Source organism: Micromonospora rifamycinica, assembly GCF_900090265.1.
Classification (GTDB): Bacteria; Actinomycetota; Actinomycetes; order Mycobacteriales; family Micromonosporaceae; genus Micromonospora; species Micromonospora rifamycinica.
On sequence record NZ_LT607752.1, the window covers coordinates 3,914,055 to 3,971,514 of the forward strand.

A 57,460-nucleotide genomic window follows, 5' to 3' on the forward strand; every position below is an offset into this window, starting at 1 on the left:
CCGACAGGTCGGACCGGTGGCCGACGGCGAGGGCGACCACACCGCCGAGGGCGGACACCACCGCCACGGCCGCGACGCCGGTGGCGACGGCCGCCCGCCGTTGCGAGCGCCGCGAGCGGTGCAGCGCCCCCTCGTACAGGTCGGCGCTGCCGCCGTGCTCGCTCAGCTCGGCCATCGCCTGACGGAGCGGTCCGAGGCTGTCGGTCATCAGGCCTCCTCCATCACGGTCGCCAGCAGCTCGGGTGCCAGCTGCCGCAGGCGGGCCAGCGCCTTGCTGGTCTGACTCTTGACCGTGCCGACCGAGCACTGCAACAGCTGCGCGGCCTCGGCCTCGCTGCGGTCCTCGAAGAAGCGGATCACCAGCACCGCGCGCTGCCGCTGGGTGAGCTGGGCGAGCGCCTGGTGCAGGGCGAGCTTGAGATCGGTCCGGTGGGCGTGGTCGCTGCCGGGCTGCGCCACGTCGGCCAGCTCCCCGGGCAGGGACTCGGCCACCCTGCGACGCCGCCACCAGCTCACCTGCTGGTGGTACATCGCGGTCCGGGTGTACGCCTCGAAGTGCCCCGGGTCGGCCAGCCGTCGCCGGCCCCGGTGGGTCTTGGCCAGCGCGTCCTGCACCAGGTCCTCGGCGAGGTGACGGTCGCCGGTCAGCAGGAAGGCCGTCCGGAGCAACGCCGGCGAGCGGGTCCGGACGAACTCCCGGAACTGATCGTCGATCGAGTCCGCCATGCCCCGCTCGTGTCCCTTCGCGCCGCACCGACCGTCAGGGCGCGGCGGCGTGGACACGGCCGGCTGACTGTGGTGCACACCGTAGCCGGCGTGCACCACAGCCCGCGGCCGAGGGCACTGTGCTCAGTCGGAGATGCAGAACGGCGCCGGCTCGGTGAGGCCCAGGTCCTTGCAGTCGTATCCGCTGCCCTCGCCGTAGTACTTCCAGCCGGTGCCGGCCGTGTGGTGGAACAGGTAGATGCCGTCTCCGGTCTTCGTGCCCTGCGGGTCGGCCCCCGCCCAGTCCTGCACGCAGTCGACCCTGCCGAAGGTCAGGCCCTTCGGCAGCTCGACCAGCTTCTCCAGGGTCGCCCCCGAGGGGCAGGCGGCACTCTTGACGTCACCCGCCGCCTTGGTGGTCGCCGTGGACGTGGCACTCGGGGTGCGGTCCGCCGGGGCGGTCGGGGCAGCCGTCGTCGGGCCGGCGCTGGACGCCACCGGGGAAGCCGAGGCCGGAGCAGCCGTGGTCGGAGCGGAACTGGGCTCCTCCGTGGCCCCACAGGCGGCGAGTGCACACAGGGCGGTGACAGCGGGCAGCAGTAGAAGACGACGTGCGGGCATCTCGGTCCCCTATGGATCGTGGCGATCGTTGCTTACACCCGGGTACATGCGATCCATCGCCCGCGGGTTGCCGCCCGGCAGAACTTTTTCCGAGTTTCCGAGGTGGGTCGTCGGCGGCCGGGACCGTTCGGTGCGTCCGGTCGCACCGTGTCGACGGCGGTGCCGGCGGTCGGTGGGTGATGCCCGGCTCTCGGTGGCATGACCCACGCCGGGTCGGTGGCGGCGGTGGGGCCGACGGTGCCGACCGACACTCCGGTTCGTGGCCCAGGTGCGAACGGACATCCGGTTGTCGCCCGCACACCGACCGTCACAGAATTCTTGCGACCCGGGGCACCACCGAAATAGCGAGTTTTCCACACCCCGCTTTCTGACGGGAACTGTAACCACCCTTCCCCGCACACTCAGCGGCATCGAGCACCCGCGCGTGGGTGCGGGTCCTCGTAGGGAGTGACCGGGCCATGACGACCAAGATATGGAGCAGGACGAATCAGCCGGCCGGGCGTAATCCCCTCACCTGGTTCTTCCTCTGGTGTTCCGGTGTCGACCGGAACCTGATCGACACCCGGGTGGAACGGTTCCGCTACGTCGGCGTCGGCGTCTTCATCGTGCTGATCGCCAGTGTCGCCGGGGTCATGTTCACCCTCTTCGGCACCGTCATCAATGGTGGCTTCACCCCCCTGCTGCTGCCGTTCGCGGTCGGCTGGGCGCTGCTGGTCTTCTGGGCGGACCGCTCGATCGTGGCCGAGCCCCGGTACGGCGACCTCGACCCGGGCCGTCCGGGCACCTGGCGGAAGAGGCTGGGTCCACACCTTTTCCAGTACCTCTTCCGGGTGGCCATCGCGGTCGGCAGCGCGCTGCTGGTGACCGAGGCGGCGCTGCTGCTGATGTTCCAGCCGGAGATCCGGCGGGAGATGGACGCGGCCCGGATCGAGCAGGTGGCCGCGGTGCAGGCCCTCGACCGGCACGGTGAGACCCGGCAGATCGCCGAACTCCGGTCCAAGATCGAGGCGAACGACAAGCAGGTCGCCGCCGCGGAGAAGCAGGTCGCCACCGCTGCCGACAAGATGTCCGGGGAGATCGGGGGCGGCACCGGCACCCGCCGTCCGGGGTACGGCCCGATCGCGGCGGCGCGGAAGCGGGAGCTCGAACAGTTACGGAAGAGCGCGAACGCCACCCGCACCAGGGTGGACCAGGAGAACAAGGCGCTCAGGGACAAGATCGGCACCTTGGAGAACGGCCGGCAGAGCCGGATCAGCGCCAGTGTCGAGGCGATCGATCAGGACCGTGGCTGGATCACCCAGGAAAAGGCGCTGCAACGCTTCCTGAAAGCGAACAGGGACAGCTGGATGGTGCAGTGGATTCCCTGGGTGCTGCGGGTGACCTTCCTCGCGATCGACCTGTTGCCGGTGTCCCTGAAACTGTTCGCCCGCCCCACCCTCTACGACCGGCGGTTGCGGGCGCAGGCGTCGGTGGTGGCGTACCGGACCGCCCAGAAACGACAGGTCGAGCGGGACGCGGTCGACCAGGCCATGGATCTCGAACGGATCCGGGCCAACACCCGCTACGACCTGACCCGCGAGGAGGAGAGCTTCCGCAAGTCGAGCCGGCTGGGCTACCTCAGAGACGACCGCTGGTGAATCCATTCCGGGGAGGTCCGATGTCAGAGAGCACACAGGCGCTGATCGAGCGCTATCAGCGCTGGGCGGAACGGGTCCGTGCGGACGCGCAGGCCGCGACCGTGCCGGGCGAGCTGATCGAGACACAGAGGGAGCTGATCGGGTACGCCTTCGAGCTGGAGAACGCCGCTCGGGCACCGATCACGGTCGGCGTGGTGGGCGAGTTCAGCACCGGCAAGTCGCTGCTGCTCGGTGCCCTGCTGGGCAATCCGGAACTCCTTCCGGCGGCGTCGAACGCGACCACCGGCAACGTGACCGCCCTGCGGCTGAGCGCCGGTCCGCCGGGCTCGGCGGTGGCGGTGACCGGCGCGTCGGTCAGCCTGCTCTCCGGTACCCAGATCGAGGCCAGCGCCGGCTTCATCCTCGCGAAGATCGCCTCCGTGGTCGCGGAGACCCGGCTGCCGGTCGACGTCGCACCGCTGCGTGACTACAACCCGGTACGCGACGGCTGGCACGTCTTCGAGCAGTGGTGCCGCCGCTTCATCTGGCCGGACGTGGAGAACCCGGAGCTGCACGAGGCGGCGGTGCTCGGTATCCGTGACTCGGCCTGGGAGTTGCTGCGGATCCGCAACGCCCTGGACCGGGCCGGTGCCCTGGTCGATCCGGTCAACCCGGGCGTCTCCCGGCCGGTGAGCCTCGGCGAGTACGCCGCCGCGTTGGCCATCGACGATCTCCGGACCCTGCCGACCCGGTTCCCGGTCCGCCCGCCGACGGTGCCGCTGGCGGCCGGCAGCGAGCTGACCTCCGGCGTACTGCGGGAGCTGTTTCCCCTGGTCGGCCGGGTGAACCTACAGATCTCCGTGCCGGCCGGGCAGTGGCCGGTGCACGAGCTGGCCGGGCTGTGGGAGGTGGAGTTCCTCGATTTTCCCGGGCTGAACGCGCGGGGCGCCGCCCGGGACGACTTCCTCTCCGCCAGCATGCTGCGCCCGGTGCACACCATCCTGATCGTGGTGCGGGCGGAACGGCCGGACACCGAGGTGCCGACCAGGTTCCTCGCCCTACTCGCCGGGCACGGACGCGGCCGGGACGAGTTGGCTGACGCGGCGATCGTGGTCAACAACATGTTCGACCTGCTGCCACCACCGGCCGCGCCGGCCCGGCCGACCACCGTGGCACAGTTGGCGGCGGGGCACGTCGGGCTGCGGGCGGTGCTGGACACCGGGCGGGACCTGACCGGAGGCCATCCGGATCGGGTGGCGATGACCAGCCTGCTCTACGCGATCGACGTACACCGGATGCCGTTGCGGCCCGGCGGGGCGTTGGCCGCGACGCTCAGCACGCACCGCCCGGTGGTCGGAAGCCGGATGTCGGGCTGGCGGGCGGCGGCCGACGCGGTCACCCCCCGGGAGCCGGCGGAGCCGCTGAGCGACGCGCTGGTCGCGGTCGGCGAGGACGGCGGGGTACGCGCCCTCCGGGCGATGATCAGCAAGCACGTGTCGGAGCACGGGGTACGACTCAAGCTGGAGGCGCTGCGCCGGCACACCGACGCGCTGCACCACCTCACCACCCGGTTGGCCTGGCACGACCACGACGGGGCCCGGGCCACCGCCGACGGGGTGGTGGCCGACCTGCTCCAGCTCAGCAAGGATCTCGGCGAGGCGGAACGGACGATCAAAAACCGGGTGGGCTGGTTGCGGCCCGGTACCGGCGATCCGACCTGGCAGCGGCACCTGGACGAGGCGCTGGAGGAGCTGCGGGTCGAGGTGGCCGCCATCGTCTACCGCTGGTCCGGTTGGGACGAGACGTTCGCGGCGGCGCGCACCGGTCGGGTCGTCCCGCCGGTGCGGTCGGCCCGCCCACGGCCACCCGCCGCACCCGGCGGCGGGCGGGTGCACACCGAGCGGCGCCCGCACACCGACCACGACCGTCCGCAGCCCGGCCCGTCCGGCAGCCCGTTACTACTCGGCACCGAGGAGCTGCACACGCCGTTCGGTGACTTCGTCCGGGACGCCTCCCGGGTCGCCGGGCGGCTCTTCGGCCGGCTCGCCGACCGCTGGGTACGGGAGGTTTCCGAACGGCTGGAGGTGATCTGGGCGCAGAGCCCGGATCCGCTGGCCGAGCCGGGTCGGTCGGCGGCACTGGCCGCGCTCGACCCGGACGGTGGCGCCAACCGCCGGAGCTGGCTGGACAGCCTGGCCCACCTGCGCTGGGTGACCGAGCTGACCGGGCGGCAGCGGGAGGTGCTGGCCGACCCGCCCGAGCTGGAGTGGCCAGCGGCGCGGCAGCTGTTTCCCCTGTTGCCGGCGCAGCGGATGCCGTGGGCACCGGCGGCGGCCACCGACCCGTCCGGCCGGCCCACATCACCTCCCGACGCCTTCGGCAACGACCAGGGCGGTGACGTGATCCGGCTGATGCGGATGCGTCAGGAGCTCACCGACGGGGTGCTCCAGCTCGCCCGGCAACGCCTGTCACACGAGTTGACGCAGCTCGCCGACGCGATCGAGACGGAGATCTTCGAGGTGCACCAGGAGATCCCCCGGACCGCCACCATCGACCGGCTCGACACCGACCGCGCCGAGGGTACGACGCCCGGCGGTAGCCGCCGCAGCAGCGGTTCCACCTGGCACCAACTGCTACAGGACTGGCCGGACGAGCTGCGGCCGTCGAACCGGAGGGACGAGAGATGAGCGTCGAGCTGCTGTTCGAGCCGGCGGCCGAGGGCCGTACCGAGCAGACCGAGGGCGGCTACCGGATCTATCCGCAGGACGAGCAGTACCACCTGCCCCGGGTACTGATCCGGGCCGTCGACGGGCCGGTCGAGGTGTGGGACGTCGTCCTGGCCGAGGTCGGTCCGGCCTCCGGGGCGCTGGGCCAGTACCTGCGCCGTACCTACCCGGCCAGCGCCTGGCAACCGGTGCGGGTGGTCGAGGCCCAGGAGGTCACCGCTGCGGTGCCGGTGGCGGAGGACCTGTGGATCGTCGGCTCCCGCCGGTCGCTGGAGACGGTCCGGTTGACCTGGCGGGTCACCGCCGGCGGTGACCAGGTGACCGACCGGGAGTTTCCGCTGGTGCTGGAGTTCGCCACGGCCGGGGACCGGCCGGCGGGGGACGCCCCCGGCGTCGCCCGGCAGCGGGAGGGGCTGGTGGCGCGGACGCCGCTGCGGCGGACGACGACCGGGGCGAAGACGGCCAAGATGTTCGCCATCGACTTCGGCACCTCCAGCTCGACGATCACCATGGTGCGCGACGAGGAGCAGCAGCGGACCACGCATCTGCCGGAGGATCAGGACCGTCGGCTGTGCCGGGAACTGGCCGGCCTGTTGGAGCTGCCCGGCCCGGACGATCCGGCCGCGCGGGACGAGTGGCGTGGCCTGGTCGCCGACTGTGTCAGTCAGGTGGGGCAGCAGGTGGGGCAGCTGCCCCCGTTCGACCACGACCCGGTCGACTCGGTGCGGCAACTGGTCGGGCACCTGCGCGCCGACATCCAGGGCACGGAGCAGGCCAGGGCACAGCTGCGGGACCTGACGTTGATCGGCCTACGGCCCGGCCTCAGCACCAACGCCGAGCTCCGTCGCTGGCTCGCCGGGGAGCTGCACCGCCGGGTGGACGAAGCGCTGTTCACCCCGGCGCTCACCGGCCTGGCCCAGGTGCCGTTGCAGGACCTCGGCGACAGGTACGCGGTCAGCAGCACCGCGTACGTGCTGCGACCGGGCGCGGTGACCCTGCACCAGCCGGCGTCGGACGACACCACGCTGGTCAGCGTGCTGCCGGGGCTGAAGCGGACCCTTGGGCAGCCCCGGCCGCTCGCCGCCGACCTGCTGGGGCTGGACTGGGATCCCGCGCCCCGGGAGCCGGCGACCAGCGAGTTCCTGCTGCTGCACGTCTACCACTGGCTGATCGACCGGGCGCTACGGTTCGCCGCGGGACGGCACCAGGATCAGCTCCCCGACGCCGCCCACGTGCTGGTGACCTATCCGACCACCACTCCGCCGACCCAGCGGGAGCGGCTGGCCAGGCTGCTCCAACGCGACCTGGAGGTGCCGAAGCCCGACCTCACCTACGACGAGGGCGTCGCCGCCGCCATGTACTTCGTCCTGCGTGAGCTGCGCGGCAGCGTGCAGGAGGGGTTGGAGCGGTTCCGCAGCCGCAGCCGGCCGATCGACGGCCACCACCACCCGACCTGGCGCCGGGTGGTGCTGGTGCTCGACATCGGCGGCGGCACCACCGACATCGCGCTGCTCGCCCTGGACCTGGAGGACCAGACCCCGGAGGCGGTGACCGATCCGCGGGCCGGCCGGTCGTACGTGCTCACCCCGCAGGTGCTCGGCTCGACCGGGCACCCCCAGCTCGGCGGGGACCTGCTCACCCTGCGGGTCTACTACTGGCTCAAGGCGTTGCTGGTGGACGCGCTGGTCGAGACGCTGCCAGCCGACCAGCGCCGGAACCGAGAGGGCAGCTGGCCGGGCGCCAGCCGGGCACCGGACGGCAGCTACCGCCCGCTGGCCCCGTACGTGCTGGCCAACCAGACCCTCGATCCGGTGCCGGAGGCGGTCGCGGTGGCGTTGCGCGCGTTGCTCCCCACCGATCTGGAGTCCGGCGGCAGGGCCCCGGCGTTCGAGCGGCTGTGGCACGAGGCCGAGACGGCGAAGATCGCGTTGGGCGCGCTGGCGGCCGACGCGGAGTCGGTGACCGTCCACGACACCCGGCTCGACCTGGTGCTCCAGAACACCGGTGGGGCCGGGTCGGCGCTGCCCGCGTCCCGGCTCACCGCACCCACGCTGCGGCTGTCCGGGCGGGACTTCGCCCGGCTGGCCCGGCCGGTGTTGACCAAGGCGGCGGACCTCGCCGCCGAGCTGGTGGTGGTCGGCCTGCGGGAGCGGCCGGACGACTCTCTCGACCAGGTCTTCCTCTCCGGTCGCAGCGCGCAGATGCCCCTGGTCGGCCGGTTGGTCGCCGACGCCCTGGCGCAGGCCCTCAACCAGCGGACGGATGCCGGCGGATGGGACCGTTCGTCGTTGGTGGTGGAGCGGACCAACGCCAAGCAGGCCGCCTCCATCGGTGCCTGCTGGGCACAGGAGCAGCGGAACCTGCGGGCCACGGGGACCAGGGACGACGCCCTGGTCGGCGCGCTCAACGAGGGCGGCAGTGTGGTCCTGGTCAATGTGGACAACATGTTCCTCTCGCTGCCCTGCCACTTCTTCCTCCGGCAGCCCGACGGGGCGCGGGGGCAGCGGTTGCTCACCGCCGGCACGCCCTGTCGGTACAGCGACCGGCAGGGCAAGCTGGCCGCCCGCAGCCGCTGGTACCTGGTGCCGCGCAACCTGCGGGTGCACCGTGACCTGGGCGCCGGCGAGTCGATCGAGTGGGGCGACTTCCGCTACCACCTGATCACCCACGCGCTGCGCCAGACCGGGATCACCCTGCCCGGCGAGCCCCCGGCCGACCTCTACTTCCAGCTCCAGGTCGACCAGGACCTCACCCCGACCCTGTTCCTCTGCCGGGGCGGCTCGCCCGACTTCCTCATGCACGAGAGCGGCGTCGACATCAGCCGGCTGCTGCCGGCGACCGGGGGCGGCCGGGCGGTGGTGATCCACGCGGAGGGGACGCCGGTGGGTCGTACCTCGGCGCGGGTGGCGGGCCGGTCGGTGGCGTTACGCCTGGACGGCCCGGAACCCTGGTTTCCGCACCGGATCCAGACCCTGCACCCGGATGCCGACCCGATCGCCGGCCTGGTCGGCGAGGTGCCGCTGCCCGAGCCGGAGGTCCGGTCGTCCGGCGTCCGGGGTTGGCGGTTCGAGATCAGCGATGGCACCGGCGGTACGGTCCACCGCACCGAGCTGCGCGTTCCGGACGGCCCCTACGACCGGGCGATCCGCTACTTCGCCTCGCTGGACCAGAGCGGCTGCCTGCGCGTGCACCGGGGCTATCCGCGTTATCTGACCACCACCCGCTTCGTCGACATGCTCAGCCACCCGGGCACCGTGTTCCACACCTCGATGACCCGGGGTGAACCGGTGTGGAAGGACAGCTGGGATCCCTTCAACGGGAGGCACTGATGAGCGCCGAGCGGCCGAGGGTGGTCTCCGCCGACCAGGCGCTGACGGCCCTGTCGACGGTGCTGGCCACCCCGGGGGAACGGGCCGAGCGGGTCCGGGCGGTCGTGGCGCGGTTCGGCGCGGAGCTGCACCAGGTGTTGTGGCCCCGGCCGACCGATCCGGCGCACCCGGACGCCGTGGTCGCCCAGTTGATCGAGTCGGTGCTCGACTGGCTGGCCCACCAGCCGACGCAGGCCCTGGCCGGGGATGCCGGAGTGACCGGCCGGACGCAGCCGTCGGAACCGGTCACCAGGTCACCGGCAGGTGACGACGGCAACGGCGACGACTCCCGGGAACCGGGGAGCACCGGGGATCCGGAGGGTGGCGGGGAAGCCGCCGACGGTGGAGCCCCCGGCCGGGTCCACGACGCCGGCCCACCCGCCGGTCAGGACGAGGCGACGGTGGCCGGCGCGGTCCCGGACGGCCCGGCGTACGAGATCGGGCGGTTGTTCGACGAGTTCCGCGCCGATCCGGCAGTGGCGCCCTGGCGGGACGTCCCCGTGCCGACCGACCCGGCTGGCCGGTGGCAGTGGATGTGGCTGACCTGCCTGGCCCTCGCACCGAAGGAGGCGGCCCGGTTGCGCCGCCGGTTGCGGGCGGCGACGGACCCCGACAACCACCCGGCTCCGTCGGCGGACGGCCTGGTCCCGGCCGCACCCCGGTTCGACAGCCCGGCGCTGCCGCTACCCTGTACGGAGCCGAGCCCCGAGGTCGCCGAGATAGCCGGCGGCGACCGTCAGCTCGGTTGCCTGGTCACCGACGCGCTCACCCTCGCCGACAGCGTGGCCGGGCTGGCGCACAGCCTGAACGTCACGGGCCGCCGGCCCATGCCGAGGCTGGACGAGCCGGGGCAGCGTACGCACTACCGCGCAGCCCTGCTCCGGCAGCTCAGCCAGTACGTCAACCAGGCATCGACCGACCCGGCAGGCAGGCTGCGCTGGCTGGTCAACGTGGACGAGGCGGTCCGCTCGATCTTCCCCTGCCCACCACCGGAGCCGGACAGTTGGTGGCGGACCGAGTTCGCCCGGCGCTGCACGGACCTGGTCCGGGAGCGGTTCGACGCGTACGCCGGAAGGGCGGTGCTCCACGTGCCGGATCACGGCTACCCCGCACTGTGGAACGGCGCCGTCGCCACCGAGACGGACATCGAGGTCGTCCCGGGCGGTGTCGATTCCGCCAAGCAGGTGCGCTGGGTGCTACGGGTGGCCCACCACATCGACGAATTCGACGGGCGGGGCAGGGTGATCTACTCGCGCTGACCGCCCGTACGGATGATGTAACCCCACGTCGTCGGTCAGTAGCCTTCGGGACGCCCGCTGACCGACGGCTGCTGGGGAGTCGCCGTGATCCAAGACCGCACCGGCCGGGCCGGCACCTGGCCCACCGGTAGTTTCCTGGCCCGGCTGACCGCCGACGACCAGGCGGTGCTGCTGGCCGCCGGAGCGCCTCGGTCCTGGACCCCGGGTGACCTGCTGTTCCGGCAGGGTGACGCGGGTACGTCGGTGGTGCTGATGCTGCGCGGCTACGTCAAGGTACTCGGCCGCAAACCGGACGGACGGCCGATGCTGCTCGCCGTCCGGGTCGCCGGTGACCTGCTCGGGGAACTGGCCATTCTCGACGGTGAGCCGCGGTCCGCCTCGGTGGTGGCGGCGGCCCGTGCCGCCGGCCGGGTCATGCCGGCGGCCACTTTCCGTAGCCTGTTGCAGGAGCGGCCGAGCATCGCCGACGCGGTGCACCGGTCGGTCACCGCCAAGCTGCGGATGGCCAACCGGCACCGGGTCGACGTCGGCGGTGACCTGGTGCTGGTCCGGATCGCCCGGCTCATCGCCCATCTCGGTGAGGTGTACGGCCGCCCGGTGCCCGAGGGAACCCTGATCGACCTGCCGCTGAGCCACACCGACCTGGCCGAGTTGGTGGCGGCCGCCGAACCGAGCGTGCAGCGTGCCCTGGCCGACCTGCGCCGCCTCGGCGCGGTGACGGTCGGCTACCGCAAGGTGGTGATCCGCGACAGGCAGGCGCTGTCCACGGTCGCCGCGACCGCCGCCTGACCGGCGGCGCGCCCACCGGACCGCACCGACCGGCGGGCGGGTCAGCCGGTGGGCGGGCGGGCCGTGCGGCCGATGGGTCGGCCGATGGGTGGGTCAGCCGGCCAGCACGCCCAGGGCGAGCAGGGTGAGCGCGGTGGTCACCATGACCGACACCCAGCTGAGTGACTTGCTCACGTGCCGGTTCTTGGTCATGGCGATGTCGGCCAGCATCCGGGCCAGCGCCCAGGATTCGGCGCAGAGCGCCGCCGCGCCGGCCGGGCCGGTGGTGTCGGCGGTGCCGGCGGCGATCGCCGGAAAGGCGAACCGGTTGGTCGGAGCCGGTGGGGTGAGGCGGGGTCGCAGTCCCTGCATGAGGTGGTAACCGGAGACGAGGAAGGCCAGCGTGAAGGCGAGCACCGCCGGTGCCGCGAGCAGGCTCAGCGACCGTGGCTCGACCAGCAGCCCGACCACCTGGTCGAGCTGACTGGCCAGCACCGCGGTCACGCCGGGATGCACCACCAGCAACATGCTCACCTTGCTGTCCGCCTGCTGGGTGGCCAACTGGAACGATGAGTTGATCATCCCGACCACCATCAGTTCCTCGCTCGGGCTCAGCGGTGCGTCGGTCGGGTGCCCGCCCGGGGCCGCCGGCTGGTTGTCCATGTGGCATTCCTCCTCAGTGGCCTCCAGGGCACCACGGATTCCGGCCCGGCCCGGCATCACCTGACGGGATCGCACCAGATCACTGGTCCTGGTCGTCGTCGTGCTGCTGGTGGTGATCGTCGTCGTGGTCGTGGTCGTGGTCGTACCAGTGGGACGACACGTCGTGCTCGGAGCCGGTCCCGCCGACGTCGCTCCCGTCGTGCTCCGGGTGCTCGTCGAACAGCTCGTCGGGCAACTCGGCATGGCCGAGGCCAGGGCCGTGGTGGTTGTGGTGACCGTGCTGATGGTGCCCCGAGTGGGTGCCGCCTGCGGGCGGGTCGTCGACCGAGCCCGCGTTGACGGTCAGATGGCCCTGGTAATAGACCTGCCCGGCGGTGAAGAGGCCCTGCACGGTGATCGCGGTGGCCATTCCGTCCCACCTGACCTTCGGCGCACGCGGATCCGGTGCCGGTGCCGACCGGGGAAGGTGGATCCACGCCCGCTCGACCTGATCATGCCGGAGCTCCACCGGAAACGGGGAGAAATGCTCCCGGCTCAGGCCCGGATAGTTCTGGCTGATCAGATCCGCGTAGAGATAGTTCGGCACCACCAGCGCCAGGTCACTCTCCCGGTGTTCGTCCAGCGCCGCCTTCAACCTCGGCGCATTGATGAGGTCCCCGACCAGGATCGGCGCCGGACCGTGAAATCCGTTGCCGGCGTACGCGGTGGCCCCCTCGACGATCGCCATCCGCAACCGCATCCGCCCGAACTCGCCCGCATCGCCGTTGTTCTCGTAGAGCGCGTGCCGAAAACCGAGCACCAGTGCCGGCACCACCGCCGCCTCGTTCACACCGGGCTGGAACACCATCAACCGGCCGTCGCCGCTCTCCTGCGGAATGACCCGGTGCACCTGCGCACGCTTGCAGGCGTACTGGGCGATGCTCAGCAGCCGCCGCTGTCCCTGGTACTGCGCGGGGGCGGTACGGGTGCTGTACTTCTCGATGTCCACCGCCACCAACAAACGGCGAATCGCCGGGGCCTGATCGGTCATCGTGGTTCGTCCCTCCGTCGGTACGACCGTTGGCGGGTCCGAAACCTTCGGTCACATTGCCCGCCGACGCGATTCGGAACCCCGCCCGCATTGTCGATTCGGCAGGGTCGCGGTGATGCCGTCTAATGACGGAAACCGGCCGGAGAAACGGCCCTAGTCTCGCCGACGACGATGTTTCCACCCGCCTTGGCAGGTCGTCCGACCTGTGGACGAACGCGCACCACGGCCCCGTCCGACCGGCGAGCCCGCCCCGACCGACAAGTGGGTGACGCGATGCCCAGCGTGCCGATCGGCACGACCGACGCCGGCACGGCCAGCCCGGGCGTTCCCCGCCGCCCCTCCCCGGTCTCGGCCGAGCTGGTCCGCTACGCCGGACTCGCCGCCGGGGCCGGCGCCGAGTTGGCCCCGTTGGCCCGGCTCCTCGACCAGGCCGACCGACGGCTGGCGCAGCCGATGCGGCTGGCCGTGGTCGGGCAGATCAAGCGGGGCAAGTCGACACTGGTCAACGCGCTGCTCGGCGAGGAGGTCGCGGCCACCGGCCAGCTCGAGCTGACCTTCACGGTCAACGAGCTGTGCCACCACGACCACCCGGTGGTCCGGGTCTTCTACCGCGACGGGGCGCCGGCCCGGGAGATGTCCCCGGAGCGGCTGCGTGAGCTGACCGTCAACGACCCGAGGCACCTGACCCACCTGCGCCGCATCCGCCGGGTGGAACTCGGCCTGCCCAACCCGCTGCTGCGCGCGTTCCGGCTGGTCGACACCCCGGGACTGGGCAGCGTGCACGTCACCGACTCGGCCAACACGCTCGACTTCCTCGGCCTGTCCAATCAGGACCTGGAGGGCTCCGCCGCCGAGCTGACCGGCACCCTGGACGCGCTCGACCGGACGGCCCGGGACGTACACCAGGACAGCAGCGCCGAGCTGCACCGGGCCGACGCGGTGCTCTACCTGTTCCGGCGCGGCCTGCACGAGACCGACAAGGCGGCCGTCGAGCAGTTCCTCGGCGGGGTCGACGGCCCGGTCACCCCGCTGAAGTCGTTCGGGGTGCTCAGCCGCTGTGACGACCTCTGGCCGCCGACCCCGGGCCTGCCCGGCAATCCCGACCGGCTCACCTTCGACCCGATGGCCGCCGGCCGTACCCTCGCCGAGGGCTACCTGCGCCGGGACGACATCCGGCGGCTCTTCTACACCGTGCTGCCGATCTCCGGTCTGGTCGGCATGGCCGCCCGGGCACTGACCGACGAGCACTTCACCTGGCTGGACGAGTTGGCCCGGGTGGACCTGCGCCGGCTCGCCCGGCGGGTGAGCGACGTCGGCACCTTCGGCCGGGCCGAGACGATCGAGGGCAGCGGGGTGCCGGCCGGGCACCGGCGGGAACTGCTCCGGGTGCTCGGCGGCTGGGGCATCGTCCAGGTCTGCCGCTACCTGCACGAGGACCGGCTGAGCCCGGCCCTGGTCCGGGACCGGCTGCGGGTGGACAGCGGCGTCACCACCCTCACCGAACTGATCACCAGCCACTTCGGCAACCGGGCCACGCTGCTGAAACTGTCCCACGGCCTGAACGACGTGAACCGCGAGATCGCCCGGATCCGGTTGGCCGGGCAGCGTACCGGCGAGGCGGTGCCGGCCGTGGTGGACGACATCGCCGCCGGGGTGGAGCGGCTGCGCGCCGAGACGCCGATGTTCGCCGAGTTCGACGCCCTCTCCGCGTACTACAACGGCGAGACGGCGCTCGACCCGGACGAGGCGGCCCAGCTGCTCCGGATCACCGGCGAGCACGGTCTCTCCTGCGCGGCCCGGCTCGGGCTGCCGGAGCAGAGCAGCGTGCAGGCCATCGTGGACCGGGCCGGGTCGCGGGTACGCGAGTGGGCCCGACGCGAGCAGGACCCGAGCCTGGACTGGCCGACCGGTCAGGCGGCCCGGGTGGTGCTGCGCGCGTACGAACGGGTCGAGCACCGGGCCCGGCAGGCCCGCCGACTGCTCGACGGCACCGACGACCTGATCGAACCGAACCCAGGTGAGCACGTGTGAGCCACGCCAGGAGGGCATCGTGAACGACCTCGAACACCTGCGCGACGACAGCATCGCCCTGATCGACCAGGTCACCGCCGCACTCGGTGACGAACTCCCGGCCGCCTCGGCGACCATGCTGGCGGGCTGCCGGGACCGGCTCCGCCACGCCCGCTACCACCTGGTCGTCTGCGGCGAGTTCCGGCAGGGCAAGTCGAGCCTGCTCAACGCCCTGGTGGAACGGCCTGGCCTCTTCCCGGTCGACATCGACGTCACCACCTCGGTGGTCACCGTGCTCCAGTGGGCCGAACGGGACACCGCCACGGTGCACTTCGCCGAGGATCCCGACGACCCGGAGGCGAGCCGCCCGCCGCTGCCGGTCGACCTCGCCGACCTGCCGGCCTACGTCACCGAGCAGGGCAACCCGGGCAACGAGAAGCGGGTCAGCCTGCTCGTCCTGGGTGCCCCGCTGGAGCAGCTCACACCGGGGCTGGTGCTGGTCGACACCCCCGGTATCGGCAGCGTCAATCCCGCCCACACCGCCGCCACCCGCGCCTTCCTGCCCCGCGCCGACGCGCTGATCTTCGTGTCCAGCGTGCTGGAGCCGGTCACCACCGCCGAACTCGACTTCCTCGCCGGTGCGCTGGCCCAGTGCCCGACCGTGCTCGTCACCATCACCCAGGCGGACAAGGTGGTCGAGCCGGAGCCGGTGGTCGAGGCGGCCCGTAACCGGATCGCCGAGGTCGCCGGACGGCCACCCGGGGAGCTGACCGTGCTCCCGGTCTCCGCGCTGCGCAAGTTCGACGCGCTGGAGGACGGGGATCCGGAGTTGCTGGACGGGTCCGGGTTCCCGGCGCTGGAACGGCACCTGTGGGGCGCGCTCGCCGGCACCGTCGGCGGACTGCGGATCGACGGCGAGCTGGAGACGGTGACCGCGCTGCTGGACGGCGCGGCGGCACCGGTGGCCATCGAGCTGGCCGGGCTGGTCGAGGACAGTTTCGGCGAGTTGGACGCCGAGCTGAAGGCGTCCCGGACGGCGGCGGAGAAGCTGCGCGGCGCGGGACAGCGCTGGCGGCGTACCGCCCGGGACGACCTCGACCGGGCGGCCCGGCCGGTCCGCGACCAGCTCAGCAGCGACTTCGACCGGATCGTCGACGAGTTCCGGCGCAGCCTGGACTCCGACGACGCCCTGACCGACCCGGCCGCGGTGGTTCGGCAGGTCTCCGACCAGATCGTGGACGCCGGCAGCCGGGCCGCCACCGACCTCCGGCGGGCCGTCGACGAGGTGGCCGAGCGGCACGCCACCCAGCTCGAGATCGAGTTGACCCTGCCCACTGTCGATCCGGACGGGCCGGCGCTGTCGGGTGCACCGGACGGGACGGCTCCGCCGGCGGGCGACTTCACACCCCCGCACCGGGCCAAGCAGACCTCCTTCGCCGCGTTCCGGACGAGCTGGGCCGGCGGCATGGCGTACGGCGGGGCCGGCACCCTCATCGGGGCGGCCGCCGGCAGCTTCGTCCCGGTCGTCGGCACCATCGTCGGCGGCATCCTGGGCGGGGTGATCGGTCAGCTCACCGGCTGGTTCGCCGGTCGGCGCGAGGCCCGGCTCCAGGCCGAACGCCAGCGCCGGCAGGACCAGGTCGGCGCGCTGCGCAGCCACGTGCTGCCGATGCTCGACTCGGCCCGACGGCGGGCCGAGCGGCAGCTCACCTATCAGGTCAAGGACTACGCCGACGCGCTGCTACTGGCGCTGGACAACCAGCTCGACGCCCAGGCCGAGGCGTACGCGATGACCGAACGCCGGCTGGTCGAGGCCCGTAGCCGGGGCGTACACGAGCGCAAGCTGCGGATAGCCCAGCTCGAGGAGCGGCTCGGCGTCTACGCCGGCCTCCAGGAGCGGGTCGACGCGACCCGGAGCCGGGCCCGCCGGCTGACCCACCGGTCGCCGGACGGCCCGGCGAACTGATCGGTGGTGACCGGTGGGACTGGTGTACGGCATCGACTTCGGCACCGCCACCTCGGCGGTGGCGGTCTGCGTCGACGGCGAACCGCCCCGGCTGCTCGACGACCCGACCGACCCGGCCGGCGGGGTCCTGGTGCCGACCTCGGTGTGCCTGGAACGGGACGGGTCGCTTTCGGTCGGCACTGCGGCGGAACGGAGCAAGCACCTCCGCCCGTACCGGTCCCGGTTCAAGGCCGGTTTCGGCGACCCGACGCCGTACCGGCTCGGCGACCGGGAGCTGCGGGCACCGGAACTCGCCGCCGAGGTGCTCCGGGCGCTGCGGCGGCGGGCCGAGCGGGCCGTGCCCGGTAAGCCTGACCTGGTGGTGCTCGCCGTGCCCGCCGCCTGGGCCGGCTACCAGCAGGGCCTGCTGCGCCACGCGGCCACCCTGGCCGGCTTCGACCCGCTGACGGTACGGCTGGTGGCCGAACCGCTGGCCGCGGCGGCGCAGGTGCTGGCCGAGGTCGGCCCGGCGCCGCTGACCGCCCTGTTCTGCGACTTCGGCGGCGGCACCTTCGACTGTGCCGTGGTCAACCGGTCCCGGCAGGGGGACTGGCAGGTGTTCGGCCCACCCGGGGGCCGGGCCGACCTCGGTGGCGGCCTGCTCGACCGGCTGATCCAGGACATCGTCCGGCAGAGCTTTCCCGGACCCGCCGCCGCACTGCTCGACGGCCCGGCGGTCGACCCGGACACCTTCCGGCGCCGGTTGCAGCTCAACGACACCTGCGAGCGGATCCGGGCGGCGCTCTCCACCGCCGCCACCCACCGGGAGTCGCTCACCGAGTTGGATCCGCCGGTGGCGCACGTGTTCACCCGGGAGCGCCTGGAGGACCTGGCCCGGCCGTACCTGCTACGGGCGGTGGCCGAGTGCGAACGGCTGCTCACCGAGCCCACTGTCGGTCTCGACCTCGGCTGGTCCGGGGTGGACCGGATCGTGCCGATCGGTGCGGTCGCCCGGATGCCGCTGGTCGGGCGGCTGCTCGCCCGGGGCTCCGGCCGGCCGGTGCTCGCCGTCGACGAGCCCGGGCTGGCGGTGGTACGCGGCGCGGCCCGGCTGGCCCGGCGGTGGGCGGCACCGACCCGCCACCGGGTCGCCGGCCCGCGCCCCGGTCCCGCCGTGCCTCCGGGCGACGCCCCGCCACCGCGCCCGGAGGTGGAGCTGGCCGCCGGGGCGATCCGGGTCGGTCGTCAGGTCTGTGCGCTCGCTCTCGCCCCGGTCGGTCCGGGGCTGGTCATCGGCGCACCCGGCGAGGTGCACCTGTGGTGGCTGCCGGCGGAGGAGCCCCGGTGGACCCGCCGGATCGGTGACTGGCAGGACGAGGTGTGCGGGGTGGCGTTCAGCCCGGACGGTCGCCGGGTGGCGGCGGCGAGCCGGGACGGCACGGTGGTGATCTGGACCGCCGACAGCGGTCGGGAGCTGGTCCGGGTGCGGCACCCGGGGCGGATCAACGCGGTCGCCTTCGACCCCGACGGGACGCGCTTCGCCACCGCCGGCAGCGACCAGAACGCCGTCATCTGGCACGCGGACTCGGGAGACCCACTCGGCAGCCTGCCGCACCCGCGCCGCGTGCAGGCGGTGGCGTTCAGCCCGGACGGTGCGCTGCTGGCCACCGGCTGCGGTGACGGCAGCACCCGGATCTGGCAGCTCTCCGGTGGACGGGAGCAGGCCGTGTGGTTCGGTGCCGACGCGGTCAACGCGCTGGCCTTCGACCACGACGGCAGCCGGGTGGCGGTCGCCGGCTACAACCGCACCGCGAGCGTGTGGCGGGTGGGTGACGGCGAACGGCTGACCACGGTACGACACGACGGCGCGGTGCAGGCGGTCGTCTTCGGCTGGGACGGCTCGGTGCTCGCCACCGCCGGTGACGACGGGTCGGCCCGGCTGTGGCGGCTGCCCGACGGCGCGGAGCTGGGTCGGGTCCGGCACGACGGCCGGGTACGCGGGCTGGCCGTGCACCGGGACCGTGCCCTGGTCACCGGCGGCCACGACCTGTTCGTCCGGATCACCCCGCAGCGGCTCGCCGACCCGAGCCGACGTTGACCGCTGACGCGGGCACGTGTTTGACCTCGCCCCAGGGGAATGGCCCAGGCTGGGCGGGTGGACGATGTGGAGCTGATCCTGCCCGGCGAGTTCGGCGCCGCGACCCGCCTGTCGTCGAAGGCGCTGCGGCTCTATGCCGAGCAGGGTCTGCTGGTGCCCGCAGCTACCGACCCGGCCACCGGCTACCGCCGCTACCGCCGTGATCAGATTCCCCGTGGTCGGCTGATCGCCCGGCTGCGCGTCCTGGGCCTGCCGCTGGCACGCGTCGCCACCTTGCTGGAGTTCAGCCCGCAGGCCCGCCAGGCCGAACTTCGCGCCTGGCTGGCAGCCCAGGAGGCCCAGCTTCGACGCCGACGCGAGCTGATCGAGGCCCTTGAGGGTGCCGCTGCACCGGTCACCGCCGCTCCGAGGCTGCGGTCGAGGCCACCACGCAAGCTGTTGGCTCAGGAACGGCGTGTGCACATCGGCGAACTGGACACCTTCGTCACCGACGCACAGCACCGCATCCGTGCCCGGCTGCGGGCGACCGACTTGCCCTGCGACGGGCCGACCCTGGTGCACTTCCACGGGTTCGTGACCCACGACAGCAACGGACCTGTCGAAGTCGCGGTGCCGTTCACCGGCTCCGTCGAACCCGTCGACGACCTGCGGGTCCGGCTGTCGCCGGCGGGCACCGACGTCTACCTGCCGGTCGCCGAAGCCGACGCCGGATTCCCCGACATCCTGCGCGCCTACGAGACGTTGGAGGCATGGATCGATGCGAACCGCCTGACCAGCCCTGCCAGCCCGGTCGAGATCCGACCCGGCACCGACGGTGCGCTCCTCGACGTCACCTACCCCGTCTCGACCAGCGGAGAAAGCTGAAGCATGCACCCCTACATCGGTTCCGGGCACTACTGCTACGCCAACTCGCTGGCGATGGCCCTCGGCCCGACGGCCCCCTCCCCGTCGATCATCGAAGTGCTGACCGGCTCGCCGTTCGGCATGCATCTGCTCGGCGGGCGGCTGCCGCTGTTCGATCCGTACGGCTGGGACGACCGGGGCATCGACGACGCGATCGCGCTGCTCGGCTGGACCTGCCGACGACAAGGTGCCGACGACAGCGAGCAGGCCCTGGCGATGCTCAACGCAGCGGTCACGACCGGCCCCGTCCTGGCCGGACCGCTGGAGATGGGCCTGCTGCGGCACGTGCCCGGAATGGCCGGACCAATCGGGTCGGACCACTTCGTCGCTGTCCTGGAAGCCGACGACACGCTGGTCCGGTTCCACGATCCGTACGGCTGCCCCTACGCGACCCTGCCGACCCGGGACTTCCTGGCCGCATGGCGTGCCGACACGATCACCTTCTACCACGCCGAGCCGTACACCATGCGTAGCCACTTCCAGCAGGTCCGCGAGACCACCACCGAGGCAGCGCTGCGCGCGGCCCTACCCGGCGCGGTCGCCTGGCTGCGCGGACGCGACGACCTCGCCGTGCCGCCCGGCACCATCGGCGGCGCCGCCGCGGTGCACCGCCTAGCTGACCTGGTTACCGACGGACTCGACCCCGAGACGCACGATCACCTGACACATTTCGCGATCAGGGTCGGCGCCCGGCGACTCACCGACGCCGCCACCGCACTGGCCAGCCTCGGCCGCGACGAGGCCGCCGTCATCGCTACCCGGCAGGCCCGGCTGGTCGGCAGCCTCCAACACGACATCGTCAACGGACACACGGCATCCGCCGCCCGAACGTTGCAGCACCTCGCCCCGACCTACGACCAACTGGCTGCCGTGCTCAGCTGACACCGCCGTGCCCGGAGCCGCCCAGCTCGAGGACGCCACCGAGCAGGTTACCACCGAGCACTACGTCGTCAGACCCGCCCATGCCCGGACAGCTCCGCCATCCTCGAACAGCTCGGGGCAGGTCCGGGGATCACCGGCCCTGCGCCTCAGGATCGCGGGAAGCGCAGGACCACGTCGACCCTGCACCCCGCCGACAGGTGCGCTGGACCTGATCGCCGGTCGGGGGATTCAGAACCACATCGACAAAGATGAGGCCCCGACCAGCGAACCTGCTGGTCAGGGCCTCCCTATGAGCCGCCTGACGGAATCGAACCGTCGACCTACGCATTACGAGTGCGTCGCTCTAGCCGACTGAGCTAAGGCGGCAACGATCGCCAAGTGTACGGCACATCCCGGCCCGGAACCTACGGGGCTCCCACCTCGCACCCGACCGAGCGGAGATCAACCAGCATCGGCGGCCGGCGCGGCAGTTAGGCTGCCCGGGTGAGCGACGACCACGCCGACCCGGACGCCGAGCACGCCCCCGGTGAGCGGGCCGTCCGACGGCCACGGGGCACCGATCCGGTGGAGTTGGGCTTCACCCCCCGCCGACCGGTCCCCTGGCTCGCGCCGTTCCTGCTGATCAGCACCGGTATCCGTACCCTGCTGGCGATGCTCTTCGGGGCGTACCTCGACAAGCGGGAGCTGCAGAACGCGCTCGACGCGCGGATCGGCACCCAGATCGGGCCGGACGGCGGGCTGTGGCTGGACTACGTGGCCGACCTGGGCGACGGGTTCGACGCCACGTACTCGGTGGCGTACCTGCTGGCCCAGCCGGAGCTGACCGTCGACGGGCACCGGCTGCCCCGGGCGCAGACCCTGGTGATGGGGGGCGACCAGGTCTACCCGTCAGCGGCCTACGAGGCGTACGAGGACCGGTGCAAGGGGCCGTACCAGGCGGCGCTGCCGGTCGCCCCACCGCAGCGGCCGACGCTGTTCGCCGTGCCCGGCAACCATGACTGGTACGACGGGCTGACCGCGTTCCTGCGGCTCTTCGTCCGCTCCCGGGACCGCAACTTCGGCGGCTGGGGCACCGGCCAGTCCCGGTCGTACTTCGCGGTGGAACTGCCGGCCGGGTGGTGGCTGCTCGGCCTGGACGACCAGTCCGGTTCCTACCTGGACGACCCGCAGCTCTCGTACTTCGACGAGGTGGCCCGCCGGCTCGGCCCCGACTCCCGGGTGATCCTGGCGGTGCCGGCACCGACCTGGGTGAAGTCGGTCGACCATCCCACCGCGTACGACTCGATCGACTACTTCGTCCGGACGATCATCGCGCCCACCGGGGCGCACGTCCGGCTGCTGGTCTCCGGCGACCTGCACCACTACGCCCGGTACGCCGGGCCGGAGCGGCAGCTCATCACGTGCGGCGGGGGCGGCGCGTACCTCTACCCGACGCACACCCTGCCCGAGCGGATCGAGGTCCCCCCGAAGGACACCCTGTCCCGCCGGGCCAGCCGCACCCGGGCGTACGACCTGGTGGCCCGGTTCCCGGACGCGGCCCGCTCCCGCCGGTACGGCTGGGGGGTCTTCCACCGGCTGCCCCGGCGCAACCCGGGCTTCGGCACCCTGCTCGGCACCCTGCACACGCTGCTGATGCTCGCCATGGCGGGCGTCGCGGCCAACCGGAACGGCACCGAGCAACGGCTGCTCAGCGTCCCCCTGGTGATCATGTTGGCGGTGACGCTGCTCGGCGCGGCCTTCTTCGCCCAGCCGCCCGGCGCCAGCGGGAAACGGCACGTCCGGCACTGGCTGCTCGGCGTCGGCCACGGGCTGGCGCACGTGGCGCTCGCGGTCGCCGGCACCTGGGCCTGGCTGCACCTGCCGTTCTACCACTGGCCGTGGCCGCTGCCGGCGGTCGCCGCCGCCGTGCTCTACGGACCGGTGATCGGGCTGGTCGCCACCCAGCTGGTGGCCGGGTACCTGCTGGTGGCGGGTGCTTTCGGGGTCAACGTGAACGAGCTGTTTGCCGGTCAGGGGATCGAGGACGCCAAGTCGTTCCTGCGGATGCGGATCGACCCGGACGGCACGCTGACCGTCTATCCGATCGCCGTCGACCGGGTCTGCCACGACTGGCAGCTCAACCCCGACCAGTCCCCGACCGCCTCCTGGCTGGCCCCCCGCACCCCACTGAACCCCCGCCTCGCCGAACCCCCGGTAACCCTCATCTGACCCACCCCACCCGCCCGCACCCACCCCGGCACGGACCGCGCCGCACACCCCGCGCCCCCACCCGACCACCCGCCGCTTCCACCACCCGCCTCCGCCGCCCGTCGCACATCGCCTGTCGAAGTTGATCAAGAGGTTTGCGTCACTCGCCGCGCCCGCACTGACGCAAACCTCTTGATCAACCCCGGTCGTCGTCGGCGGGCGGCGGCGCGGGCGGGGAGGTCAGGGAGTGGATCATGGACTTGAGGGCGTGGAACGCGGCTGAGCGCTCGGGGCCGGTCATGCCGGAGAGCATTCTGACCTCGACGGAACGGACTGCCGCGGTCGCCTGCTCCAGGCTCCGCCGGCCCCGGGGGGTGAGCCGTGCGGGGAGCGCCTTCCCGACGGGGGCCTCCGCGGGTCTGGTCACGTAGCCATCGCGTTCCAGATTCTGGAGCAGCACGTTCATCGTCTGCCGGGTCACGAACGCGCCCCGCGCGAGTTCGGAGTTCGACATGCCCGGTCGCTGCGCCAGCAGTTCGAGGCAGGCGTAGTGCGTCACGCCCATCCCGAGTGGTCGCAGCACCTCCTCCATGGCCGCCCGCAGGGCGCTCGACGCCTCCTTCAGCAGGTAGCCCAGCGACGTCTCCAGGTCGATGCCGGCATCAGCTTGACTCATGTCAGCATTCTGACATAACGTGAACATGTCAGGAACCTGACATGACTGAAGGAGCATCACATGCCCGTCACCGGCCCCGACTTCATCTCGCTCCAGGCGCGCGACCTCGCCGCCTCGCAGGCGTTCTACCAGCGCTACCTCGGCCTCGTCCGCTCGCCGGCCGGGCCACCGCACGCCGTCGTCTTCGCCACCACACCGATCGCGTTCGCCCTGCGCGACGTCGTCCCCGGCACCGATCTCGCCTCCGCCGCCCGGCCCGGCATCGGTGCCGCGATCTGGCTCCACGCCACGGACGTGCAGGCCATCCACGACGCGCTCGTCACCGACGGGCACACCATCGTCTCCGCGCCGGTCGACGGCCCCTTCGGCCGGACGTTCACCTTCGCCGACCCCGACGGCTACCACGTCACCCTGCACGACCGCGCCTGACGGGCCGGGCCCGACACCCGTGAAGTGCCGGTCAGCTCGCGGCCCCTCCGGGGCCGGCCAGGTCGCGGCTCTCGTAGGCGCTGCGGGAGCCGCAGACGTCGGCGCGGGAGCACATGGAGCGCGAGCCGTCCGCGTCCAGCCGGACGGTCACCGCGTCCCTCGGGACGCTGTGGCCGACCACCCGGCCCTCCCCCTCGGGCGTGGTGACGCGGCTGCCCACCGCCGGGGCGGACTCGGTGAACTTGGCGTACAGCGGATGCTCGTACTTGAGGCAGCACATCAGCCGGCCGCAGGCCCCGGAGATCCGCAGCGGATTGAGCGGGAGGTCCTGGTCCTTGGCCATCCGGATGGTCACCGGCTCGAAGTCGTTGAGGAAGGTGGCGCAGCACAGGTCCCGGCCGCAGGAGCCGATGCCGCCCTGCACCCGGGCCGAATCCCGGGCGGAGAGCTGGCGCAGCTCCACCCGGCAGTGCAGGGTCGCCCCGAGGTCCCGCACCAGGGAGCGGAAGTCCACCCGGTGCGGGGCGGTGAAGTAGACCGTCGTCCGGTCACCGGTGCCCTCGGTGGCGGCCAGGACGTGGTCCACCGCCACCACCTTCATCGGCAGGCCGTGCTCCCGGATCAGCCGCTTCGCGGCCACCTTCGCCTCGGCCTTGCGCCGCCGCAGCATCTCGTCGCGGCGCAGGTCGTCGTCTCCGGCCAGGCCGGCCAGCTTCGGAAAGCCGTCGGTCTCCTCGGTGACCCACTGCGCCGACCAGACGCACTCTGCCACCTCGGGGCCGTCGTCGGTGGGGACGAGCACCCGGTCGCCGACCTGCGGACGGAACTCCCCCGGGTCGAGGTAGTAGAGCCGCCCGTACCGGTTGAAGCTGACCGCGCAGAGCATGCCCATGACATCAGCCTACGACGGCCGGCCGGAACCGGGCCGGACGCGGCTTCGCGGAGCCGGATCGGGTCACGGTCAGCCGATCCGCAACGGGCCGCCGTGGTACGACGGGCCGCCGGTCGACCGCCAGGTCGACTCGGCCAGGCTGGGCGACCACTGGCGCAGCAGCGTCTCCGCCCCGTCGTAGGCCACCCCGAGCACCGACAGCACCCGGGTGGCGATCTCGGCCGCCGCACCGGCCCCGGCGGCGGACCCGGCACCGGGGCCGGTCGCCGCCCTGACCCGTACCGCCTCGGTGGAGCCGAGCACCTCGGCCAGCACCCGGGCCACCGCCAACCGGCTGCCCTCCACCCAGTCGGCCAGCGCGTCGGCGTAACCGGCGGTCGACTCCAACCGGCCCACCAGGCTCTCCGGCCCCTCGTCCAGGTGCCGCAGCAGGGCGGTGCGGGCCTCGTCGTAGGACGACCCGGCCGGACCGGACCAGACACCCGGGTCGGTGAGGGCGGCGCAGGCGTCGTCGTACCCCCGGACGAGCCGGCGCACGGCGTGCCCGGCGGTCGCCAACGGCGCGGGGTGCAGGTCGAGGAAGGCGCGCAGGGCCTCCCCCGGCAGCAGTTGCATCCGGCGCAGCAACGGCCAGACCGGATGCGCCTCGGGGGCACCGGCGGCGAGCAGGGTGTCCACCCGGGCGAGCAGGTCCAGGCCGGGCTCGGCGAGCCGGTCCAGCGGGTCCATCACGGCTCCCCGGCCAGCCGACGGCGGGCGGCGTCGTCGGTGGTGGCGTAGCGGTCGGCGGCGGTGCGGACGGCCGACGCGGCAGCCGCCAGCCGGGCGGCGGCGGCACCCGCCTCGCGGGCCCGGCCGTCGGTGGCGGTGGTCCACTGCCGGTGCAGCGCCCGACCGATCTCGCCGGGGCGACCGGCGGAGTGCGCGCCGAAGGCCGGGTGCGGCGGATCGCTCGCGGTGACCGTACGGGCGAGTGCGGCGAGGGTCGCGCTGGCCTCGTCGAGCCGGGCGGCGAGGGCACGCAGGGCGTCCACCTCAGGCCCCCGTCAGGGGACGGTAGGCGGTGAAGGTCTCGTTGTGCAGCTTCTCCCGGGCCCACTGGGCGGCGTCGGCGGCGGCGGTGACGGCGGCCTGCACCGAACCGGCCACGTCCCGGGGGTGCCGGGTGTGCAGCGGGCCGAGGAAGCGCACGTCGGTGATCCGGCCCCCGGCGGTCACCACCACCTCGACCAGCCCGTCGGGCGAGCGGACGGTCACCTCGACGGTGTCGACCGCCCGGTCGAACTCGGCCTGGAGGGACTCGATCCGGCGGTACCGCCGCACCGCCTCCTCGATCCACGCCTCGTCGATCTCGCCGCGCGGCATCCGATCTCCCCCCAGGTAGACCTCACCCTGCGTGCCACCACGATCACCGCGGCTCACCGGGACCGTACCGCACGTCGTCAACACGTGTCGATGGGCGGAAACGGGGGGTCAGCCGCGCCAGAGGGAGAGCATCATCGCCTCCACGGCGATCCGGGGTTTGACGTTCGCCTCGATCGCCGCCCGGCACGCCAGCACCGCCTCCAACCGGCGCAACGCGCCCTCGGGCGCCCACTTCTGCCCACCCGCCTCGGCCAGCGTGGCGGTGTCGGTGTGCACCGGAGCAACCGGTGCCCGCAGCGCCGAGGTCAGCGCGTCCCGGTAGAAGCCGGCCAGGTCCACCAGCGCCCGGTCCAGGGCGTCCCGCTGCGCCCGGGTGGCCCGGGACTTCTGCCGCTTCTCCAGCTCCTTGAGCTGTCCGGCGGAACCCCGGGTGGCACCCGCCGCGCCCCGGCCGGTGCCGCCCGCGCCCAGGGCGGTCTGCAACGCGGCCCGCTCGGCCGCGTCGGTCTCCGCCACCGCGGCCTCCGCCTCCGCCTCGGCCGCCCCGATCAGCGCCGACGCCGCGTCCAGCGCGGTGCCCACACCGGTCAGCCGGCGCGGCACCGCCAGCACCGCGTCCCGACGCCCGCGCGCCTCCGGGTCGCCGGCCAGCCGCCGGGCCCGCCCGACGTGCCCCTGCGCGGCGGCGGCCACCCACTGCGCCACGTCGGGCGCGATGCCGTCCCGCCGGACCAGCATCTCGGCAACCGCCGCCGCCGAGGGCTGCCGCAGGGGTACGACCCGACAGCGCGACCGGATCGTCACCGAGACGTCATCCGGGTGGGTGGACGGGGCACAGAGCAGGAACACCGTCCGGGGCGGCGGTTCCTCGACGGCCTTGAGCAGCGCGTTGCCGGCCGCCTCGGTGAGCCGGTCGGCATCCTCGATGATCACCACCTGCCAGCGTCCACCGGACGGGGTGCTCGCCGCCCGGAGCACCAGGGCACGCATCTCGCCCACGCCGATGGAGAGCCCCTCGGGGGCCACCAGTCGGACGTCGGCGTGGGTGCCGGTGAGCGTGGTGTGGCAACCGGGACAGGTGCCGCAGCCGGTGCCGTGCACGCACTGGAGGGCGGCGGCGAAGGCACGGGCGGCCACCGAACGACCGGAACCCGGCGGGCCGGTGAAGATCCAGGCGTGGGTCATCCCGGCCCCCGGGTCTTCGGTCGGCCCGTCCGCGACGGGGGCGGCACGCAGCACGGCGGCGGCCGACGCGGCGGCCCGGCGCAGCGTGTCGACCGCCTCGTCCTGCCCGACCAGATCGGCGAAGACGTCCGGCATCAGGTGCGGTGCTCCACGCCCACCAGCTCCGTTTCGGATAACTCGGGCTGGACCGAGGTGTCCGGCCCGTGCGCCGGCCGGGGGTGCACGATGCCCGCCGGGTCCACCAGGAGTTCGTCGACCCGGCGGGCGACCAGGCCGGCGATCTCCTCGATCGGGCGGGCCGCGTCGAGCACCAGGTAACGCTTCGGGTCGTTGGCGGCGAGGTCGAGGAAGGCGTAGCGGACCCGCTCGTGGAAGGCGACGGACTCGGCCTCCAGCCGGTCGGCCCCCCGGTTGCGGGCGGCCGCCCGGGACAGGCCGGTGCGCGGGTCGATGTCCAGGAGCACCACCAGGTCGGGCTTGAGGCCGCCGGTGGCCCAGGAGGAGAGCCAGGAGACCTCCTCGACCGGCAGCGTACGACCGGCGCCCTGGTAGGCCAGGGACGAGTCGACGTACCGGTCGCTGATCACCACCGCGCCCCGGATCAGGGCGGGCCGGACGACGGTGGCGACGTGGTGGGCGCGGTCGGCGGCGTACAGCAGCGCCTCGGCGCGCGGCGACGGCGCGTCCGCGCCGGAGTCCTCCAGCACCATGGCCCGGATCCGCTCGCCCATCACCGTGGCGCCCGGCTCGCGGGTCACCACCACGTCCCGGCCCTGCTCGCGCAGGCGGGTGGCGAGTGTCTCCAGCTGGGTGGACTTGCCGCCCCCCTCGCCGCCCTCGAAGACCACGAACAGCCCGTTGGAGACGAACGGCTCGGCCGGCATCAGCGGCCGGCCCCGCATCGAACCCCACAGGTCGGCCAGGACCGGCACGCCCTTCTTGTCGTCCATCTGACCGAACGCGCTGACCCCGGCGAAGATCCCGGCCAGGCCGGCGGCGAGCAGCAGCAGCCGGGTGGAGGAGACCGAGATGCCGAGGTCGGCGATGGTGAGCTGGCGCGAGCCGCCGACCCCGACCAGCAGGCTGCTCAGCGCGATGGCCAGGATCAGCACCAACCGGGTGCCGATCTGCACGACGGCGAAGACCCGGCCGCGTACCTCGTCGGCGACCTCGCCGCCGAGCAGCGTGGTGCCGGCGAGGAAGGCCATCCCGGCACCCGCGCCGACCATGATCGCGCCGAGGATCGCCATCGACAGGTGGATGGCGAAGGCCAACACCAGGACGGAGGCGCTGGCCAGCACGATGCTCATGCCGAACCAGCGGCGGCGGGACATGTCCCGGACGATCATCGGGCCGAGCCCGATGCCGATCGCCAGGCCGATGAAGATCGCGCCGAACAGCATGTAGAACGCGGCGTCGCCGGCACCGAGCGAGGCGGCGAAGAACTTGGCGGTGCCGATCACGATGCCGCCGCCGGCGAACGCGCCGAAGATGCCCAGCACCAGGCCGCGGACCAGCGGGGTCTGGCCGATGAACTTCCAGCCCTCGGTGAACTGGCTGAACATGCCCTGCTCGGCGCGTTCGCCCCGCTCCCGGGCCTGGGCCTGGCTGATCTCCTTGATGCCGAACGCCACCACCAGCGCGGTGGCCAGCCGGGAGAGGGAGTTGAACCAGAGGGCGAGCTGGGCCGGCTCGGCCCAGCTCGGCATCTCGCCGCCGGTGACCCCCCGCACGCTGCGGTCCAGCACCGCCAGGGCGATCGCGGCGGCGACCGGGGTCAGGCCGTACGTGGTGATCAGGGTGAGCTGGTTGGCCGTCTCCAGCCGGGCGCGTGGGATGAGGTTGGGGACCGCGGCCTCCTTGGCCGGGATCCAGAGCAGTGTGATCGACTCGATCAGGAAGGTGGCGACCGCCGCCCAGGTGACCACCACGCCGCCCCGGACACCGAGCAGCGCGACCAGCGGGATCGAGGCGAACAGCAGGAACCGCAGCAGGTCGCAGATGACCATCGTCCAGCGCCGGTCGAACCGGTCGGCGAGCACGCCGGCCACCGGCCCGAGCACCAGCGCCGGGAGCAGCCGGATCGCGATCACGCCACCGAAGACGGCACCCTGGGCGGTGCTGCCGGAGACCTGCGCGGCGGCGAAGACGGAGGTGGCGAGCAGGCCGAGCCAGTCACCGAAGGAGGCCGCGCCGAGCACGATCCAGAGCCGCCGGAACGGTCGGATGCGCAGGACCGACCGGATCGCCGCAGCTCCGGACCGGTCGGTCTGGGCGGCACCGGTGGGCGGTGTGCCGGGCGACGACGCGCCGGACGACTCGCCGTGCTGCTGGCTTTCGATGGCCGTACCTCCACGTGCCGGCCCAACTCTGGGCAGTCCCGGTGGAACACTCTAGACCCGGTGGGAGCCTCCCCACCGGCGACATTCTCCTGCTCGCCGAGCCTAGGCCGCTGATGCCATCGACCGCAGCCCGGTAGTACGTGAGGGTATTTCGCATTGCCGTCCGGACAGTTAGCGTGCATTCGTGGCCATCGACAGCAACACCCTGCGCGAACGCCTCGACAAGGCGACCGCCGACCTCGACCCGCCCTACGCCGTGGTGGACCTCACCGCCTACGACGCCAACGCCGCCGCGCTGGCCGCCCGCAGCGCCGGCAAGCCGGTCCGCGCCGCCAGCAAGTCGATCCGGGCCCGGGACCTGCTCGCCCGGGCACTCGGGCAGCCGGGCTGGGCCGGCGTGATGGCCTTCACCCTGGCCGAGGCGAACTGGCTGGTCCGCTGCGGCGCGACCGACGACGCGCTGGTCGCCTACCCGACCGCCGACCGGGGGGCACTCGCCGAGCTGGCCGCCGACCCACAACTCGCCGCAGCGGTCACCCTCATGATCGACAGCACCGAACAGCTGGACCTGATCGACACGGTGTGCCCCCCGGGCCGCCGCTCGGCACTGCGGGTCTGCCTCGACCTGGACGCCTCCTGGCGACCCCTGCGCGGGCGGGTGCACGTCGGGGTGCGCCGCTCGCCGGTGCACAGCGCCCGCGCCGCCGGCACGCTGGCCGCCGCCGTCGGCCGCCGGGCCGGTTTCCGGCTGGTCGGCCTGATGTCGTACGAGGCACAGATCGCCGGCCTCGGGGACGCCCCGCCGGGACAGGCCGCGCTCAGCGCCGCGATCCGGATCGCCCAGCGCGGGTCGTACCGCGAACTGCTGGCCCGGCGGGGCGCGGCGGTCGCCGCCGTCCGCGAACACGCCGACCTGGAATTCGTCAACGGCGGCGGCACCGGCAGCGTGGCCGCCACCAGCGCCGACCCGGCGGTCACCGAGGTCACCGCCGGCTCGGGGCTGTACGGCCCGACGCTGTTCGACGCGTACCGGGCCTGGCGGCCGACCCCGGCGGCGTTCTTCGCCTGCGCGGTGGTCCGCCGACCGACACCGGAGATCGTCACCGTGCTCGGCGGCGGGTGGATCGCCTCCGGCCCGGCCGCGACGAGCCGGCTGCCCCGGCCCTGGCTGCCGGCCGGGCTGGCGCTGGTCGGCAGCGAGGGCGCGGGCGAGGTGCAGACCCCGCTCACCGGCGCCGCCGCGGCCGACCTACGGATCGGCGACCGGGTGTGGTTCCGGCACGCCAAGGCGGGCGAACTCTGCGAACGGGTCAACGAGCTGCACCTGGTCGACGGCGACACGATCGTCGCCACGGTGCCCACCTACCGGGGCGAGGGCCACGCCTTCCTCTGACGGCGACCGGGAGCGGGTCCACCCGGCGACGACCGGGGTCCACCGAACCGGGGTTCCACCGGCGACGACGTGGGGCGGTGCCCACCCGGTGACGGCCAGAGGTGGATCTACCCGGTGACGACCGGGAGGTGGATCCGCCCGGCCGGACGGCCCATCCGTTGACCGGCTCCCGGACTGGCGGCCGCCGACGCGGGTCGTTCCCGGTCGGAGCCGCCGGGGGCCGGTCAGGCCGTGGCGGCCGGGGGCCGAGGGCCGGTCAGGGCTTGGCGGCCGGGGGCCGAGGGTCGGTCAGGGCTTGGCGGCCGGGGGCCGAGGGTCGGTCAGGCCCCGGAGGCCGGTCAGGGCCTGGCGGCCGAGGGCCGGTCAGAGCTTGACAGCCGGGGCCGGTCAGGGCTTGGCGGCCGGCTGGGTGGGGGCCTCGACGTGCCGGTGCAGGTATTCGCGGATGAGCGCCTTGGCCTCGGCGAGGACCCGCTCGTCGCCCTCCTGCTTGCGGCGGAACGCCAGCTTGATCAGGGCGTCCGCGGCCTCGACGGCGATCTCCAGGCAGAACCGCAGCCGGGGCTCGTCGGTCATGCCGAACCGCTCGGTCAGCACCCGGGCCAACTGGTCGGCGATCACCCCGTTGTTGTCCCGCTGCTCGTCGAGCAGGTGCAGGTCGACCACGTCGCCGAAGTGCAGGGTCCGGAAGCCGGGGACGGTACGGTGCATGCAGATGTACTCGTCGATCCCGGCGTCGACGCCGTCCCACCAGTGGGTCAGGTCGTCCGACGCGAAGCGCTCGTCGAGCCGCTGGAGGTAGGCCTCCATGGTGCGCAGGGTCAACGCCTGCACGATCGCCCGCTTGTCCGGGAAGAACTGGTAGACCGACCCGATCGCCACCTCGGCCCGCTCGGCGAGCAACGTGGTGGTCAGCCCCTCGTACCCCACCTCGTCGACGAGCTCGGCACAGGCGTCCAACATCCGCTGGACGCGCGCGACACTTCGACCCTGCACCGGAACGCGGCGCAGCGGCCCGGTCGTGGCGGCTGGTGTGGACACTCGACGCCACCCCCCTTCGACGAAAGAACATATCCACATGTCACGAGGCCGTGACTACCGGTACAACGAGCGGACCTCGATTGCGGTATTTACCAGGCACAACGTTCCTGATATGAAGGCAGTTCACATTCATGTCGAGGAGCGCCGATGGTCGGTACCGCCACCGCCTGGTCCAACTGGGCCGGCAACCAACACAGCGTCGCCACCGCCATCCTGCGCCCTACCACCGTCGAGGACATAGCCGAGGCGGTCCTGGACGTGGCGGGCGCGGGCGAGCGGATCCGGGTGGTCGGCAGCGGCCACTCGTTCACCCCCATCGCCCTGTCTGACGGACGCCGGATGGAGTTGTCCGGTCTGCGGACTGACGTCCGGATCGACCGGAACGCCCGGCTGGTCACCGTACCCGCCGGGACGACCCTACGCGCGCTCAACGCGCTGCTCGCCGAGCACGGCCTGGCCATGCCCAACCTGGGCGACATCGACGCGCAGACCATCGCCGGGGCGATCTCCACCGGCACCCACGGCACCGGTGCCGCGTACGGCTGCCTGTCCACCTTCGTCGAGGCGCTCACCATGGTCACCGGCACCGGCGAGGTGCTGCACTGCTCGGCCGAGGAGCACCCGGAGATCTTCGCCGCCGCCCGGGTCGGCCTGGGTGCCCTCGGCATCATCGTGGACGTCACCCTACGCTGCGTGGAAGCCTTCACCCTCCGCGCACACGAACGACCCGCCCCGCTGGACGAGGTCCTGAGCGACCTGCCCGGACTCGTCGGCCGCCACGACCACGTCGAGTTCTACTGGTTCCCGTACACCGACCGGGTTCAGCTCAAGACCAACGACCGGGTGCCGGCCGACGACCGGCCACTGCCGCGCTGGCGGGGCTGGCTGGACGACGACCTCCTCGCCAACACGGTCTTCGCCGGAGCCTGCCGGCTGGGCCGGGCCGTACCCGCGCTGGCCCCCACCATCAGCGCGGTCTCCGCGCGGGCACTGACCGAGCGCACCTACACCGGCCGCTCCGACACCGTCTTCTGCACCCCGCGCCGGGTCCGCTTCGTCGAGATGGAGTACGGCATCCCGCGCGCCGCCCTGCCGCAGGCGCTGGCGGAACTGCGCCGGATCGTCGACCGGCTGCCGTTCAAGGTGCTCTTCCCGGTCGAGGTCAGGTTCACCGCCGCCGACGACATCTGGCTGTCCCACGGCTACGGGCGCGACTCGGCCTACCTCGCCGTCCACCAGTACGTCGGCATGCCCTACGAACCGTACTTCCGGGCCTTCGAGGAGGTCACCGCCGGACTCGGTGGCCGACCCCACTGGGGCAAGCTGCACTACCGGGACGCGGCCTCCCTGGCGACCGCCTATCCGCGATTCGGCGACTTCCAGGACCTCCGCGCCCGCCTCGACCCCGGTCGCGTCCTCACCAACCCCCACCTGGACCACATCCTCGGCCCCTGACCCACCACCCACCCCAGCTCACAGGGATCTTGGAGGAAAGTGGCCCCCATGGGGGCCACTTTCCTCCAAGATCCTCTGAATCAGAAGGCAGACGCAGACCGCTGTGGTGGCTGTTGGTCACGCGAACCGCCGTGGTGACCGCTGATCACTGGCGGAGGGCCGTTCGCTTGCTGGTCAGTCAGCCCGCCGGGCAGGCAGGCAGAACCATCCTCGCCGGGCGAGATCGCGCTCACCGGACAGGCAGAACCGTGCTCACCGGGCGAGATCGCACTGACCGGGTAGGCAGAATCATGCTCACCGGACAGGCAGAACCGTGCTCACCGGGCAGGTCAGCCGGGCCAACCGGCCATGCGGAGGGCTGCGCGGAGTTGGCCGACGACCTCGTCGGGGCGGGCACGCAGTGCCCAGGCGGGGAAGCGGAGCACCCGGTCACCCTCGATCCACAGGGAGTTCTGCCGCCGCATGTCGGCCCAGGCGTGGGCCGGGTCGAGATGCTGTCCGCCGTCTATCTCGACGTGCACACGCCACCGGGCGAAGTACGCATCGAGGTACCGACGCCGCCCGGCCGGGTCGTACCGGATCTGTTGGCGGGTCGGAAGTGGCAGGTCGGCACGACGTATCAGGTCGAGGAACTCCAGCTCACTCAACGAGTGCGAGCCGCCGGCAGCGTCGGTGGCGGTGGCGGTCACCAACGCCCGGCGGCGCATCCGGGGCAACCGATCCAGCACCTCGTGGATCTCCCCGCCGACCACCAGGCGCTGCTGGAAGGCTGCGGCCACGATGGCACGCGCCTCGTCGTCGCTGGCCGCCCACTGGGCTGCATCGACGATCGACCGGGCCAGCGTGGTACGCGGAGGTTGCCCGGCGGCGAGTACGTCCTGCGCGGGCAGAAGGGTGGTGCGGTGCACCCGTACCCCCTGGGGTGGCGCGTCACGGCGTGCCGACGCCGGGAGCAGCAGGTCGACCGGCCGGGTACGGAACCCCCGCAACCCACCGGCCTGAGCCGCGCTGAGGCCACCGAGCAGAGCGGACGGCCCGGCCGCCAGTACCGCGATCCAGCGGAACTGCTCGACGTCGACGGGGCCGCTGTGCGTCACGAATACCGCCCGGTGGGCCTGCCTCCACCGTCCTGTCTCCACCCGGTGCCGGATCGCCTTCCGGGACAGGTGTCGGGAAGCCTGGGCCAGACTGATCACGTCGTCCTGCCGGAAGCGCAGCCAGGTCAACTCGTCCGCGTCGGCAGCCGGCAGCGATCGCCGTAATCCTGCCGCCGCCGACCCCCGAGCCCCAGATCCTGGCCGCACACCCGGGCCCGCGCGAACTCCGTCCCCCGCGACCCGCATGGGACCGCGACCTCGAACCCCCTGACGAACTCTCACCCCGCAACCCTGCCCAGCCGCCACCTCTGCCCGCTACCCCCTGTGGACAACGGGTAGATCTTGGAGGGAAACGGCCCTCAGGGGGGCCGTTTCCCTCCAAGATCCGGAGGACAACCAGGCGACCATCGACCAACAGCCGCGAATGACGACCAGCGACTCACAACCAGCGACTCACAACCAGCGACCAGCGACTGGCAGCCGGCGAAGGGGTCACCCCCGGGTGGGGTCACCCGTAAGGGGTCAGCCCCGGGTGGGGTCACCCGGAAAGGGTCACCCCCGGGTGGGGTCACCCGGAAGGGGTCACTCGGTGGCGGTGGTGGCTTTGCGGGGGGCGGCCTTCTTGGCGGGCGTGGCCTTGGCGGTGGTGGTCTTCTTGGCGACCGTGGACTTCGCGGCGGCGGTCTTCTTGGCCGCCGTCGCCCGGGTCGCGGTCGCCTTGGTCGCGGTCGCCTTGGTCGCCGTGGTCCTGGTCGCGGTCGCCTTCTTGGCCGGGGCCTTCTTGGCCGTCGTCTTCTTCGCCGCCGCCTTCTTCGGTGCCGGACCCTTGGCCCGCTTCTCGGCCAGCATCTCCGACGCCTGCTCGATGGTCAGCTCCTCCGGGGTCTGCCCGCGCCGCAGCGACGCGTTGAACTCCCCGTCGGTCACGTACGGCCCGAACCGGCCGTCCTTGATCACCAGTGGCTTCTCGGTCAGCGGGTCGACGCCCATCTCGCGCAGCGGGGGCGCGGCGGCCCGACGTTGGCGCGTCTTCGGGGCGGCCAGCAGGGCCAGTGCCTCGTCGAGGGTGACGGTGAACATCTTGTCCTCGGAGTCCAGCGAGCGGAACTCGTCACCACGCTTGACGTACGGGCCGTAGCGGCCGTTGTTGGCGACCACCTCGGCGCCGTCCGGGGCGACCCCGACCACCCGGGGCAGGCTGAGCAGCTTCAACGCCTCGTCGAGGGTGAGCGAGTCCGGGGTCTGCGTCCGCAGCAGGGACGACTTGCGCTCACCGCTGGCGACGTACGGGCCGAACCGGCCGGACTTGAGCACGATCGGTTCGCCGGTGGCCGGGTCGTCGCCGAGTTTGCGCTCGCCGCCCCCGCCGAGGAACAGCTCGTGCACCTTCTCCGGGGTCAGCTCGTCGGGGGCCAGGCCCTCCGGGATCGGTGCCCGGTCGCCCTGGCCGCCGCCCTCCTCGCCGTCGGTCTTCGGCGCCGGCTGTTCGCCGGGCAGTGCCCGCTGGAGGTACGGCCCGAACCGGCCGACCCGGACGACGACCTCGCGCCCCTCGTCGTCGGTGTGCAGCGGGATCGAGTTGACGCTGCGCGCGTCGATCTCGCTGAGGTTCTCGGTGACCAGCTTCTTCAGCCCGCCCGCGTGGGCGATGGCCTGGTCGCCGGTGCCGTTGCTGCTGCCGAAGTAGAACGCGGTGAGGAAGTCGACGGCGGCGTGGTCGCCCCCGGCGATCTCGTCCAGCTCGTTCTCCATGCTGGCGGTGAAGTCGTAGTCGATCAGGCGGGGGTAGTGCCGTTCCATCAGCCCGATCACCGCGAACGCCAGGAACGTCGGGATCATCGCCTGACCGCGCTTGGTGACGTAGCCCCGGTCCTGGATCGTCTGCATGATCGACGCGTACGTCGACGGGCGGCCGATGCCCAGCTCCTCCAGCGCCTTGACCAGCGACGCCTCGGTGTAGCGCGACGGTGGTTGGGTGTGGTGGCCCTGAGCGGCCAGCTCGTCGGCGGTCAGCGGCTGGTCCTTGACCAGGGTGGGCAGCCGCCGCTCGGCGTCCTCCGCCTCGGCGTTCTCGTCGTCGCTGGACTCGACGTACGCCCGCAGGAAGCCCGGGTCGGTGATGGTCTTGCCGGTGGCGCCGAAGTCGGCCTCCTCCTGGGCGGCGGAGACCGCCCGGATGCGTACCGAGACGCTGGAGCCGACCGCGTCGGTCATCTGCGAGGCGATGGTGCGCCGCCAGATCAGCTCGTAGAGCTTGAACTCCTCACCGGACAGCTCCTTGGCCACGTCGCCCGGGGTGCGGAAGTTGTCCCCCGCCGGGCGGATCGCCTCGTGCGCCTCCTGGGCGTTCTTCACCTTGCCGGTGTAGCGGCGCGGCTCCGGCGGCACGCTGCGCTCGCCGTACAGCTCGACGATCTGCCGGCGGGCCGCCGCGATGGCGGTCTCCGACAGGTTCACCGAGTCGGTTCGCATGTAGGTGATGTAGCCGTTCTCGTAGAGCCGCTGCGCGGTACGCATCGTCTGCTGCGACGAGAACCGCATCTTGCGGGCCGCCTCCTGCTGGAGGGTGGAGGTGATGAACGGCGCGTACGGGCGACGGCGGTAGGGCTTCTCCTCGACCCGGGTGACGGTGAACGGCCGCCCGGCCAGTCGGGCGGCCAGGCCGCGCGCCCCGCTCTCGTCGAGGTGCACCACGCCGGCACCGGGCCGTACCCGGCCGGTGGTGGGTTCGAAGTCCTTGCCGGTGGCGATCCGGTCACCGTTCAGCGCGACCAGGGTGGCGTTGAAGGTCCGCGGGCCGTCGCCCGGCTTCGCCACCGCCAGGGTGGCGAGGATGTCCCAGTACTCCGCGGTGCGGAAGGCCATCCGCTGGCGTTCCCGCTCGACCACGATCCGGGTGGCCACGGACTGCACCCGGCCCGCCGAGAGCCGCGGCATGACCTTCTTCCACAGCACCGGGGAGACCTCGTAGCCGTACAGCCGGTCGAGGATGCGGCGGGCCTCCTGGGCGTCGACCAGATCCCGGTCGATCTCCCGGGGGTTGGCCACCGCGGCCTGGATGGCCGGCTTGGTGATCTCGTGGAAGACCATCCGCTTGACCGGCACCTTGGGCTTGAGGGTCTCCACCAGGTGCCAGGCGATCGCCTCGCCCTCACGGTCCTCGTCCGTGGCCAGGAAGATCTCGTCGACCTCCTTGGCCAGCTTCACCAGCTTGCTGATCTGCGCCTTACGGTCGGCCGAGACGACGTAGAGGGCGTGGAAGCCGTTGTCCACGTCCACCCCGAGCCGGGCCCACGACTCGCCCTTGTACTTGGCCGGCACGTCGGCGGCGTTGCGGGGCAGGTCCCGGACGTGGCCGAAGCTGGCCTCCACGACGTACCCCGGGCCGAGGTAGCCCGAGATCGTCTTGGCCTTCGCCGGAGACTCGACGATGACCAGACGGGTGGTTCCAGCGCTGCTCGGCACGTCTCTCCCCGACCTCACTCCTGCTCCGGTCCCGATTCGGGCCGTGTTGCGCCCGCCGGACCACCTCGGTCCGGATGTCCAACGTAACGCGCCGCCCGGGTTCCGGAGCCCGGGGGCGGCAAACAGCGTCCGCGCGGCGGCACCACCGACGCCGCGCGGGCCGCAGCGGCCGGACGGCGCCACCGTACACCGTGGGTAGGGCCGGAAGTGGGCCACGGTGACGATGACGGCCCTCCGACCTGGGCCAACACCGCTGCTCACAGAGTGAGACGGGCAGTGTACCGTCCGCAACACTGTCCTCGATCAGACAGTTCACCATGCCGGCCGGGGCGGTCACCGCGGGGCGGTCACCGCCGGCCCGTCAGGGCCAGAGGTGGGCGGGAGCGGCCGGTGGGCGGTCGCCGACCAGCTCGGCCAGCCGGGCCAGCCGCCGGCTGCCGATCCGGTACGCCGGCCCACCCGTCTCCGCCTCCAGCAGCGCCGCCGGCAGGCCCACCGCGGCGAGCGCGGCCCGCACCACCGGCCACCACGGCTCGTCACGGCGGTCCAGGCGCAACAGCAGGCCCGCGTCGTCGGCCGCCCCGGCGGCGGCCAGCCAGAGGCGCAGCCGCCGGCCGTGCAGGTGGAAGTGGGCGGGCGGGCGCTTGACCCCACCGGCCAGCCAGGCCGTCGCCAGCGGTGCCAGGGTGGTCAGGTACGAGGTACGCACCAGATAACGCTGCTCCCCGGTCGCCTCCCAGCCCGCCGCGAGCCCCCGCCGGGCGAGTTCGGCGACGAGCACGTGCACCCGCCAGGCCGCGTCGACCTCGACGGACAGCCGGGCGGTGCGCCCCATCCGGTGCACCTCTCCCGGGCCGGCGAGCAGCCCGGCCAGGTCGGCTACGGACGGATCGGCCGCCTCCGTGCCGAACAGCGACAACTGGCGCACCGGTTCCCCGGGCGGGTCGGTACGCCTCAGCGACACTCCGGAACCTCGTCGAAGGCCTGCTTGAGCTCTGTCGAGTTGAGCCGCCCGGTGTCCAGCGCGCTCGCGTCGTACTCCTGGTTGAGCTTGTCCACGGCGGCCTGGACCCCGTCGTAGAAGGCGGTGGCCTGCCCGGTGTCCAGGGCGTCGATGGTGTCCCCGGCATGCCCGTAGGCGTCCCTGATCCGTTCCAGAGCCGCCCGGAACGCCTTCGACACCTCCTCGCCCCGGTCGGTCTCCGGGATGCCGGCATCGGCGATCCGGCGGCGGGCCGTCTCGCTGGCCTGCTCGGCACCGGCGAAGAGCCGCACCAGGTTCTCCTTCGCCTGTGCCGGGGTGGTCTGCGCGGTCATCTGCTGGTGGGTGCTGCTGGTGAGCTTGCTGATCTCGGCCCGCCACGGGGTGAGCGCCTCGCAGACCGAGGCCGCCCACGCCCGGGGGGTGGGCCCCCCGCCGCAGCCGGCGACGACGAGTACGAGCGTGGCGAGGACCACCGTGAACTTTCCGGCGGCACTCGCCCGACACGTACGCATGCGATGCAGCGTACGGCCTCCGGGCGATTGTGCCAGCGATCAGGTTTCGCGCTGGTCGGCCCACGCAGCGGGTTCCCGGACGGCCGGGAACCCGCTGCGTCGTCACTCAGACGTTGGCCGGTTCGACCCGCTCGGGGTCGTTACCCGAACCGGTGCCCCCACCGTCCGGGGTGGAGTCCATCGCGACGCCCTTACGCTTGCTGAACACCACCGCCGCGACCACGATCAGGGTGGCGACCACCGCGATCGCCAGGCGCAGCGGGGTGTTCCGGTCGTCGCCGACGCTCCAGGCCACCACGGCCGGCGCGATCAGCAGCGAGACCAGGTTCATCACCTTGATCAGCGGGTTGATCGCCGGGCCGGCGGTGTCCTTGAACGGGTCACCGACGGTGTCGCCGATGACGGTCGCGGAGTGCGACTCGGAGCCCTTGCCGCCGTAGGAGCCGTCCTCGACGAGCTTCTTGGCGTTGTCCCAGGCCCCACCGGAGTTGGACAGGAAGACCGCCATCAGGGTGCCCGCCCCGATCGCCCCGGCCAGGTACGACGCCAACGCGCCCGGCCCGAGGCCGAAGCCGACCGCGATCGGGGCGAGGATGGCCAGCAGACCGGGGGTCATCAGCTCGCGCTGCGCGTCCCGGGTGCAGATGTCGACGACCTTGCCGTACTCGGGGCGCTGGGTGCGGTCCATGATGCCGGGCAGCTCGCGGAACTGCCGGCGGACCTCCATCACCACCGCGCCGGCCGAGCGGGACACCGCGTTGATGGCCAGCCCGGAGAAGAGGAAGACGACCGCCGCGCCGATGATCAGACCGACCAGGTTGCGCGGGTTGGCCACGTTGAGCGCGTTGAGGATCTCGCTGCCGACGTCCCCCACCCCCGCGTCGGAGTACGCGGTCCGCAGCGTGTCGGTGTACGAGCCGAACAGCGCGGTGGCCGCGAGCACGGCGGTGGCGATCGCGATGCCCTTGGTGATCGCCTTGGTGGTGTTGCCGACCGCGTCCAGCTCGGTGAGGATCCGGGCGCCGTTCTCGTCGATGTCGCCGGACATCTCGGCCACACCCTGTGCGTTGTCGGAGATCGGGCCGAAGGTGTCCATCGCGACGATCACGCCGACGGTGGTGAGCAGGCCGGTTCCGGCCAGCGCCACCGCGAACAGCGAGAGCGTGATGGAGCTGCCGCCGAGCAGGAACGCGCCGAAGACGCCCGCGCCGATCAGCAGCGCCGAGTAGACCGCCGACTCCAGGCCGACGCTGATGCCGGCGAGGATGACGGTGGCCGCGCCGGTCTGCGAACTCTTGCCGATGTCCTGCACCGGGCGACGGTTGGTCTCGGTGAAGTAGCCGGTCAGCGCCTGGATGGCGGCGGCCAGCACGATGCCGATGACGACCGCGCCGATGGCGACCACGCGCGGGTTCTGGTCGACGTCGGTGAGCCCGCCCTCCAGCTCGCCGAAGGTGGCCGGGAGGTAGAGGAAGGCAGCGACCGCGACCAGCACCGCGGAGAGCACCGCGGAAAGGTAGAAGGCCCGGTTGATGGCGGTCAGGCCGTTGCGGTCGGAGGTGCGCAGCCGGGTGATGAAGACGCCGACGATGGCGATCAGCACCCCGATGGTGGAGATGATCAGCGGGAAGACCAGGCCGTCCTCGCCGAACGCGGCCCGGCCGAGGATCAGCGCGGCGACCAGGGTGACCGCGTACGACTCGAAGAGGTCGGCGGCCATGCCGGCGCAGTCACCCACGTTGTCGCCCACGTTGTCGGCGATGGTGGCGGCGTTGCGCGGGTCGTCCTCGGGGATGCCCTGCTCGACCTTGCCGACCAGGTCCGCGCCGACGTCGGCGGCCTTGGTGAAGATGCCGCCGCCGACCCGCATGAACATGGCGAGCAGCGCCGCGCCGAAGCCGAAACCCTCCAGCACGGTCGGTGCGTCGCCCTTGAAGAGGCCGACCACCAGCGCCGCGCCGAACAGGCCGAGGCCGACGGTGAGGAAGCCGACCACGCCACCGGTGCGGAAGGCGATCTTCATGGCGGCCTCCCGGCCGCCGGCCGCCTCCCGGGCCGCGGCGGCGACCCGCAGGTTGGCCCGGGTGGCCAGCCACATCCCGGCGCCGCCGATGAACGCGCTGAACAGGGCGCCGACCACGAAGAACGCCGACCGGCCGATCTTCACCGCCAGTTCGCTGCCGTCGGTGTCGTGCACCGGCAGCAGGAAGAGCAGCACGACGGCGATGACCACGAAGATCGCCAACGTCCTGAACTGCCGGAGCAGATAGGCGGAGGCGCCCTCCTGCACCGCGCCGGAGATCTCCTGCATGTTGGTGGTGCCCTTACCGGCTGCCAGCACGGCCTTGGTCAAGGCGGCGGCGAAGACGAGTGCCACCAGCGCGATGACCGCGGCGATGACGACGTACGTCAGGTTTGCTCCGGTAAGGGACAGCGCGCCGCTGTCGGCGGCGAAAGTCCCGGACATCTGTGTCCTCCTGTACCGAACACTGTCGCGTCGGCCAGTGGACGTATGACCGACGCCTGGATGCGGTGGCGCACGCGCTCCGACCTGCGCCGACAAAAGATGATCAACATCCATATCCGCTGGTTGCAGGAAGGGTCACGTGCTGACAACTCACAGACTGTAGCCCTGGCCAGTGTTGGAGGTCACATGCGGGGGACGCCGTGTCCGGATGATCTCTGTAACTGTGTTATGAGGAAAAATCTGATATAGGAGACCATCAAGACCACGAGGCCGCGACCCCCATGGGTCACGGCCTCGTGGACAGAACGTGAGGTCAGCCGCCGACCGGCCACACCATCCGGACCTCGGTCCCGATCCCCTCGGCCACCGGACGGACCTGAAGGTCCTCCACGAAACCCGCGAGCAGCGCAAATCCCACGCCGGTGGTGAGCGCCTCGTCGGTCAGCGTCTCGTTGGCCAGCTCGTCGGCGTTCAACGCGGCCAGGCCCAGCCCCGCCTCGATCGGCGCCCGGTCCACCACCCGGACCGCGTACGACCCGGAGTCAGACATCTCCACCAGCACCGGATCGGCCAGCCCGTACTGATGGTGCAGGGCCACCGCCCGGGTGCACGCCTCACCGATGGCCAGCCGCACCTCGTCGAGCAGATCCTCCCGGACCCCGGCCCGCCGGGCCACCGCGACACCGACCAGGCGGGCGGTGCGTACGTGCACCGGCGCCGGCGAGAAGGAGAGCCGGACCGTCGCCATCACGCGCCGGAGCCGGCCGGGTCGGCGGCGACCGCCGCGTCCACCGTCGGGTGCAGGGGGAAGACCTGGTCCAGGGCGGTGATCCGGAAGATCTTCAGCAGCGGCTCCTTGCCGCAGACCAGGGCGAAGGAACCCCCGGCCGAACGCAGCCGCTTCAGGGCGCCGACCAGCACACCCAGACCGGTGGAGTCGAGGAAGTCCACCCGACCCAGGTCCACGACCACCCGCCGGGCCCCGCCGTCGATCAACTCCAGGAGCCGTTCGCGCAGTCGAGGTGCGGTGTAGACGTCCACCTCACCACCGACCTCGAGCACCGTGTGCTCCCCCACGGTGCGGGTCGCCAGCGACAGCTCCATCAGTCCTCCTCCGAGAGCCGTAAACTCTCCTGGGCATCTAACCATCCCCGCTACAGGCCCCGGCGAGGTCACCGGCGGAGGCTCCTCCATACCCACCGACCCGGTTGTTCAGCACCGAACACCAGTGCGAGAGTGCAGGACGTGAACCCCGCAGCCCCCGCCACCGCAGGCACCGGCACCGGCCGACCGCCGGCCGGGCTGCCGCACCGGCTGGGCACTCCGCACCCGGACGAGCCGCCGCACCGGCTGGGCACCCGGCACCCGGACGAGCTGCTGCGCCGGCTGCGCACCCGGCACCCGGCCGACCCGGTCACCCATGTCGAGCGGGTGCCGGCCCGCGCCGGGCAGCAGACGCCCTGGCCGCACTGGGCACCCGAGGAGCTGCGGGCGGCGTTCGCCCGACGCGGCGTCACCGCCCCCTGGCGGCACCAGGCCGAGGCCGCCGAGCTGGCGTACGCCGGGCAGCACGTCGTGGTCGCCACCGGCACCGCGTCCGGCAAGTCCCTGGCGTACCAGCTCCCGGCGCTGGCCACGCTGCTCGCCGACCCCCGGGCCACGGTGCTCTACCTGGCCCCCACCAAGGCCCTCGCCGCCGACCAGCTGCGCGCCGTCGCCGGCCTGGACCTCGACGGCGTACGCCCCGCCTGCTACGACGGGGACACCCCGCGCACCGAGCGGGAGTGGATCCGCCGGCACTCCCGGTTCGTGCTCACCAACCCGGACATGCTGCACCACGGCATCCTCCCCGGGCACGCACACTGGTCGGGGTTCCTGCGCCGGCTGACGTACGTGGTCGTCGACGAGTGCCACACCTACCGGGGGGTCTTCGGCTCCCACGTGGCGCACGTGCTGCGTCGGCTGCGTCGCCGGTGCGCCCAGTTCGGCCGTACCCCCGTCTTCCTGCTCGCCTCGGCGACGTCGGGCGAACCGGCGGTGACCGCCGGGCGGCTCACCGGCCTGCCCGTCACCGCCGTCACCGAGGACGCCTCGCCACGCGGCGGCGTCACCTTCGCGCTCTGGGAACCACCCCTGCTGCCACCGCCGGCCGACGCCGACGCCAGGACGGCGGACCTCGTCCAGGTCCGCCGGTCGGCGCTGCGGGAGACCGCCGACCTGCTCGCCGACACCGTCGCCGCCGGGGTACGCACGCTCGCCTTCGTCCGGTCCCGGCGCGGCGCGGAGGTGGTCGCCGCGAACGCCCGGCGGGCGCTGGACGAGGCGGTGCCCGGCCTCGGCGAGCGGGTGGCCGCCTACCGGGGCGGTTACCTGCGGGAGGAGCGGCGGGAACTGGAACGGGCGGTGCTCCACGGCGACCTGCTCGGGCTGGCCTCCACCAACGCGCTGGAACTCGGCGTCGACCTGGTCGGGCTGGACGCGGTGCTGATCTGCGGCTGGCCCGGCACCCGGGCGTCGCTCTGGCAACAGGCCGGCCGGGCCGGGCGCTCCGGCGACGAGGCGCTCGCCGTACTGGTGGCCCGGGACGACCCGCTCGACACCTACCTGGTGCACCACCCGGAGGCGCTGTTCGGCCGCCCGGTCGAGGCGACGGTGCTCGATCCGGCCAACCCGTACGTGCTCACCCCGCAACTCGCCTGCGCCGCCGCCGAGTCCCCGCTCACCCCGGCCGACCTGGAGCTGTTCGGCGACGGGGCGAAGGAGGCCGTCGACCACCTGGTCCAGGCCGGTGACCTGCGGCAGCGCCCCACCGGCTGGTACTGGCGGCACCGGGAACGGCCCGAGGTCGACCTGCGGGGCGAGGGCGGCTCGCCGGTCTGCGTGGTGGAGGCCGCCACCGGCCGGCTGCTCGGCACCGTCGACGGCGGCTCGGCGCACGTCCTCGTCCACCCGGGGGCGGTCTACCTGCACCAGGGCGTCTCCTACCTGGTCGAGGCGCTGGACCTCGACGACGGGTGCGCGCTGGTGCACGCCGAGGAGCCGGACTGGTCCACCCACGCCCGGGACGTCACCTCGCTCTCCGTGGTGTCGGTCCGCTCCTATCTGGACGCCGGCCCGGTCGGGCTCTTCCTCGGCGAGGTGGACGTGACCAGCCAGGTGGTCTCCTACCAGCGTCGCCGGATCGCCACCGGCGAGGTGATCGACACCCGGCCGTTGGACCTGCCGGCCCGGGAGCTGCGGACCGTCGCGGTCTGGTTCACGCTCTCCCCGCAGTCCCTGGCGGCGGCCGGCGTCGAGCCGGCGGACGTGCCGGGGGCCCTGCACGCGGCCGAGCACGCCGCGATCGGGCTGCTGCCGCTGATGGCCACCTGCGACCGGTGGGACATCGGCGGGCTGTCCACCGCCCTGCACCCGGACACCGAGGCGCCCACCGTGTTCGTCTACGACGGCCACCCCGGCGGGGCCGGCTTCGCCGAGCGGGCCTACCGGACGGCGGCGGCCTGGCTGGGCGCCACCCGGGACGCGATCGTCGAGTGCGGCTGCGAGTCGGGGTGCCCGTCCTGCGTCCAGTCCCCGAAGTGCGGTAACGGCAACAACCCGCTGTCCAAGCCGGATGCGGTCCGGGTCCTCGACGTGGTCCTGACCCACCTTCCCGGTGAGGCCTCCGCACCACCCAGACAGACAGTTCACCGGTCCCGCCTTCCGGATCGCGCTTGAGTCGGGGAACATGTGGGCATTGATGCATGGGAGCGCTTCCATCGATAGTGGGAAGTGCATCCGACCGCCGACCCTGCCGTTCTTCCCGACCCGGAGGAGAAGCCGTGGCCGACACCATTGCCGAGACCGTCGACCTGCTCTACACCATCGACCAGGAGAATCTCACTCCCGACCAGTTGATCGCGCTGGGTGCCGCGCTGGCCAGCCTGGCCCAGGCGGAACGCCTGGACCAGATCAACGAACGCCTGCGCGGCATCCACCAGGTGCTCAATACCTGGGCACTCAAGGCGACCGCCGTCGACGGGCGCTGACCCGAGGACGCTGGCCGACGGTGCTGACCGGCGTCCGCCGACCGGCGGACGCCGACCAGTCGCGCTGGCCAGCGGGCGCTGACCGGCGGGCTGTGCGAGACTCCGGCGCACCCTTCGGAGGAGTTTCCATGCAGCTAGACGGTTTGCAGGCACAGCACCAGTTCCACGTTCGGCAGCGGATTCGGATGATGGTCAACCAGTACGAGGTCCGAGCCGTGGCGGCGGACGGCACCGAGGGCGCGCTCCTGGCGTTCGCGCAGCAGAAGCGGCTCGCCTTCAAGGCCCGTCAGCGGCTCGACCTCGGTGCCACGTACGACGTGACCGACCATGCCGGCACGCCGATCGGGCTGTTCCGCAAGGACTTCACCCAGTCGCTGTTCCGTTCCACCTGGCACGTCGAGCAGGCCGGCCTGCCGCAGATCACCGGTCAGGAACGCAGCATGCCGGTGGCGCTGCTGCGCCGGTTCGTCGACTCGTTGTCGTGGCTGCCGTACCACTTCGACTTCACCGCCGGTGGCCAGCCGGTCTTCTCGGTGATCAAGCAGTGGGGCCTGCGGGACCGCTACGTCGTCGAGGTGCCGCACCCGCAGATCGACCGCCGCCTGGTGATCGCCATGGCCATCGGTCTGGACGCGCTCCAGGGCCGCTGACCCGCCGGCGTCCCGGGGTGCGCGGTCCCTCGCCACGCCCCCGGGACAGCGGTCGTGCCATCCACGGACCGGCCCGGCGCGGGAGGTCTCATCCACGGACCGGTCCGGCGCGGGAGGTCTCATCCACGGACCGGTCCGGCGCGGGCGGTGGCGGTGGCGTGTCGGCGGAGCCCCGGCAGCGGGGTGACCACCACCTCGACCGTGACCACCACGTCGAGCCCGTCCACCTGGCAGGCCACCAGCCGGGCGGCGTTGGCGCGGACGACCTCCTCGGCGGTCGTGCAGGCCCACTCGACGCCCTGCCACGCCCGGCCGGCCCCGGCCAGTGCCCCGAAGTCGGCACCCACCCGGGCCTGGTGGCGGGCCAGCCGGGCCGCGCCGATCGCCGCCCCGAACCCACCGACCAGTACGAACACCAGGCCGATGGCGAGCAGCAGGACGCTGGCTCCACCCCGGTCCGCGCCGACGTCCCGCCGGCGCTGCCGCCACCCACCAGGCTCCGCGCCGACATCCCGCCGACTCTCGCGGCGCTGCCGCCGACCGCTGGTCTCCGTGTCGACATCCCGCCGGCCCTCGCGGCTCTGCCGCCACCCACCGGGCTGCGGCGACGACCGACCGGACCACGGCTGCCCACCTGCGTTTGCATCGCGGCGCACGCGGGCGTCGGCCACGGACAGGCCGTCGACGCGGGCGCCGGGCCGGGCGTCGGCGTCGGCGTCGGCGTCGGCGTCGGCGTCGGCGTCGGCGGGGGTCATCGTCCGGGCTCCGCTGCGCCCGGTTCGACGGCGGCGACCGTACTGGCCTCGACCGTGAGCCGGGGCAACCGTGCTCCGAGCGCCCGGACGGGGGCACGGACCGTCACGGTCACCCGGTCCGCGTTCACCGAGATCGAGACGGCCGCCGCCTCCGGGGCGATCCGGGTGCCCGCACTGACACCGTCCCCGCCCCGGGAGGCGGCGAGCGCCGCCTCCCGGGCCGCGTCCAGGCAGGCCGCCTTCGTGGTGACCGCGTCGGTGGCGGTGAGCCCGGCCAGCAGGAGCAGGAGCAGCGCCGGCAGACCGGCCGCCAACTCGGCGGTGAACGAACCCCGGTCCCCACCGGCCGGCCGGCGCGGTATCACTTCAACGCCCGGTCGATGACGGCGGTCAACGCCGACTGCACGTTCCCCGAGGTGAGCACCTTGAGCAGGATGCCGGCGAAGGCCACGGCGGCGAGGGTGCCCACCGCGTACTCGGCGGTGTTCATTCCCGCGTCCCCGCGCAGCCGGGTGAGGAGTTTCCGCATCTGTCGTTCCCTTCTCGATGATGGTTCACAGCACGTCGCCGAGGACGGCGACGATCACCGGCACCAGGCCGGCGAGAATGAAGGCGGGCAGGAAGCACAGGCCCAGCGGCAGCACGATCAGTACGCCGGCCCGCCGGGCGGTCGCCTCCGCCGCCATGGACCGGTCGGCCCGCAGGTCGTCGGCGACCCGGGTGAGTGCCCCGGCGAGCGCCGCACCGCTACGGGAGGAACGCAGCGCGGCACCGACCATCCGGTCCGCCCCGGGTACCGGGCTGAGGTGCGCCCACGCCTCCCGTGGCTCACCACCGAGCAGCAGCGTCCGCCCGATCCGGCCGAGCCGGGCCGCCAGTGGACCGTCCAGGGCGTCGGCCACCGCGAGCACGGACCGGTCGACCGGGGCACCCGCTCGCATGGCTGCGGCGAGCAGGTCGGCAGCGAGCGGCAGGTCGGCGGCCTCCCGCAGCCGGCGTGTCCGAGCGGCGGGCGTCTCGATGCGTCGCAGCAGCCGGTCCGCCACCGGGGCGGTCAACGCTCCTCCCAGGACACCGGGCCAGCCGCCGACCAGCAGCAGGACCGCCAACCCGGCCAGCGCGGCCCCGAGCCTCGTCCGGTCCGGCCACCAGTCCGGACGGACGCGACCGGAGCGCCGGCCGGTGAACACCTCCCACCGCCGACCAGCCCGGTCACCGCGGACGGCGACCAGCAGCGCCGCCACGACCAGGCAACCGGCCGACAACACCGGCGGGGACATCAGCCGCTCCCGCCGGGGGTGGCGCCCAGCCGTTCGGCCCAGAGCAGTCCGCCGGCCTGGAGTCCCATCGCTGCCAGCGCACATCCGGCACCCACGGGGGTGTGCAGCAGCACCGCCAGCGGGTCGACACCGATGCCGTAGCCGAGCGCGATGCCGCCCAGCGGAAGCCCGGCCAGCAGCAGCGCGGTGGCGTTGGCGCCTGCCGCCTGGGCGGCGGCACCGGCCAGTCCCCGATCGGTCGCCCGGGCGTCGGCCTCGACCCGTTCGAGGAGTTCGGCCAACGGGGCTCCCGTCCGGTCCGCGAGCCGGACAGCCGACCGGGCCAGCCGTTCGAGCCGGTCCGTCCCGGTCGGATCGTCACCCGGGGTCACCTCGTCCGGCCGGGGGGCGGGTGAGAACCCCGCCGGCACGTCGCTGCTCCCGGCCCGGCCGCCGTCGGGCGGAGGGGATCGCGTACCGGTCGTCGGTGGAGCTGACGGACCGGCCCCCGGACGGCGACCGGCAGCCGGGCGGATCCCGAAGGCCGGAGTCGGGCCGGGACCGCCCAGCAGGTCGGCGGCTGCCGACGTGATGGTGGGATCGAGCGTCGGGGAGGGTAGGCCGGCACGCAGGTCGGCGGCGAACGCGCCGAGGCGGTCCAGCCGGTGGCGGCGTTCCCGGACGATGCGCCCGGCCGCCCGGCGTCGGTACACGGCGCGGGCGGCGAGCATTCCGTAGCCGGCCAGCAGGGCGGCGGCGACCGGCCCGGCGGTGAGGCCGCCGGTACCGGCACCCACGAACCCGACCAGCAGCACGACCCGACGCGGACGGGCGGCCGTCACCTGCCACAGTGCTCGCCTACCGACGGAGGCACCCCGGTCCAGGCCGGCACCGGTCGCCCCGGTGGACAGCCCGGTCCCGGTCGACCCGGTGGGGCCGGGCACTCCGACGAATCCCGTGCGGCCCCGGCGGCTGGCCCGCCCCCGGAGGCTGGTCCAGCCGATGGCACGCATCAGGCTGGCGGAAACCGGCGACCCGATGACATCCGGTGGCGGACCGAGCACGCGGCGACGACGGCGACGGCTGCTGCGTACCGGCCAGGCGACCACCAGGGCAGCGCCGGCCAGGAGCGCCACCACCAGCCACGACCCGGCTGTCATGCCGGCCCCGTCGCCGGGGCCGGGGGGTCGTGGACCGGGGGCGGGACGGGCGCTCCCCGGTCCTGCAACAGGGTCGCCAGGGCCGGCCACGCCGGCCCGACCCCCTGCCCCCGTATCCAGGCCGGTACCACCGTGACCAGCCGGTCGGCTCCCTGGGGCAGCAGCAGGCAGATCGACTCCACCAACCGGCCGTGCCGGCCCCGACGGACCTGGACCAGCACCTGGAGCGCCGCGGTGACCTGGGCGTGCAGCGCCGCCCGGGGAAGACCGCCCAGCATCCCGAGCGCCTCCAGCCGGGCCGGTACGTCGGCCGGGGTGTTGGCGTGCAGGGTTCCCGCCCCGCCGTCGTGGCCGGTGTTGAGCGCGGCCAGCAGATCCACCACCTCCGCACCCCGGCACTCGCCGACGACCAGCCGGTCGGGGCGCATCCGCAACGCCTGCCGGACCAGCTCGCTCAGCCCGACCACGCCCGCGCCCTCCACGTTGGCCGTCCGGACCTGGAGGCCGACCACGTGCGGGTGCACCGGGCGCAGCTCGGCGGCGTCCTCCACCAGCACGATGCGCTCCGTCACCGGCACCAGGCCCAGCATCGTGTTGAGCAGGGTGGTCTTGCCCGACCCGGTGCCGCCGACCACCAGGTACGCCAGCCGGGCGGCGACCAGGGCGGCGAGCACCGGTGCGACCGGACGCGGCACCGTGCCCCGCTGGACAAGTTCGTCGAGGGTGAACGGGCGGTGCCGAAAGGTGCGCAGCGACAGGTACGGCCCGTCGGTCGCCACCGGAGGCAGCACGGCGTGCAGCCGGGTGCCGTCGGGCAGCCGCGCGTCCGCGTACGGGGAGCCGTCGTCGAGCCGACGCCCAGCGGCAGCGGTGAGCCGTTGGGCGAGTCGGCGTACGTCGTCGACCGTGCCGAGCGGCACCGCCACCTGGCGCAGCCCGGCACCCCGGTCGACCCAGACCCGGACGCCGTTCACCAGCACGTCGGTGACCTGGGGATCCTCCAGCAGCGGGGCGAGCGGCCCGGCACCGACCAGTTCGTCGTGCACCCGGTCGGCGATCCGCAGCACCGCGGTGTCGCCGAGGACGGCGGCGGACGGGTCGGCGCGGACGGCGGAGACGATCGCCGCCGGAGTGACCGGGGTGGCCGCGTCGGCCATCCGCTGCCGGACCCGGGCGGCGAGTTCCTCCGAACGGCCGGTCATGCCGCACCCGGCACGGGCAGGCCGGTCAGCTCGGTGACCAGCCGGCGGCAGAGGGCGGCGAGCGGGCCGTGGCCGGCGGCAGCCGGTGCCTCGCCACGTTCCAGCCCCCGGCACAGGGCCGGTTCGGGGCGCAGCGTCCCGGCGAGCGGGAGACCCAGTGCCCGGGCCACCTCGGCCGCCTTCAGCCGGCCGGGGGCGGGGCCCCGGACGATCACCCCCAGGGTGGCGCAGTGCGGGGCCGCGGCGGCGACCACCCGGGTCGCCGCGGCGGTGGCCCGCAGCTCGGCCGGCACCACCACGTACGCCTGGTCGGCGGCCTGCAAGGCGATCACGGCGGCGTCGTCGAGCTGGCGCGGCAGGTCGATCACCACGAAGTCCCGGCCGCGCCGCGCGGCGTCCACGGTGGCGGCCATCGCCTGGGCGGGCAGGGCCAACGGCTCGCCCCGGTCCCAGGAGAGGACGACCAGGTCGCCCCGGTGCGGCAGGGCGCGGACCAGGGCGGGCGCGTCGACCCGCCCGTCGGCGTCGGTGAGCGACGGCCACCGCAACCCGTCCAGCCCCTCCCAGCCGAGCACCAGATCCAGGCCGCCGCCGAGCGGATCCGCGTCGACCAGCAGGGTCCGCAGGTGGGCGCGGGCGGCGGTGACCGCCAGACCACCGGCGAGGACACTCGCGCCGGCGCCACCCCGACCGCCGAGCACCGCGACCGTCCGGGCGGGACCGGCCGCGTCACCGCCCGGCGCGCATCCGGTGAACCGGTCGACCAGCCACGGCTCGGCGGCGGGCAGGGTGGCGACGTGTTCGGCACCGATCAGCTCGGCGATCTCCCAGCCCGGGTCGAGCTGACCCGAGCGCCCGACCAGCACCATGCGGGGTCGTTTGGGCAGCCGGGCACGCAGGCAGGCCTGTGCCTGGTCGCTGCCGACCAGGACCAGCGGGCTGGGCAGCCAGCGGGCGCGGGCGGCAGCCGGATCGGCGGCCACCTCGACCTCGGTACCGCCCGCGGCGGCGAGCCGCAGCAGTTCGTCGAGGAGGTCACCGTCGGAGGTGATCAGCAGCGGTAGTCGCCGGTGCGGCGAGAGGGAGGTACGGGGTGGCATCACGGCCTCCAGCGGTCGGGGGTGCTGGACAGACCCTGCGCCGGATTGCCGGGTCGGTGCCGCTCGGACCAGCCGACCTGTGGACAACGGGGCGGCCTGTGGACAACCCCCGCCGCCGCTGTGGATCTGCTACGGCTGGCGGCCGGCGCCGCTCAACCCTCCGTCGCCCGTCCGAGCCCGGTCGGAGGCTCTGACCAGCACCGGCGCCACCTCGGGCAGCCCATCCGGTGGGCAGTCCCGGCCGATCGACGCCGCTACCCGGGTGACCTCCGGGGAACGAACACGAAAAAAAGTCCTGTTATCTCCAGCCGGCTCATTGACGACATACCGCGTCGTACGCCGATAATCGTCACCGCACGCCACCGCGACGGTGGCATCCGCCGCTCTCGGAACCGGGGCCATGGCCGACTCACCCGACGAAACACCCCCCACCCTGCGCATCGGTGGCTGGCTCCCCGAGCCCCAGCACCACCAGGCGTTTCCGACCTACCTCGTCCCCCCGGCCGGCCGACACCCGATCGACATCCCCGCCGCCGGGTCACCGGTCGCCCCGCTGCCGTCTCCTGTCCACACCGTCGAATCCGACGGCATCGGACGGACCCTGCTGCTGGCCGGAGTGGCCTGCGGCCTGGTCATCAGCCTCGTCCTCGCGTTGTCGCCACTGTGGTCCGGACCGGGGCGCGGCGGGGCGGCGCTCCCCGTGACGCCCTCGGGAGTCGTGGCCGGTCCGGACCTCGCCGCCGTGCAGAGCCCCACCCCGATCGACGACTACTCGCCCGCGCCGGTCTCGATGGCCACCCGCGCGGCGTCGCCGGCCGCGCCGCCACCGCCCGCGCCGACCCGCCAGCCCGCCGTCGGTACGGCCCCCCGCCCCGCCGCGACCACCACGCCACCCCGCCCGACCACCGCCCCGCCCAGCCCCACCCCGAAACCGCCGACGAACCAGCCCGGACCGGGCGAACTGACCCCGCTGCCGGCGTCCCAGGAGCGGTCGCTGCGGTCCAGTGCCAACGGGCCGTCGACGTACGTCGAATTCGTCAACGCCCGGCGCTCCCGGGTCGTCGTCTACTGGCTCGACTACCAGGGCCAGCGACGGCAGTACAAGGTCCTCGACGCCGGCCGGTCCTACCGGCAGCAGACCTATGTGGGCCACCCGTGGGTGGTCACCGACGGGCGCGGCCGGGGACTGGCCTGCTTCCTGCCCGCCCGGACGACGATGAAGGCGGTGGCGCGGTAGGAGCAGCGGGTCCTCCGGAGCAGTCACCCACCTCGCGCCACCGGGACCGGAACCACCGAAACGGTACGATCCCCGCCATGCACCCGACCGGCCGACAGCCGATGCGGCTCCTTCCCGGCGAGGGGAAGTCCTTCCTGAAGTGGGCCGGCGGGAAGACCCGGTACGCCAGGACGCTGGTGGCCGCCGCGCCCAGCTTCACCGGCACCTACCGCGAGCCGTTCCTCGGCAGCGGCGCGGTGTTCTTCGAGCTGAATCCCGCCACGGCGGTGCTGAGCGACGCCAACGAGGAGCTGGTCACCTGTTTCCGGGCCGTCGCACGGGACGCGGAGGCCGTGATGGGTCGGCTCGACGAGTACCCCAACACCCGCGAGCACTTCGCGGCGGTACGACGGCAGGACCCCGCCACCCTCTCCGACGTCGAACGGGCCGCCCGGGTGATCTACCTGAACAAGACCTCGTTCCGGGGGCTGTGGCGGGTCAACCGGAAGGGCCAGTTCAACACGCCCTACGGCGCCTACGACCGCCCCTACTACAACCGGCAGACGCTCCTCGAAGCCGCCAGGATCCTCCACGGTAAGGACATCCGGGTCGCCGACTTCGAGGAACAGCTCGACGAGGCCGCCGCAGGCGACTGGGTGTACCTCGACCCGCCGTACGCGCCGCTCGGCGGTTGGGCGGACTTCCAGCGCTACACCCCCGGGCAGTTCGGCGAGGACGACCACATCCGGCTCTGCGCGGCGATGAAACGGGCGAGCGGACGCGGCGTCCTGGTGACCCTGAGCAACAGCGACACCCCGTTCGTACAGCGACTGTTCGCCGACGACTTCCAGGTGGCCAGGATGGCGACCCGTCGGGACATCAACCTCCAGTCGACCAAGCGGGGCAGCTGGGACCTGGTAGTCACGAACTACGAGCTGCCCGACGCAGCGCGGCAGCTCGCCGGCTGACGACCGGGGTGAACCGCTCTGGCGGGGGCGGCGGCTCGGAGTGGACGCTGCTGTGGCATCGGACAGGCGATCCGACCCGGAGCGCTCCCACCGGAAAGGGACGACCTCCGTCCGGGGGGAAAGTGACCTGACGTGGCAGCGAGGGCGATCAGGTGCCGTACCGCGTGGTCAGACGTACCGGTCGTGCGTCGAGCACGATCGAGTCTGACCACGCCGTACGGCGTTCGCTGACTCTCGTCAACCGGCTGCGCGCCGGAACCGGCCGGACCGACGACGTGCGCCGTCTCGACGCCGGAGGTGCGAGAATAGACGACGATTCGAGACGCGGGAGGTGAGCTGTGATGTCGAGTAGCGCTGAGCAGATGCCCGAGTGGCCGACCGCCGAGCACGTACCGGCCGAGGAGCTGGCGCGTCGTCAGGGCATCCGGCCAGTCACCTCCGTCGACGACCTGGCCCGGCCGGACCTGTTCGAGTCGGACGAGGAACTGGATGACTTCCTCGCCGACCTGTACGCCTCCCGGCGGGCCGGCGCCGCGTGAGCCTCGTCGTCCTGGACACCGACGTAGCGTCGGCGATCCTGCGGGGGCGGCTGCATGACCGTCTCCGTGCCCGTCTGACCGGTAAGACCCTCTGCATCACCTTCGTGACGCTCGGGGAGCTGACCAAGTGGACCGCGCTACGGAGCTGGGGGCCACGCAAGCTGGCTGATCTCGCGCAGTGGCGGTCCGGGGTCGTGCTGCTGCCCTTCGACGAGGCGGTGGGGACAACCTGGGGACGTCTTCAGGCGCGGGCGCAGCATCGCGGGCGACCACGGCCGACGAATGACTCCTGGATCGCGGCGTGCTGCCTGGTCGACCGGCTGCCGCTGGCGACGTTCAACGGCAAGGACTACGCCGACTTCGCCGAGTACGACGGCCTTCGCCTCTTCGACGTCTCCTAGATTTCGGCAACGCTTCCGGCCCCTTGGTCCGGGGGCCGGCTTTGCGTGGCATCGGCATTCTGCGGGCTTGGTCCCTGTACCCGGTGGCAAGCTGCGAAGCGGCGCGGCAGCCGATCGCCCCAACCCTGGCGGCTGGTTGGCGGGCGCTGGGCCAGTAGCTCGGTTCCTCTACACGAGTCGGCTCGTATACCCGGCGTCGACCAGGCGGCTGTAGGCGGCGCGGACGTCGTCGGGGACGTGCTGGGGGATCGCGAAGCCGAGTTCGGCATACTTGTCGATGCGTTGGGTGTCCCCGACCAGCATGTCCATGACCTTCCTGGTGTCGCCGATGCTGGTCACGTAGTCGTCGAGTGAGAGCGGGTGAGACGCGCAGATCACGTCGACCTCGGGCCAGAGCTGCTTGCAGGTGGCGTACGTGCGGCGCTGTTGGTACGGGCGGGACATCAGGATCACCGATCGGGCCTGGACCTGGTGGTCGGCGAGGAGCGCGCGGGTGTGCTCGATGTTCTGGCCGGTGTTCTTGGCCTCCGTGTCGATGAGGATCGCGTCGGCCGGCACGCCGTGGGCTATGGCGTACTCGCGGTAGTGGACGGCTTCGCCTCGGGGGAAGGTGCCGATGGTGGTCGGGGCGTTGGCACCGGTGAAAACCAGGCGCGGGTACATCCCTTGGTGGTAGAGGTCGGTGGCGATCTTGGCGACTCCGAGGTCGTGGCTGCCGAGTCCGATGCCCACGTCGACCGGCCGGATCTCGTGGTGCATGTGGTGGTAGTTCCACAGGCGTTCGACGTCCGCACGGTGTTCGGCGGGGATGGCCGGGGGGTTCGTGGGCATCAGTTCGGTCTCTCAGTCGGGGATCTTGAAGGTGTACGACCAGGTGAAGCGGGATGCGGCGTGCACCCCTCGGGCGAACTCGACAGGTCGGCCGTCGTGCGTGGACGTCGTGCGGTGCAGGACCATGACGGGTTCGCCGGCCGGGAGGTGGAGGAGCTGGGTCTCCTCGGTGGTGGGCATCCGGGCGCGCACAGTCTCGGTGATCACGTCCGGCTCCAGTCCCCGGCCGGCGAGGATGGCGAAGCCTCCTCCTCGTCCGGCTGGTCCGGGTGTCGGGTCGACCAGCGAGGTTCCTTCCACGTCTTCCGGCCGGTAGTAGCTGGTCAGGGTGTGGGTGGGCACGTCGGCTTCCTTGACCAGGCGGGCGCGTTCATAGACGGATGCTCCGGGCTTGAGCCCGAGTGCGTCGGCGGTTTCGGCGTCGGCCTTCGTCAGGCGTACCTCGTTGGTCTGGTCGCCTGGTGTCCAGGTGCGGCCGGTGGCCTCGCGGTCGGCGGCGAACGCGACGAGCCCTGACTTCCACTTGCTCTTGGCGTAGCGGTCGATGCCGAGCCGCTTCATCGCCACCCGTGGTCGGACGACGGTGCCGCGTCTGCGGACGGGAGTGACGAGTCCTTCGGCTTCGAGCAGTCGCACTGCCTGCCGGACGGTGTTGATGTTGACGCCGTGCTCGGCGGCGATCTCGTCCTGCTTCGGCAGGGTGCTGCCTTCGGTGTAGTCGCCGCATTGGATGGCATCCCGCAGGAGCGTCGCCAGATCCCGGTACCCGATGCCCACTCACTCCTCCTGGCCGTGCGCTGGTCGAGTTGTCTCTACCAGCACAGTGTGCCTCACCGACGAGCATTAGAGCTAGTTCTATTGACATGAGTTCGACGATCGGGTCACATAGAGCTAGTTCTAATATCGGCTCGGCGGGAGACATGATGCGCAATGCGATGAGGACTTCCAGCTTGTCCGGATCATCAGCAGCGCACCGAGGCTGGCCCGGGGTGGGTGCTGGTGTGGGGCGGCAACCCGAACGCCGTCCCGTGAACGGCCCGCCCACTCCGGTGCCCCGCACCCCGTCACCGCATCGGCCGGGCGTGCCCGCACCGGGTGACCTGGTGCTGATCGACCACCGGACATCGGTGCAGTTCGCCGGCGAGCGGGCGTTGTGGCTGCGGGTGACGTCGGTGGACGACAGGCCGACGTACGACGGGTGGGTGTGGCTCACCGGCTACTCGATCAACCAGGCCACCGGTGAAGCAATGGCACGACGCGAAGTGT

At 72.7% G+C, this 57,460-nt stretch carries 51 protein-coding genes and 1 tRNA gene (2 of these 52 only partly in view); 22 read left to right on the forward strand and 30 right to left on the reverse strand.

Annotated elements, in window-relative coordinates; genetic code table 11:
* The 3 genes from GA0070623_RS16055 to GA0070623_RS16065 all read right to left on the reverse strand — a co-directional run.
* On the reverse strand, positions 1-208 hold the 5' portion of the coding sequence (locus GA0070623_RS16055; RefSeq protein WP_067300310.1) for a hypothetical protein. It extends 290 nt beyond the left edge of the window; 208 of the gene's 498 nt are visible here — the first part of the coding sequence; the start codon lies at positions 206-208; the stop codon falls past the left edge of the window.
* A complete protein-coding gene (locus GA0070623_RS16060; RefSeq protein WP_067300312.1) occupies positions 208-726 on the reverse strand; it encodes a SigE family RNA polymerase sigma factor in 519 nt (172 codons plus the stop codon). Before GA0070623_RS16060 ends, GA0070623_RS16055 begins: the two co-directional genes overlap by 1 nt.
* A 123-nt stretch (positions 727-849) precedes the next feature.
* Positions 850-1,203, reverse strand: a complete 354-nt coding sequence (locus GA0070623_RS16065) for a hypothetical protein (protein WP_089004085.1) — start codon at positions 1,201-1,203, stop codon at positions 850-852.
* A 581-nt stretch (positions 1,204-1,784) separates the two neighbouring features.
* Between GA0070623_RS16065 and GA0070623_RS16070 the strand changes: the two genes are divergently transcribed.
* The 5 genes from GA0070623_RS16070 to GA0070623_RS16090 all read left to right on the forward strand — a co-directional run bounded on the left by GA0070623_RS16070 (position 1,785) and on the right by GA0070623_RS16090 (position 11,084).
* A complete protein-coding gene (locus GA0070623_RS16070; RefSeq protein ID WP_084260967.1) occupies positions 1,785-2,963 on the forward strand; it encodes a DUF4407 domain-containing protein in 1,179 nt (392 codons plus the stop codon).
* Positions 2,964-2,983: 20 nt separating this feature from the next.
* A complete protein-coding gene (locus GA0070623_RS16075) occupies positions 2,984-5,629 on the forward strand; it encodes a P-loop NTPase family protein (protein ID WP_067300320.1) in 2,646 nt (881 codons plus the stop codon).
* Positions 5,626-8,997 (forward strand): acetate and sugar kinases/Hsc70/actin family protein, encoded by a 3,372-nt coding sequence (locus tag GA0070623_RS16080; protein ID WP_067300322.1) that lies wholly within the window; start codon positions 5,626-5,628, stop codon positions 8,995-8,997. Before GA0070623_RS16075 ends, GA0070623_RS16080 begins: the two co-directional genes overlap by 4 nt.
* A complete protein-coding gene (locus GA0070623_RS16085; RefSeq protein ID WP_067300323.1) occupies positions 8,997-10,295 on the forward strand; it encodes a hypothetical protein in 1,299 nt (432 codons plus the stop codon). Before GA0070623_RS16080 ends, GA0070623_RS16085 begins: the two co-directional genes overlap by 1 nt.
* A gap of 84 nt (positions 10,296-10,379) precedes the next feature.
* On the forward strand, positions 10,380-11,084 hold the full coding sequence (locus tag GA0070623_RS16090) for a Crp/Fnr family transcriptional regulator (protein ID WP_067300324.1): 705 nt from the start codon (positions 10,380-10,382) through the stop codon (positions 11,082-11,084).
* Positions 11,085-11,177: 93 nt separating this feature from the next.
* On the opposite strand, the gene GA0070623_RS16095 is transcribed toward GA0070623_RS16090, so the two are convergent.
* The gene (locus GA0070623_RS16095; RefSeq protein ID WP_157517416.1) at positions 11,178-11,726 is read right to left on the reverse strand and encodes a hypothetical protein; all 549 of its coding nucleotides are present in this window, start codon (positions 11,724-11,726) and stop codon (positions 11,178-11,180) included.
* A 79-nt stretch (positions 11,727-11,805) separates the two neighbouring features.
* Positions 11,806-12,756 (reverse strand): hypothetical protein, encoded by a 951-nt coding sequence (locus tag GA0070623_RS16100; protein WP_067300328.1) that lies wholly within the window; start codon positions 12,754-12,756, stop codon positions 11,806-11,808.
* Positions 12,757-13,029: 273 nt separating this feature from the next.
* Between GA0070623_RS16100 and GA0070623_RS16105 the strand changes: the two genes are divergently transcribed.
* Genes GA0070623_RS16105 through GA0070623_RS16125 form a run of 5 tightly spaced genes read left to right on the forward strand, consistent with a single transcriptional unit; the run spans position 13,030 to position 20,594 of the window.
* Positions 13,030-14,787, forward strand: coding sequence for a dynamin family protein (locus tag GA0070623_RS16105; RefSeq protein ID WP_157746978.1), 1,758 nt, complete (start codon positions 13,030-13,032; stop codon positions 14,785-14,787).
* 19 nt (positions 14,788-14,806) lie between these two features.
* The gene (locus tag GA0070623_RS16110) at positions 14,807-16,732 is read left to right on the forward strand and encodes a dynamin family protein (RefSeq protein ID WP_157517417.1); all 1,926 of its coding nucleotides are present in this window, start codon (positions 14,807-14,809) and stop codon (positions 16,730-16,732) included.
* Positions 16,733-16,745: 13 nt separating this feature from the next.
* Positions 16,746-18,809, forward strand: coding sequence for an Hsp70 family protein (locus tag GA0070623_RS16115; RefSeq protein ID WP_067300336.1), 2,064 nt, complete (start codon positions 16,746-16,748; stop codon positions 18,807-18,809).
* A gap of 57 nt (positions 18,810-18,866) precedes the next feature.
* Positions 18,867-19,673: a MerR family transcriptional regulator gene (locus GA0070623_RS16120; RefSeq protein WP_231932388.1), complete on the forward strand. Its 807-nt coding sequence runs from the start codon at positions 18,867-18,869 to the stop codon at positions 19,671-19,673.
* Between the two features lie 3 nt (positions 19,674-19,676).
* Positions 19,677-20,594, forward strand: coding sequence for a hypothetical protein (locus tag GA0070623_RS16125; RefSeq protein ID WP_067300338.1), 918 nt, complete (start codon positions 19,677-19,679; stop codon positions 20,592-20,594).
* 292 nt (positions 20,595-20,886) lie between these two features.
* Here GA0070623_RS16125 and GA0070623_RS16130 read toward each other — a convergent pair.
* Positions 20,887-20,960 (reverse strand) — tRNA-Thr (locus tag GA0070623_RS16130).
* A 117-nt stretch (positions 20,961-21,077) separates the two neighbouring features.
* Here GA0070623_RS16130 and GA0070623_RS16135 point away from each other — a divergent pair.
* Entirely contained in the window at positions 21,078-22,802 is a 1,725-nt protein-coding gene (locus GA0070623_RS16135) for a metallophosphoesterase family protein (protein WP_067300340.1), read from the forward strand.
* Positions 22,803-22,977: 175 nt separating this feature from the next.
* Here GA0070623_RS16135 and GA0070623_RS16140 read toward each other — a convergent pair whose 3' ends face one another.
* Positions 22,978-23,457, reverse strand: coding sequence for a MarR family winged helix-turn-helix transcriptional regulator (locus GA0070623_RS16140; RefSeq protein ID WP_067300631.1), 480 nt, complete (start codon positions 23,455-23,457; stop codon positions 22,978-22,980).
* Between the two features lie 60 nt (positions 23,458-23,517).
* Between GA0070623_RS16140 and GA0070623_RS16145 the strand changes: the two genes are divergently transcribed.
* Positions 23,518-23,886, forward strand: a complete 369-nt coding sequence (locus tag GA0070623_RS16145) for a VOC family protein (RefSeq protein ID WP_067300341.1) — start codon at positions 23,518-23,520, stop codon at positions 23,884-23,886.
* Between the two features lie 31 nt (positions 23,887-23,917).
* Here GA0070623_RS16145 and GA0070623_RS16150 read toward each other — a convergent pair whose 3' ends face one another.
* From GA0070623_RS16150 to tmk, 6 genes are all read right to left on the reverse strand, one after another.
* Complete coding sequence (locus GA0070623_RS16150; RefSeq protein WP_067300343.1) at positions 23,918-24,778, reverse strand: PSP1 domain-containing protein; 861 nt, start codon at positions 24,776-24,778, stop codon at positions 23,918-23,920.
* 69 nt (positions 24,779-24,847) lie between these two features.
* On the reverse strand, positions 24,848-25,507 hold the full coding sequence (locus tag GA0070623_RS16155) for a hypothetical protein (protein WP_067300636.1): 660 nt from the start codon (positions 25,505-25,507) through the stop codon (positions 24,848-24,850).
* Positions 25,507-25,812, reverse strand: a complete 306-nt coding sequence (locus GA0070623_RS16160; protein WP_067300344.1) for a hypothetical protein — start codon at positions 25,810-25,812, stop codon at positions 25,507-25,509. The genes GA0070623_RS16155 and GA0070623_RS16160 overlap by 1 nt, the downstream gene beginning before the upstream one ends.
* 1 nt (position 25,813) lies before the next feature.
* Complete coding sequence (locus GA0070623_RS16165; RefSeq protein WP_067300639.1) at positions 25,814-26,143, reverse strand: YbaB/EbfC family nucleoid-associated protein; 330 nt, start codon at positions 26,141-26,143, stop codon at positions 25,814-25,816.
* A gap of 108 nt (positions 26,144-26,251) precedes the next feature.
* Positions 26,252-27,463, reverse strand: a complete 1,212-nt coding sequence (locus GA0070623_RS16170) for a DNA polymerase III subunit delta' (RefSeq protein WP_067300346.1) — start codon at positions 27,461-27,463, stop codon at positions 26,252-26,254.
* The gene (gene tmk / locus GA0070623_RS16175; protein WP_067300349.1) at positions 27,463-29,529 is read right to left on the reverse strand and encodes a dTMP kinase; all 2,067 of its coding nucleotides are present in this window, start codon (positions 29,527-29,529) and stop codon (positions 27,463-27,465) included. Before tmk ends, GA0070623_RS16170 begins: the two co-directional genes overlap by 1 nt.
* A 325-nt stretch (positions 29,530-29,854) precedes the next feature.
* Between tmk and GA0070623_RS16180 the strand changes: the two genes are divergently transcribed.
* Positions 29,855-31,063: an amino acid deaminase/aldolase gene (locus GA0070623_RS16180; RefSeq protein WP_067300355.1), complete on the forward strand. Its 1,209-nt coding sequence runs from the start codon at positions 29,855-29,857 to the stop codon at positions 31,061-31,063.
* 387 nt (positions 31,064-31,450) lie between these two features.
* Here the strand turns inward: GA0070623_RS16180 and GA0070623_RS16185 are convergent, their stop codons facing one another.
* Entirely contained in the window at positions 31,451-32,026 is a 576-nt protein-coding gene (locus tag GA0070623_RS16185) for a TetR/AcrR family transcriptional regulator (RefSeq protein ID WP_067300358.1), read from the reverse strand.
* A gap of 225 nt (positions 32,027-32,251) precedes the next feature.
* Between GA0070623_RS16185 and GA0070623_RS16190 the strand changes: the two genes are divergently transcribed.
* Positions 32,252-33,559: a D-arabinono-1,4-lactone oxidase gene (locus tag GA0070623_RS16190; protein WP_067300359.1), complete on the forward strand. Its 1,308-nt coding sequence runs from the start codon at positions 32,252-32,254 to the stop codon at positions 33,557-33,559.
* A 329-nt stretch (positions 33,560-33,888) separates the two neighbouring features.
* On the opposite strand, the gene GA0070623_RS16195 is transcribed toward GA0070623_RS16190, so the two are convergent.
* From GA0070623_RS16195 to GA0070623_RS16225, 7 genes are all read right to left on the reverse strand, one after another.
* Positions 33,889-34,785 carry a DUF559 domain-containing protein gene (locus GA0070623_RS16195; RefSeq protein ID WP_231932389.1) on the reverse strand — a complete coding sequence of 299 codons (897 nt, stop codon included), beginning with the start codon at positions 34,783-34,785 and terminating at the stop codon, positions 33,889-33,891.
* 453 nt (positions 34,786-35,238) lie between these two features.
* On the reverse strand, positions 35,239-38,121 hold the full coding sequence (gene topA, locus GA0070623_RS16200) for a type I DNA topoisomerase (RefSeq protein ID WP_067300360.1): 2,883 nt from the start codon (positions 38,119-38,121) through the stop codon (positions 35,239-35,241).
* 361 nt (positions 38,122-38,482) lie between these two features.
* Complete coding sequence (locus GA0070623_RS16205) at positions 38,483-39,079, reverse strand: hypothetical protein (RefSeq protein WP_067300645.1); 597 nt, start codon at positions 39,077-39,079, stop codon at positions 38,483-38,485.
* The gene (locus tag GA0070623_RS16210; RefSeq protein ID WP_067300364.1) at positions 39,076-39,618 is read right to left on the reverse strand and encodes a hypothetical protein; all 543 of its coding nucleotides are present in this window, start codon (positions 39,616-39,618) and stop codon (positions 39,076-39,078) included. Before GA0070623_RS16210 ends, GA0070623_RS16205 begins: the two co-directional genes overlap by 4 nt.
* 106 nt (positions 39,619-39,724) lie before the next feature.
* Positions 39,725-42,085 (reverse strand): sodium-translocating pyrophosphatase, encoded by a 2,361-nt coding sequence (locus GA0070623_RS16215; RefSeq protein WP_067300365.1) that lies wholly within the window; start codon positions 42,083-42,085, stop codon positions 39,725-39,727.
* Between the two features lie 313 nt (positions 42,086-42,398).
* Positions 42,399-42,833, reverse strand: coding sequence for an ATP-binding protein (locus tag GA0070623_RS16220; RefSeq protein WP_067300368.1), 435 nt, complete (start codon positions 42,831-42,833; stop codon positions 42,399-42,401).
* Positions 42,833-43,189, reverse strand: a complete 357-nt coding sequence (locus GA0070623_RS16225) for an STAS domain-containing protein (protein WP_067300370.1) — start codon at positions 43,187-43,189, stop codon at positions 42,833-42,835. The genes GA0070623_RS16220 and GA0070623_RS16225 overlap by 1 nt, the downstream gene beginning before the upstream one ends.
* A gap of 210 nt (positions 43,190-43,399) precedes the next feature.
* Between GA0070623_RS16225 and GA0070623_RS16230 the strand changes: the two genes are divergently transcribed.
* The 3 genes from GA0070623_RS16230 (at position 43,400) to GA0070623_RS16240 (ending at position 46,763) form a co-directional block, all read left to right on the forward strand.
* Complete coding sequence (locus GA0070623_RS16230) at positions 43,400-45,802, forward strand: DEAD/DEAH box helicase (RefSeq protein ID WP_067300648.1); 2,403 nt, start codon at positions 43,400-43,402, stop codon at positions 45,800-45,802.
* A 104-nt stretch (positions 45,803-45,906) separates the two neighbouring features.
* Positions 45,907-46,113, forward strand: a complete 207-nt coding sequence (locus tag GA0070623_RS16235) for a hypothetical protein (protein ID WP_067300372.1) — start codon at positions 45,907-45,909, stop codon at positions 46,111-46,113.
* Positions 46,114-46,241: 128 nt separating this feature from the next.
* Entirely contained in the window at positions 46,242-46,763 is a 522-nt protein-coding gene (locus tag GA0070623_RS16240) for an LURP-one-related/scramblase family protein (RefSeq protein ID WP_067300373.1), read from the forward strand.
* Between the two features lie 119 nt (positions 46,764-46,882).
* Here GA0070623_RS16240 and GA0070623_RS31020 read toward each other — a convergent pair whose 3' ends face one another.
* From GA0070623_RS31020 to ssd, 7 genes are all read right to left on the reverse strand, one after another.
* Positions 46,883-47,200, reverse strand: coding sequence for an Rv3654c family TadE-like protein (locus GA0070623_RS31020; RefSeq protein WP_067300651.1), 318 nt, complete (start codon positions 47,198-47,200; stop codon positions 46,883-46,885).
* A 314-nt stretch (positions 47,201-47,514) separates the two neighbouring features.
* On the reverse strand, positions 47,515-47,883 hold the full coding sequence (locus GA0070623_RS16250; RefSeq protein WP_067300374.1) for a TadE family type IV pilus minor pilin: 369 nt from the start codon (positions 47,881-47,883) through the stop codon (positions 47,515-47,517).
* The gene (locus tag GA0070623_RS16255) at positions 47,880-48,047 is read right to left on the reverse strand and encodes a DUF4244 domain-containing protein (RefSeq protein WP_013283643.1); all 168 of its coding nucleotides are present in this window, start codon (positions 48,045-48,047) and stop codon (positions 47,880-47,882) included. The genes GA0070623_RS16250 and GA0070623_RS16255 overlap by 4 nt, the downstream gene beginning before the upstream one ends.
* A gap of 25 nt (positions 48,048-48,072) precedes the next feature.
* Positions 48,073-48,798, reverse strand: a complete 726-nt coding sequence (locus GA0070623_RS16260; RefSeq protein ID WP_067300375.1) for a type II secretion system F family protein — start codon at positions 48,796-48,798, stop codon at positions 48,073-48,075.
* Positions 48,798-49,937: a hypothetical protein gene (locus GA0070623_RS31545; RefSeq protein ID WP_067300376.1), complete on the reverse strand. Its 1,140-nt coding sequence runs from the start codon at positions 49,935-49,937 to the stop codon at positions 48,798-48,800. Before GA0070623_RS31545 ends, GA0070623_RS16260 begins: the two co-directional genes overlap by 1 nt.
* Positions 49,934-51,139 carry a TadA family conjugal transfer-associated ATPase gene (locus GA0070623_RS16270; RefSeq protein ID WP_067300383.1) on the reverse strand — a complete coding sequence of 402 codons (1,206 nt, stop codon included), beginning with the start codon at positions 51,137-51,139 and terminating at the stop codon, positions 49,934-49,936. The genes GA0070623_RS31545 and GA0070623_RS16270 overlap by 4 nt, the downstream gene beginning before the upstream one ends.
* The gene (gene ssd / locus GA0070623_RS16275) at positions 51,136-52,239 is read right to left on the reverse strand and encodes a septum site-determining protein Ssd (protein WP_067300385.1); all 1,104 of its coding nucleotides are present in this window, start codon (positions 52,237-52,239) and stop codon (positions 51,136-51,138) included. The genes GA0070623_RS16270 and ssd overlap by 4 nt, the downstream gene beginning before the upstream one ends.
* A gap of 400 nt (positions 52,240-52,639) precedes the next feature.
* On the opposite strand from ssd, the gene GA0070623_RS31025 reads away from it, so the two are divergent.
* From GA0070623_RS31025 to GA0070623_RS16295, 4 genes are all read left to right on the forward strand, one after another.
* Complete coding sequence (locus GA0070623_RS31025; RefSeq protein ID WP_067300392.1) at positions 52,640-53,476, forward strand: VHL beta domain-containing protein; 837 nt, start codon at positions 52,640-52,642, stop codon at positions 53,474-53,476.
* 77 nt (positions 53,477-53,553) lie between these two features.
* On the forward strand, positions 53,554-54,423 hold the full coding sequence (locus GA0070623_RS16285) for a DNA adenine methylase (protein WP_067300396.1): 870 nt from the start codon (positions 53,554-53,556) through the stop codon (positions 54,421-54,423).
* Between the two features lie 341 nt (positions 54,424-54,764).
* Complete coding sequence (locus tag GA0070623_RS16290; RefSeq protein ID WP_067300399.1) at positions 54,765-54,962, forward strand: hypothetical protein; 198 nt, start codon at positions 54,765-54,767, stop codon at positions 54,960-54,962.
* Positions 54,959-55,363, forward strand: coding sequence for a type II toxin-antitoxin system VapC family toxin (locus GA0070623_RS16295; RefSeq protein ID WP_067300403.1), 405 nt, complete (start codon positions 54,959-54,961; stop codon positions 55,361-55,363). Before GA0070623_RS16290 ends, GA0070623_RS16295 begins: the two co-directional genes overlap by 4 nt.
* Positions 55,364-55,531: 168 nt before the next feature.
* Here GA0070623_RS16295 and GA0070623_RS16300 read toward each other — a convergent pair whose 3' ends face one another.
* Positions 55,532-56,194, reverse strand: coding sequence for a YdcF family protein (locus tag GA0070623_RS16300; RefSeq protein WP_067300407.1), 663 nt, complete (start codon positions 56,192-56,194; stop codon positions 55,532-55,534).
* A 12-nt stretch (positions 56,195-56,206) separates the two neighbouring features.
* The gene (locus GA0070623_RS16305) at positions 56,207-56,971 is read right to left on the reverse strand and encodes a GntR family transcriptional regulator (protein ID WP_089004087.1); all 765 of its coding nucleotides are present in this window, start codon (positions 56,969-56,971) and stop codon (positions 56,207-56,209) included.
* A 326-nt stretch (positions 56,972-57,297) separates the two neighbouring features.
* Here GA0070623_RS16305 and GA0070623_RS16310 point away from each other — a divergent pair, with 326 nt between their 5' ends.
* A protein-coding gene (locus GA0070623_RS16310; protein WP_231932391.1) for a hypothetical protein crosses the window boundary here: on the forward strand, positions 57,298-57,460 show its 5' portion. It continues 113 nt past the right edge of the window; 163 of the gene's 276 nt are visible here — the first part of the coding sequence; its start codon is at positions 57,298-57,300; its stop codon lies off the right edge, out of view.

Coding starts and splice junctions, on each gene's coding strand:
- GA0070623_RS16300 (WP_067300407.1), bottom strand. CDS start 56,194: ATGCCCACGAACCCCCCGGCCATCCCCGCCGAACACCGTGCGGACGTC.
- GA0070623_RS31025 (WP_067300392.1), top strand. CDS start 52,640: ATGGCCGACTCACCCGACGAAACACCCCCCACCCTGCGCATCGGTGGC.
- GA0070623_RS16070 (WP_084260967.1), top strand. CDS start 1,785: ATGACGACCAAGATATGGAGCAGGACGAATCAGCCGGCCGGGCGTAAT.
- GA0070623_RS16105 (WP_157746978.1), top strand. CDS start 13,030: ATGCCCAGCGTGCCGATCGGCACGACCGACGCCGGCACGGCCAGCCCG.
- GA0070623_RS16155 (WP_067300636.1), bottom strand. CDS start 25,507: ATGGACCCGCTGGACCGGCTCGCCGAGCCCGGCCTGGACCTGCTCGCC.
- GA0070623_RS16190 (WP_067300359.1), top strand. CDS start 32,252: ATGGTCGGTACCGCCACCGCCTGGTCCAACTGGGCCGGCAACCAACAC.
- GA0070623_RS16085 (WP_067300323.1), top strand. CDS start 8,997: ATGAGCGCCGAGCGGCCGAGGGTGGTCTCCGCCGACCAGGCGCTGACG.
- GA0070623_RS16100 (WP_067300328.1), bottom strand. CDS start 12,756: ATGACCGATCAGGCCCCGGCGATTCGCCGTTTGTTGGTGGCGGTGGAC.
- GA0070623_RS16095 (WP_157517416.1), bottom strand. CDS start 11,726: ATGGACAACCAGCCGGCGGCCCCGGGCGGGCACCCGACCGACGCACCG.
- GA0070623_RS16080 (WP_067300322.1), top strand. CDS start 5,626: ATGAGCGTCGAGCTGCTGTTCGAGCCGGCGGCCGAGGGCCGTACCGAG.
- GA0070623_RS16255 (WP_013283643.1), bottom strand. CDS start 48,047: ATGCGGAAACTCCTCACCCGGCTGCGCGGGGACGCGGGAATGAACACC.
- GA0070623_RS16060 (WP_067300312.1), bottom strand. CDS start 726: ATGGCGGACTCGATCGACGATCAGTTCCGGGAGTTCGTCCGGACCCGC.
- GA0070623_RS16285 (WP_067300396.1), top strand. CDS start 53,554: ATGCACCCGACCGGCCGACAGCCGATGCGGCTCCTTCCCGGCGAGGGG.
- ssd (WP_067300385.1), bottom strand. CDS start 52,239: ATGCCACCCCGTACCTCCCTCTCGCCGCACCGGCGACTACCGCTGCTG.
- GA0070623_RS16185 (WP_067300358.1), bottom strand. CDS start 32,026: ATGTTGGACGCCTGTGCCGAGCTCGTCGACGAGGTGGGGTACGAGGGG.
- GA0070623_RS16240 (WP_067300373.1), top strand. CDS start 46,242: ATGCAGCTAGACGGTTTGCAGGCACAGCACCAGTTCCACGTTCGGCAG.
- GA0070623_RS16225 (WP_067300370.1), bottom strand. CDS start 43,189: ATGGAGCTGTCGCTGGCGACCCGCACCGTGGGGGAGCACACGGTGCTC.
- GA0070623_RS16150 (WP_067300343.1), bottom strand. CDS start 24,778: ATGGGCATGCTCTGCGCGGTCAGCTTCAACCGGTACGGGCGGCTCTAC.
- GA0070623_RS16125 (WP_067300338.1), top strand. CDS start 19,677: ATGCACCCCTACATCGGTTCCGGGCACTACTGCTACGCCAACTCGCTG.
- GA0070623_RS16210 (WP_067300364.1), bottom strand. CDS start 39,618: ATGCGTACGTGTCGGGCGAGTGCCGCCGGAAAGTTCACGGTGGTCCTC.
- GA0070623_RS16215 (WP_067300365.1), bottom strand. CDS start 42,085: ATGTCCGGGACTTTCGCCGCCGACAGCGGCGCGCTGTCCCTTACCGGA.
- GA0070623_RS31545 (WP_067300376.1), bottom strand. CDS start 49,937: ATGACAGCCGGGTCGTGGCTGGTGGTGGCGCTCCTGGCCGGCGCTGCC.
- GA0070623_RS16140 (WP_067300631.1), bottom strand. CDS start 23,457: ATGAGTCAAGCTGATGCCGGCATCGACCTGGAGACGTCGCTGGGCTAC.
- GA0070623_RS16220 (WP_067300368.1), bottom strand. CDS start 42,833: ATGGCGACGGTCCGGCTCTCCTTCTCGCCGGCGCCGGTGCACGTACGC.
- GA0070623_RS16260 (WP_067300375.1), bottom strand. CDS start 48,798: ATGTCCCCGCCGGTGTTGTCGGCCGGTTGCCTGGTCGTGGCGGCGCTG.
- GA0070623_RS16270 (WP_067300383.1), bottom strand. CDS start 51,139: ATGACCGGCCGTTCGGAGGAACTCGCCGCCCGGGTCCGGCAGCGGATG.
- GA0070623_RS16165 (WP_067300639.1), bottom strand. CDS start 26,143: ATGCCGCGCGGCGAGATCGACGAGGCGTGGATCGAGGAGGCGGTGCGG.
- GA0070623_RS16170 (WP_067300346.1), bottom strand. CDS start 27,463: ATGCCGGACGTCTTCGCCGATCTGGTCGGGCAGGACGAGGCGGTCGAC.
- GA0070623_RS16290 (WP_067300399.1), top strand. CDS start 54,765: ATGTCGAGTAGCGCTGAGCAGATGCCCGAGTGGCCGACCGCCGAGCAC.
- GA0070623_RS16145 (WP_067300341.1), top strand. CDS start 23,518: ATGCCCGTCACCGGCCCCGACTTCATCTCGCTCCAGGCGCGCGACCTC.
- GA0070623_RS16075 (WP_067300320.1), top strand. CDS start 2,984: ATGTCAGAGAGCACACAGGCGCTGATCGAGCGCTATCAGCGCTGGGCG.